The sequence below is a fragment of the Paenibacillus sp. E194 genome (assembly GCF_000935845.1).
Lineage (GTDB): Bacteria > Bacillota > Bacilli > Paenibacillales > Paenibacillaceae > Paenibacillus_B > Paenibacillus_B alvei_B.
The window spans coordinates 1-42,251 of record NZ_JMDX01000019.1 but is presented as its reverse complement, the minus strand read 5'-3'; the positions used below and the strand labels follow the sequence as shown (position 1 = coordinate 42,251).

The window sequence follows — 42,251 nt, the reverse complement described above, 5'->3', positions numbered from 1 at the left end:
GAGTACAAGCTGCCGTCCATCCAGATAAGCCAATATTAACCAATCATTCATTGCGCAACGAATCCATTGCGCAATGAAGGCGCATGCATATTCGAATTCAGACCGGTAAGAATCCTTCGTCGGAAGTCATTCTCATGTTCGAATGCCTTCAGGCAGGCCCCGGTTTAAACACGGATGTCGTAATCCTGTCAATTACTACAATCACTTACCTAAATATAATTTCCATATATTTATTTGTCAATGTTTCCCGGTCAGTTCACAAAGTGTTCAAATACTCCGAAAAACGGCTTTATATCAGTATTTGTAAACGGTTACAAAATACAAAATGAGACTGCTTGCCTTTGTCGAAACCACTCAATTTCTGGCAGTTTCCTGCCTGTTTTGATCACAAAAATCTATATTCCGCATACTCGCATGTTGATTTTTGAACACTAATGGAAGTAAATAAGGAGGTTGAATGGAGTTGTCAAATGATGTTCACAACAACGCAAATCATGTTCACTGGATTGTCACATTTATAATCGCCGCTGTCATGCTGGTCTCTTCCGGCTGTGCTGGGATGGAGGCTGAGAAGTCAAGGTCGCCGGGAGGCAACACGAAGGCGAACTATGCAGATCGGAAGGTCAAGGAGCAATCAGCACCTTCTGGAACCCCGTTGCCCCAAATGGGCACCGAAAGCAACTATCGTACGAAACAAAACACAAAGCAGTCCCATTCCACATCTCAGCCGCAGGCATTGTCTAATCCGCGTCCTCTGTTCATCAATCAATTTGTCAGCGATGCTGTCGGACATCTGGATGGAGTCAGTGTAGCCTATGTCTTGCAGCATAAGGATACCGCTTATGTCGCACTCACGCTTGATGGCACAGGCCTAGGTACAATCGGCAGCGGAGGCAAGCATGAGCAATCCCGAATCGGTGCCCCAAATACAGCTGGGCATATGGAACGTGAGGCGAATCGCTGGCCCCCGCGCTTCATTACTTCGGATAGTCCGGTACGTACAGTGAAGCAGAGCGACAAATTATCAGATGAGCTCCTTCATACCATCGACAAGACGGTTCGGAGTCAGACCTCTGGGGTGAAGCATGTTCGAATTAGCGCCAATATGGACTTATTCAACGGATTAACTCCTTATGTCATGCACGCTTATCCTGGAGACTCCCTGCAATTCGCAGAGGCGGATATTATGAAGCTTATACAACGCACTATGCACTAACAACTCATGAGACGTTGAACAGATCTAACTGACGATGAGAATGAGGGATGTTACTTGCACTTAGTTTTAGGGGGGGATGCAGCCGCATCACTCCCTCATATTTCTACCTATATAATTATGGTAAATAGTTGTTCAGCCTTATCCTAATTTCCCTGACGAATTATTCTTTCCCCTAGTGTAAATGGAAGACAAGTCAAAATACGCGGACCATCTGCAGTCACCGCCACGGTATGCTCGAAGTGCGCTCCCCAGGAACCGTCACATGTAGCAACAGTCCATCCATCTGCACCCAGAATCACACCACCATATGTACCTAGCGTAAATATCGGTTCAAGCGTTATGACCATCCCTTCCTCCAAATTTGGTCCGCATCCAGGCCACCCATCATTCGGAATATCAGGAGGTTCATGAATAGACTGCCCGATACCATGCCCCACAAGCGCGGTTACGACCCCATAGCCCGCATCACGCCCCATGCGTCCGATCGCAGCCGCTATATCTCCAACCGCCCTTCCAGGAGTCGCCAACTTCGCTGCATATCGCAATGCACGAAGTGTCTGTTGCATAAGACGCTTAGCCTCAGGTTGCACGTGGCCAATTCCATAGGTCCATGCCATATCTGCGAGCCATCCTTTGTAATTCACCACAAAATCTATCGTAACGAGGTCACCTGATTGAAGAGGTTTTGCAGACGGGTATCCATGACATACAACCTGATTCACTGAAGCACATGTTGCATACGGATATCCATAATACCCTTTCTGCTCAGCAGTTGCTCCCTGCTGCAATAACCAGCGCTCTACGAACTGATCAATCTCCACCGTCGTAACGCCAGGTGCAAGCCTTGACGCCACTTCACGATGGCAGCGGGCTGCCAAGTATCCTGCCTTTTGCATTAGCTCTAGCTGCGCAGCAGTCTTCGTATTTTCCATCGCTTACTCCCCCAGCTTTACATGTCCCATTCATAAGTATATGAACGGGATCATCTGTTATAGAAGCCCTATTGTAACCCTTTCATTTAAACCCATCCATACGCAAACAAGGCGCTCCGATTACCGGAGCGCCTACTCTGTACGTATTCTCAGTTATTCCTTACATTCGCAGGTTTGCACTTCAGTTCCTCGTAATGTCTGAACAGAGACGGTTACGACACACTGGTATCCATTTTGCACATTTCCAATTCTACAAGCTGAGTTAATTCATCTTCATAGCCGCCCATAATCCGATACTTCCGGATGTACTCCTTCACGAATTTCCGAGGATTCTTCGGACGGAAAATACGTGTCATCTCCAACAAGCTTTCTTTCACTTCGTTGTGACCTTTTGTTGCCATGAAAATTCCCTCCCAAAGCGTTGTAGATCATGCCCCGCAACGGAGAACCAATTGGACTATCGCTTCACTTACTGGAATTTGCAACCTTTTAGTCTTAGTATATCATATTCAGCCGAGCTGCAAAATCACACCAACATATCTTAATCATTTCTCCATTGGGTATGCTAGTAACAACATTAGAGTTAACATACAACGCGTAATCATGCTGTCGTAAGGCTGAAATTCCATTACTACTACAATAAACAGGAGCAATCTCAAATGAATCAGCATCCCTCGAGTCCGATTCAAGCTGACGCAGCGGAACAGGCTGGATTTGACCACGGTAAATTGCAGCAGGCATTGGATACGCTGCCTAAATTGTTCCCCCGTATGTATTACTTCGCGTGTGCGCGTCATGGACAAGTAATCGCAGAGGTGTATGCCGAAGGAGTAAGACCTGGGCAATTCTATGATCTGCGCTCCGCTACCAAAAGCTTCATTTCAACACTCGTGGGCATTGCCATTCATCGCGGGGACATGCCTTCGCTGCATGAACCAATCGCTGACTATTTGCCGCAAGACATCGTGAGCAAACACCAGAGAGATACTTGGTGGCACCGCATTACCTTCAAGCATTTGCTTACAATGACATCAGGTTTGCTGTGGGAGACAGGCAATCGACTCGGAGAGCGCTGGATACGCAGCTTCCATAACAGCAGCAGCTGGGTGAAGTATGCGCTGCGACTGCCCGTCCATCCCGAACGGTTCGGACAATTTCAATATCGGAGCATTGATTCCCATCTGTTATCGATCCTGCTCACCTCCTGCACCGGGATACGTGCAGATGAATATGCAAGAGCGCATCTCCTATCTCCAATAGGCATCGATCATTACCGCTGGGACTTATCCCCCGACGGGCATGCAGCAGGCCATGTTGGTCTCTGGCTGACTGGCCCAGATATGCTTCGATTCGGCCAGCTCATACTAGACGGCGGTTCCATCCAACCTGCTGGTAATGAAGGATCAGACGAGCGCATTAACGTCATACCCTCTATATGGATTACGGAATCGCATCGCCCCTATTCACCTGGCATTCCGGCTTTTGGCGCCTACGGCTACCAATGGTGGCTCCATCAACTAGGCAGCGAGGAGGCAGCTTGTGCAGTTGGTCATGGCGGACAAGTGATATATGTAGTGCCGTCACGCTCCCTTACTGCCGTGTTCGCTGGCAATCCACATGTATGCCGGTGGAGACATCCGAAGCGTTGGATGGAAGAGCAACTGCTGTCTGCTGCTACATATTCTTAATATTCAATCCGACTATCGCTGCTGGCGACGGCTAGTGCCGCACGATATAATGGTACAATCAGGAAAGGGGCGTTGCATGTGAAAGAAATTCGTGCATTAGGCATGGGGCGAGACATCGTGCTGCTAGCTGTCATCTTATTCTTCGTAGAATTCGTGCGTGGAGCAGCGCTCGTCTCATTCATCCCCATCTATGGCCAGAACATGCTGTATATTAGCCTTGCCATTATCGGGGCCGCGACTACCGCACATTACTTGACGGATACGCTGCTCAAAACAGCTATCGGATATTTGCTGGATCGTTTCTCCGCCAGATTGATTATTAATATTGGATTATTTATTTCACTGGCAGGGATCTCTCTGTTCCATTACGGGAATATTCCATGGGTGTTCATCTTCGCAGCAGCCTTATATGGTGTAGGAATATCTCCCGTATGGATTGTCTGCTTAACGAAGGTAAAGGAAGATCAACGCGCTGCCCAAATGGGCTTTCTCTATATGATATGGCTGGTTGGGATGGGCGCCGGCCCCGTCGTGTTGAATCTCATCCTAGACTATAAGCCTGCATTCTCGTATTGGCTGCTTGTTGCCTTGTCCATTGCCGCTTGGCTGCTTAGCTTTTTCGTCTCAGGCGGCAAGCAAGCGGAACGTGTCTCTGTTCCGCTTCGTGAGCAGTGGGAGGCGCTGCGCGAGAAGCTGAAGGCGATTAAGCCGCTGCTGCCCGGCATGATTCTGCAAACACTCGGAGCAAGTATGCTCGTGCCGATTCTGCCCACATTTGTTGCAGAATCTTTATCATTCACCGAGCATAGAGAATACTCACTTCTTCTGCTCCTCGGTGGCGGCTGTACAGTACTTGGGCTAGTCCCGATGGGCAAATGGTCAGATAAGAGCAGCCGCAAGCCGTTCCTTGTGATTGGATTCGGCATATTCGCCCTGACGCTTGCCTCATTGTCACTGCACCCGTCGAAGTTAATGGCTTACGGACTTGCCGTGGTTCTTGGCCTGTCATATTCCGCAGTGCTTCCTGCGTGGAATGCACTGCTCGCCCTCTATGTCCCGCCTAGTCAGAAAGGACTGGGATGGAGTCTGTTATCCACTGTGGAGGGCATTGGCGTCCTCATCGGCCCAGTTCTCGGGGGCTTCATTGCGAGCGCTACGTCTGCCAGCATGGTCGTATGGATTAGCGCGGCATTATTCGGTATCGTCTCCATCGTATATTTGCTGTTTCCAACCCGCTGGTTTGCCGAGCAATAGCTTCAACGAACCATTATGCAACGAGTTCCGGTGAGTTCCGGAAATTGTAATGAGGTTTCCGTTTTACCTCATTCATAAATCGCAGTAGATTCAAGACAATGAAACTATTAGAACGCTCATACGTTACATGTACTAATAACAGCGTAAGAAACTGTAGTTTCAACATCGGGGGGAACTTGTTTTGTGGGAGTGGATACATAACACAATCAGTTGGCTTAAACATTTAGATATGAATCAAGTCGAGCATTGGATGCAGCAATATTCGAACTTGGGGCCGTTACCTGGCATATTGCTCCCGCTCGTGGAAGCCATCCTGCCTTTCTTGCCGCTTATCGTATTTGTTATGGCAAATGCAGCAGCTTACGGCTTAGGGCTTGGCTTCCTCTATTCCTGGATTGGCGCAAGTCTCGGGGCTTGCCTAGTATTCTGGCTGGCTCGTAAGTTCGGCGGCCGGTTCAGCGCTTACCTGCAGAAGAACATGCCTTCATCGCAGCGATTCTTCTCGTGGCTGGAGACCAAAGGATTCACACCATTGTTCATCTTATATTGTTTCCCATTCACACCATCAGCGCTAATCAATATCGCCGCAGGAATTAGCACGATCCCGTTTCGTACATTCATGTGTGCCGTATTTGCCGGGAAGTCGGTTGTCATATTCATCATGGCCTTCATCGGCCATGACTGGCAGGGATTTATCCATCAGCCATGGCGCATTCTAGTCGCGGTTGCTGTTCTGTTCCTGCTCTGGCTCGGCGGGAAGAAGCTCGAAGCTCATTATCAACTGTAGAAGCTGTAGACATCATTTACTCGGAATCGAATTCATTCTTTGAAATAACTGATTCGTTTCCTTTGTATTCATCACAGGATATTTTCAAGTAGGCAGGGCACCTTAATAAGAGCATTCAATGAGGTGATGATCCATCACCTGAAGCTTGCTGCTTGCACGCAGCAAACGAAAGGAGCTCATGGCCTGCATGACTGAAAATGACCATAAGATGAATCCGATATCGAGGGAACATGTTGAAGTGGACGGCATCTATGCCAATGAATGGGGACGCGAAGAAGTATTGCACCGCGGTCAGACCTTCCCATCTGATCCTCAGCTTGGTGCTTCGGAGTGGGAGCTCCAACAATATTTGTTCGACAATCACCACACGGGTGAGACGGATCAGCGGCTTATTGCCAAATCAGATGAGACAAGGCAGAAGCAATCCAAGCAAACGAGTCCACGCAAGCATACCGACCGTGGCGACAAATAAGCCGCATATGTTCATGCTTCCTTAAAATGATAGGGAGAGATTCCAAGCTGCCTGCAGCCCCGAATCTCTCCCCTCGTTATGTATATCGGATTCAAATAGCCAATCGATGAAGCGAGAGGCAATCTTACCTTGCACATCTGGAACGATTACAAGTGCTGCCGGATCATTTCCGCTAGTTCACCCGCGAAGCCTTCGGCCCCCATGCTGCGCCATTCGAGGTTCGTAAGCGGAAAGCGAAGGAAATGATCAACTGTCGTGTCCGTATCCACAAGTATCCCCCGCACATTACGCGCACGTCCATTGAGATAGACAAGCAGCTCTGTCTGGTGTTCTGCCGCCAAAAAGATGAGCTCCATCTCTTCAACTTCTCCGCGAAAATAAGAGGTAGGAATGAATTCGAATTGCTGTACAAATGGGAATTTACCGCCGATTCGTGGGGCATGGATACAGTCCGCAGTTCGCAGTCGGAAGCCAAGTCGGTTCACACCGTCAATTACAATGCTCTGCTCAACCGTAGGGATAATTTCGATTCGATCGTGGTCATTTGGCTCGATGTCACTAGTACGGTCTACGCCTAGCTCTATCATTAGCCATACAGGGGTGTTATCAATCGTAAGTGGAACCCGATTCGGCAGCACAATGGAGAATGACTCATCCTTCGTCTCACTCGTACCTAGCGTGAAGGATTCACGGATTGTATAGCGCTCAAGCTCACAATAACTGCGCTCACTTCGACCATCCAATTGGCGCGCATACTCCGTCATTAATACAAGATCAAGGCGCTCGACATACTGTGGGATATGGCCTCCCCGCAGCTTCACAATTCCACGCAATTCCTCACTTGGTGCATATCTTCCACGCTCCAGAAGCGTATCGATCTGGGCCGTGCCAAGACCAATGCTCCCTAGGAAACGGTTGAACATGGACATTACCTTGTCCCTCCCCTGAACTATTCACATGAGCAAATATGGAAAATGTTTCTTAATATCCATTCGACAGCTTCCCCATTTTCCCTTTTCGACATAAGCAAGAAATACTCAATTTTGAACAATGTTCATGAATCTCTCTCACAAACATTTACATTTGATATAAACTTCCTGCCCGAAAATCACCCCAAACAGAGAACGTTCTGCTATTATGGAATAGCAGTAAACAGAATAATAGTCAGTTGCAATCTCAATATAGTGCCCGTATGAAACGTCTTGGATTCGGCAAACATGGGAGAGATGGAATCTTGATGCTCTTTGTAATCAATCAACATGCAGGAAATGGAAAAGGGCTGCGCACATGGCAATTGATAGAGTCGCGCATGCAGCAGCTAGAAATCGAATATTCCTCCTGCGTGACAGCAACACCCGAAGAAGCAGAGATGCACGTAAGTGCTCATCTTACGAAATACCCTCGTTCTACGATTGTGGTACTCGGCGGAGATGGAACGATTCATCGACTACTGCCTATTCTAGCAGGTACCCAAGCTGTATTAGGAGTTATTCCTGCTGGCTCAGGCAATGATACCGCTCGAGGATTTCATATACCTACTGAACCATTGCAAGCATTGCATACCATTCTTCACGGGCGGCGAAATGCTGTCGATTTGATCCAGATTAACGACAAGTGGACATTGACTGCTTTGGCGACAGGATTTGATGCGGAAGTAGCAGAAGCCGTCAACCAGAGCCGTTATAAGCGTTGGTGCAACCAACTCCGAATAGGCTCCGCTGCCTATTTGATCGGTGCGATCATCACGATGTTCACGTTTAAGCCCGCAAGAGCCGCCATTACAATCAACGGTACCATACATCATTATGACAACGTGTGGCTAACGGCTATCGCCAACTCCTCTTCCTACGGGGGAGGAATCCGCATCTGTCCACACGCTGACCCACATGACGGCGAGCTGGATATATGCATTGTGCACAGCTGCACCCGTTGGACCTTAATGAGGCTATTCCCGACCGTATTCTCTGGCAAGCATGTGAATCTGCCTTATGTCTCGATGCTGCATGGACACAATGTTCATATCACTTCATCGATCGATCGCGTTGCCTATGGAGATGGGGAACGGACAGGCACTACCCCGCTCCAAGCTGCAGTCGGTAGACATAAGCTGCTCATGCTTCAGCCTTCATCAAGTCATCATTACGAATCGAAGATTGTCTAACAAGCTGTTTCTGTATCACAATTAAGGGTAAGTATTACATGGTAATGCCTACATGAGAAAGGGGAACCAGTAGTGGGAGATTCAAAAGTCAAATCATTCTTCACAGAGTTCAAACAATTTGCAATGCGCGGCAACGTCATCGATCTGGCAGTCGGTGTTATTCTCGGTGCTGCCTTCAACAAGATCGTGACTTCGGTGGTCAACGACTTAGTTATGCCTCCACTCGGATTATTGATGGGCGGCGTCAACTTTAAGGATTTGTTCCTTAACTTGAGCGATCAAGACGTATCGTCATTGGCCCAAGCACAAGCGGCGGGAATTCCCGTTATCGCATACGGCCAATTTATTAGCATTATTATCGACTTCATCCTTGTTGCCTTCTCCGTATTCCTGCTCATTAAAGGAATCAATGCGCTTCATCGCAAGAAGCCGGAAGAAACAGCAGAAGAGACAACAAAGTCTTGCCCATACTGCCTGTCGAAAATTCCGAAGGAAGCTACTCGCTGCGGACACTGTACTTCAATCCTGAACGAGTCCGAAGCTAAAGCGTAACGAACAGGTCCGACAAGTTCTCAATTTTAAGATCATTTAATAAAAGGCCTTCTTGCTGCACCACACCATCCTTGTGATGATGTCTGCAGGAAGAAGGCCTTTTTGTCCATTCGGATATGGTGAGACTTACATGACTATATGGAACGGTTCGGCTTGCTCATAAGCTGCTCCGCAATTGCGCGAAGCTGCATATCTGGTGTATATACTTCCTCTCCCATATCCACTTTTTTTATCCGAATTTCTTCTACATCTGTACCCGCGTGATCTGGTTCGAAGCGAAGCGCTGCTTCATCCGTACAATGAACTTCATACCCCATCATGCTCAGCATTTCCTGCATATCATCCACAGTTGGCTTCTCTTTATCTGGTGTCATAACTAAGCCGCGAAGCTTCGCGATATCGTCAGTTCCGTGATGAACAACTTCAAAATGTACAATGCACTCCATACGATGCCCTCCTCTTGCTGTCTCTTAGCGAAGCTGTCCTTCCTCGTATCTTCTCCGAAAGAAGATCGGCACATACTTTACATGCATATGAAGTCTTTCAACATCCATTACATGTATCTATGTCAAACACCGATTTGGCTTGCTGGTATACTAGTCGTTCCGATATGTTACTATACGTAAAGATACTTTGACCGGTTTCGGATTTTGGTCACTTTTCACTTATCTGTCACGATTGATGTTAATCAAAATACGATGAGATGACCGCTTGAATCCGCTTGTTAAATGCCTCTGCATCTTCAGCTCCCATCTCGTTTTGCCATTCGTACAATACGAGATCCTGTACGAACTTCCCTAAGACAAGCCGTGTGATCGATGCATGCTCTGTAAGCAGCGCCTTCGTTGCCACACCTTCCCCCATAGACCCAACCAATGCTTCCTTACGATCAATAATAAATGCAAAAGGACGCGTGTGGCGCATGTCATCTGTAGCGAACAAGGAAGGCACCCGCATACTTGTATTGTCCTCTAAACCCGCGATGGACCACAGCACCTTCACCCCTCGGGCCTCCGCAAGTGCCAAGTGCTCCCGAATTAAGGCTGCATCCTCCGGCCACACATCTGCGATAATTTCCAGCTTCGCCTCCTGCAGTACGCGTTTCACGGTCTCGATAACCGCCCGCTCACCTTCGATACTATAGAACGAAGTCTCATCTGCTTCTGTCACGGGCATGTGCTCCCGAATATAGTGAAGCGATGAATCTAATCGAGAGGCTAATATGCGCGTCAATTCCTCCGGCTGCAATGCCGTATAGTGAGAGGGGTCTCCATCCCGATGCAGAATGACTCCATGATCAACGAGCCGCTGTAATGCTGCATATACATTGGAGCGCGACACACCTAGTTTCTTAGCAACCTCATACCCCGTCATCGCACCTTGTTCGGATAGGCTGACAATAATTTTAGCTTCCATCTCGGTAAATCCCAATGAACGTAAATGTGTAATTAGACCTTGACCTTCCATCGTACTCCTCCTGCTCTAGGTGTCTCCTTACTCGTATTGCTCGTACAATGAAAAAGAGGCCGCCGTATTCCATAGATGGCTGGCCCCTATTGTCATTCCATGCATATCCGCTGACTGATACACATTTCCCCATTCCCAGTTTGGACTTCTTGCAGCTGGGTTGTTGTCAGTCTGTACTGCCTCAACTTACGCGAAGTGAATGGTGCAACGGAACCAGATGCTTATACGAATGGCGTCCCGCACCGTTCACACCATTTGGCTTCCTCGTCTGCCGTGCTGTTGCAGTTCGAACAGCGTCGACCCGCTATTTCTTCTTCTTTCATAATGGTAATTCGGCGTCCGCCGACCGTTACGTTCAAGTCATCATGATCCCGATCGGCCGCTCCGCCTTGTTTAAGCTGGCCTTGATCGGAAGATGCACTGCTCTGGGAGTCTTCCGCATGCGACTCCAATACATGCTCATCTTCTTCCTCGTACGTATAGTCATGTTCCTTATAATCGGTATGTTCTGGATAGCGTACAGCCTCTTGAGCAGCAGCCGCCTCCTCTTGTTCTTCCCGCTTGGCCTTCAGGAAGGCCATGCCGAGCTCATCAATCTCTTCTTCCTCCACTTGTGGCGGCTCTGGCAGCTTGCGTCCGCATACCGAACAATAATTAGCCGCAAATGGGGCAATTTCGCCACATTCGCAGCGCTTCTGCTTACGCAGCTCGCTTACCTTCCAATCCAGAAGCTTGATCTCTTCTTCAACGAGCAGATTCAGCTTAGCAATTTCCTTCAAACCTACCTCCGCAAGTGTTAAGTCATTCTTTTTATAGGCATCATATACGAGTTCGCCAATTTCATAGACATTCTGCTTCCATTCTTTGCGCTTTTCTACAATTTGGGCTTGAACCCGGTTCATTTCCATCATGTTATGCGCTTTTTCCGATGCTTTTGAAGCACCATCTTTAATTACTTGTATAAAGCGGTTCATCCCAATATCTCCTTTCAACTGCCATTACGGCAGAATTCCTCTGTTAAACTAATAAACGCAGTATTAGCGATGTGAAACCTATCGCCAATAGCAATGCGCTATTCTCTACCTGAACTTGTCATTACAAGCCTTCAACAACAACGTATGCATGGCTCATGCAAAACATGTATCCCTGTCCGCTGCCTTGCTAGAACATGTATAATATCATGTAACGCTTATTTCTATCATAAAGGAGATACACCATCATGACCACTCCTTCTTCATCAGAAACGGTCAGGGCACAGTGGCGCTCTCTTCCATTTGGTATAAAGAGGGAACATCCTGTACCTACAGCGCAATCGGCAGACCCATACACAGCCTCGCGCCAAGATTGCGCTCAACCGAGCAATGACGGCAACGGTGCCCTTCCTGCATCTGCAGACTTCTTCGCTGCGTTAGAGCGACAAGGGATACGCCTGCATAACGCACAGCGGGATGCAGTGCGCCATATAAACGGGCCCTTGCTCTGCTTGGCAGGAGCCGGATCTGGCAAGACATCCGTGCTGACTGCACGAGCTGCCTATTTGATGACCGTCGGTGAAGTATCACCGGATTCGCTATGGCTGGTCACCTTCACAAATAAAGCTGCGCAGGAGATGCGAGTGCGCCTTGCCAAGCTGCCCGGCGTTACACGCGATATGGCTCGCAGGGTTCAGGCACGCACCTTTCATTCTTTCGCTCTCAAGCTGCTGCAGGCTTATGCGCCTCCCTTCCAACTGATGGCAGAGGAACGCAGACGGCACGGCTTGATGAAGCGCATACTACGAGAGCTTGGGCTGCATGATACCCTGCAAGCCGAGACGGCGCTCGCTGCGCTCTCCTCGCTCAAGTCGCGCCGCCTGATGCCTACTGATTGGAAAACAACAAATGCAAGTGAACTCGATATGCGGCGTGCGCTTATTCGCTTCGAAGAACAGAAAGCGCAGCAAGGGTGCAAAGACTTCGATGACCTGCTGATCGATCTTCTACGGCTGCTGGAGGAAGACGCTAACTTGCTTGAGCGTCTCCGCCGCCGTTTCCAATATGTGCTCGTAGATGAATTTCAAGATACGACGCCTGTGCAGTATGAACTACTTCAACGAATTACCGACGGGCACCAAAACTTAGCCGTGTTCGGTGACGATGATCAGACGATATTCACTTTTAATGGAGCAAGCCATCGTTATATCACGGAATTTAAAAATCAATACCCTGCAGCAAAGCAGGTTACGCTCGACTTTAACTTCCGATCTACACCAGCCATTGTTGGCCTAGGCAATGCGGTCATTGCCCATAATGAAGAGCGGCTGCCGAAGCAGATGAGAACTCCAACTAGCGTTCATGTCGTGACGGATAAGGAGCATGCACCAAGTGCGCCGCGCTATCTTCGCCCCCGCGATGCGGAGGAAGAGGCACAGATTATCGCCGATCATATTCAAGCGGCTGTTAGTGCCGGTACGCATACGTGGCAGGACTTCGCTATCCTGTACCGAACAGCGAACAGCAGCCGCGCACTCATTGAATGCTTGACGATACAGGGCATTCCATTTCGCCAGTTCGGAGCCGAGCCGTTTTTCTATGACCATAATCTTGTTCGCCCGCTTATCGACCATCTTCGGCTGTCGATTGCCCCGCGTGAGTTCAGAGCACTGGACAGCGCTGTTGCCGCACTATATGTCCCGCGGGAGACAGGCATGCAATATCTGATGGGAGCAGAGCGGAGCAAGGCCAAGAAATATCCTCTCATCCATCTGCAGAGTTGGGACAAGCTACCCTCCTTCCAGCGCGAGGCCGTCAAGCCACGCATTAAGCTTATTAAGAAGCTAGCTGCGATGAAGCCGTATATCGCGCTACGAGAGATGCGGCGCGAATTCTATGACAAGTTCACGGCTGCATCTTCTGGAGAACGATCAACCGCTCATCAAGAAGGGGCAGCGGATACGCTTGAGGAATTGGAGTCCTCAGCCAAGCGCTTCGATACTGTCGAGGCCTTCCTGAAGCATATTGACGAGTTGAAGGAGAAGTATGTTGCGATGAACCCCGAGTATGGAGCACAGCATCGAACAGGTAGCTCTCTGTCTTCTGGACGAGCACCAATGCAGGCAGGGACAAGAGCTCCTGCCGCGATGCAACGTGCAGAGGACGGGGATCTGGAGAATGCCGTCACCTGCATGACCATTCATCGCGCCAAGGGCCTGGAGTTCCCTGAAGTATTCCTAATCGGTGCAGCTGATGGAATTCTCCCTCACCGCACAGCGCTTCGCAAGGGGACCCCGCCAGACCGCTCGGCGGCACTGCGAACAGGAACACGAGCAGAACAGATGCAGGACACCTTCCGCCCTGAGGCGGAGAACGCAAGCACGAAGGATGCTCTCCTTGAAGAGGAACGCAGGCTTGCTTATGTGGCCGTAACGAGGGCACGCGAGCAGCTGTACATCAGTTCCCCAGCAATCGTGCATGGACAGAAGGCTGAAGTAAGCCAACTGCTCCTGGATGCTTGGAACATTGTCATATAGGGTTGCGCCCGAAAGTTGAGTTTTGAAATACACACCCTTTATCCAGTACAATAGGATCAGATGCTATGTTGTTATTTAGGAATAGAAGAAAAACGACGAATAACCGATTACTATACCGTGCTAAATTGAGGGGATATTTCATGTCCAAAACCGATATGATTATGAAGCAATACGAACAGGTAAAGCAGTTGCCTACCTTGTATCAGCTTGCATTGGAAGAACTGGAGACTAAGATCAAGGTCATTCAAGCGGAATGGAAAATACGCAATGGTTATCCGCCCATCGAACATATTAAGACGCGTCTGAAGGAGCCTAACAGCATTTTCAGCAAGCTGCAGCGCAAGGGCTTCCCATTGACGCTGGATTCCATCGTGGACAAAATATATGACGTAGCAGGCATGCGTATCGTCTGCGCCTTCGTTAAGGATATTTATCTCATACTCGAACATTTAAAGACTCGTGAAGATATTCGTATCGTGGAAATCAAGGATTATATTAAAAATCCGAAGAGCAATGGGTACCAGAGTCTCCATGTCATCGTTCAAGTACCGCTCGTATTATTCGAGGATACACGCTGGATTTATGTGGAAATTCAACTTCGTACGCTTGCCATGGACTTCTGGGCAAGTCTGGAGCACATTATATACTACAAGTTCGAACAGCAGGTTCCGGCTCATGTAACAGAAGAGTTAACCGAGGCCGCAAGAGCAGTCGATCAGTTGGATCGGAAGATGCTGGAGCTGCGCAAAGAAATATTATCATACAATCACGAGGATTGGGCGAACACGATTCAGAAGGGCTTGCCTTGGGAGAATGTTCAATAGTGCTAATGCTCCCCATAAGCAGTGATGATGTATTCATCTTTGGGATGAGAAATGGTTGGATAAAACACGCACCATTTGCACATCGTAACGATGACGCCGGAGGACTTGATCTGTCATGTTCACCGGCGTCAACCGATAACTGTCATCACGAAGGAGGACCACGAACATGGCCAAACCCGATGATCGCTCTAACAACGCAGCTCGTCTGCAGAATGCAATTGATAACACATCGAGCAAACTGCATGAAACTGAGCAGTATTTAACTGAGCATGCTGAAGAGATTAGCGCGACAGAGCGTCATAACTTGCAAGCCAAGAATGAGCGCCGCCGCCACAGCATCGAAGGGTTTGCGGCTGAGAAGCGTGACGAGCAATCGAACGCTTCCTCGTAGTGCACCCAATCGTTGACAGATGAATCGAATGAAGAGAGGCTGAGCTTGAAATCCAAGCTCAGCCTCTCGTATTAAGTAATATAATTTGTATTATTTCAGTAACTGTTCTAACGTCAATTTTCCGTCATAAGTTGCCTTGGCTGCTTCCTTGCCAACATAGCGGACATGCCATGGCTCGTACACATAACCGGTAATGCTCTCCCCGTCCTTCGGATAGCGAATAATGAATCCGAATTCGTGAGCGTGTTCAGCCACCCATTTCCCTTCATCCGAATCACCGAATACCTCTTCCAGTACATCGTCTACACTTGGACTCGATAAATCCATCGTGAGGCCCGTCTGATGCTCGCTCGTTCCAGGAACTGCGCTAACACGGGCCGCATATTCCTTCCCTTGCGTATTCACATAATGGCTGAATAGGGATTCCTGACGCTTGAAAGAACGGTAACCCGATACGGCATGCAGCGTCACGCCCTCTTCCTTCGCCTGCTTGAACATCTCCTCAAGCGCCTCTGCCGCTTCCTTGCGCATATGACGCTTCTCATGTGCCTCTTCGAAGGAGAACTTCACATTCGGCTCCACAAGATCCGGCGGCTCATAACCATCTGGCAAGTAACGCTCCTTATTGACCACAACGAGGATGGACTCTGGATTCGTAACAACCGTCTTATCGCCTTGCTGTTCAATCGTGGAGCTGAGTCCGTATTCCGATTTTAGCTTGGCTGTAACGGATGTTGTGTCATCGGTATTGGCTGAGCCATTCTCTCCTTGACCATCTCCGCTTCCTTCTCCCTGCTTATTATTATCCGGCGCTGGTGTCAATGCCGGGTCAACTTGTTCTTGTCCAGATGTTACTGCTGCCTTGTCCGTGCTTTGGCAGCCGCTGAGCAGAATTGCTGTTCCCAGAGCAAATACAAGACACTTCGCAGTCATACTATGCTGACTCATTAGTATTTCCCCTCTCCCAATCTATCAATTCCAGATTGAGAGTCTATTATATCGCAATAGAATAGGTATTGCGAATAGTACAGATGAGATACAGATGCTCTTTATAAAGTCATCTACGAGGGTTATAAAGCTTCTCCTTAGGGGTGACATACAGGTATAACTTAGGATCTAAGTGAATATCTGGTAGCACACCTGTGACAGGGGAGACATCATCCAGTACGCCAATTAGTGGGATGACTGGCGATGTGAAGGAACGACTGCGACCGACAGCAACCCAACCTTCCTAAGGCCCTCATTAAAAAAAGAGTGCCTTCTAGCTGCAGACTAGAAGACACTCCTCTTCCTCGATGCTATACGGTTACAGTGTTATGACTGTTCTTCGCTTCCCGTCCAACTTCAATATCATCATCCTCATCACGATTGAAGGCCTCACGATCGAACTCGCCTTCACTTTTGCCAACCAGCAAGGACGCAACCGTCGTACCTGTCGCATTAACTGCCGTACGCGCCATATCTACGATTGCATCTACACCGAGAACAAGTGCAAATCCTTCAATCGGCAGGCCTGCCTGAACGAGAACGACAGTCGTCGAGATGGACGCTGGACCGGGAACACCCGCTACACCAACAGACGCTAATGTTGCTGCACCAATGATGAGCAAGTAATCGGCAATATTCAAGTCAATACCGTATACGCGGGCAATGAACACAGCAACTATGGCCGGATAGATTCCACCGCACCCGTTCATATTAATCGTGGCGCCAAGCGGAGCCACAAAGCTGGCAATTCGATCCGACACCTTCATTCGCTTCGTAATCACTTCTAGATTCACAGGCAGTGTTGCGTAGCTGCTGCGGGTCGTAAAAGCAACTGCAATGGTCGGATACGCCTTCTTGAAGAAACGAATTGGATTTACACGCGCACCGAAGGTGACAAGCGACCCGAAAGTCACAATCATATGAATCAAGCACGCCACATAGACCGCTATAATAAACCATGCAAGCTCCTTCAAGGTCGATAATCCATACTTGGCGGCCATCGAGGTCATAAGCCCGAACACACCGTATGGAGTAAGCTTAATAACCAGTTTCGTCACACGGAACATAACATGGGAGAAAGATTGAAAGAAGGCGCGAATCGGCTGTACTCGTTCGGGATTGCGCAGCCCCTCTAGTGTAATCGCCACTGCAATGAAGGCCGCAAAAATGATAACCGGCACGACCTTACCCTGTGCCATCTCATTGATCGGGTTGGAAGGTACGAGATCAAGCAGCACTTGCTTGAAAGTTGGGATCTCACGTTGTTCGAACCCCTGCGCCGCTTCCGAGCTCTGAGCAATACCAGAACCAGGATCAATAACCAGAGCTGTTCCGAGACCGATAACAGCTGCGATAGCAGTCGTAATCAGGAACAACGCGATGGTCTTCGTTCCAAGCTTCTTCAATACGTTCGGATCCTTCACAGAGGTAATACTCGAAATAATCGCAGCAAATACGAGCGGCATGACAACCATCTTAATTAAGCTGACATAGATAGAGCCTAGAATACTAACATCTGTCGCAGACTTCCCGAATATGGCTCCAAGGGTCAAGCCAAGTCCCATGGCCAGCAGTACGCGAAGGCCGAACCCAACCTTCTTCTTGGCAAGCCACCACAGCAAGATGACGAGCAGCAGTGCAGCCCCCCAGCTCGCATAGACATTCCAGTCTTGCGGGGTGATCCAGTTCTGTTCCTTCATCGTTACAACCCCTTCGTCTATTTATTCTAATAATACCTAGTTGTTTAATTGGTATTATAGAAACAGGGACGGAACTCGTCAATACTTTTTTATATGAATGGATGTACTGAATATAAATGGATTTACCGGATAGCGATGAACCAACTTGCCTCCAATACTTCTCTGTACAACTAGACCAGACTACTTGCCACACTTACTAGTATTACCTGCTCTCCAGTCTCTTCAATGCCTCACGCCGGCTAAGCGGCATTAACGCATGCTGCTCCACATATTCCCTTACCCATTCTGGATTCTTCTTCGCATACTCACGCAACGCCCAGCCAATGGCCTTCTGCAAGAAAAATTCCGTCGATGCCATATGCGTATGGATCGCAAGATGCAGCAAGTCCGTATTCGTCTGAGCTTTGTATTTCAACTGGAACAGTATCCCTGTGCGGTTCAGCCACATCTGATCCGAATGAATCCAGCGATCGGCATATTCCGCCCAAGCCTCAGGGTATCGCTTCATCACCCCTCCCACTGTACAGGTTGCCAGTCCATCAACCGTATCCCACCAAGATCGGGTTACAATGAATTGCTCGATTCTATGTATATGTGCTAAATTGAAAAACTTCACTCCACCTTCTAATAGTCCCATTGCAACATAAGCAAATTCCCGCTCCTCCAGATTCCATAAATGCTGAGCTGCATGCAATATCTCTTCTGCAGACTGCGGCTTGCCGTACAACTGCGTATGCTCTTTAATCAACAGCTTGCGTACAGGCTGAGGGACGCCCAGAAACGGAAACTGATCCCGCATATAAGCGGACATTGCTGACGCTCTATCTGGATCGGCACTTGCGCGAAAGGAGTCAATAAGTGGTTCGATTGGATACACGCTCATGAGTAACTCTCCCTGCTATCGACAATTTGCAATCGTATGAAAGTCGGTGGCTGCCGCCCTAGTCTTATGCCAACCTTACTCCCAACGAATAAAAAGACACATAGATATTCTCCGCGCATCCCCCATCCACCTTCCAAGCTCGCCTATACCTATAGCACAGGAGCTGTAGCATGCGCATGGCAGTTGGCATACAACTTACGCAGGGCAGCAAGCATACTACTCCTGTGCTGAGTTTCTTCGTTTCTTCGTTACTTTGCTAATAGATTAATTATTGCGCCATGACAGCTGAACCTGCCTCGAAGACAACGCGCTGCTTCCCATCGAGAATAAGCGCCGACATCGCTTTCACTGTATCTGTCCCATAGGAAAAAATTCTTGCTGGAATAATTGACAACTACTCGCAAATCCCCCCCATACTGAGCCGACTGAACGAGGCGATCTGGAGACAGCACCTCGAATGCGGTCATCTCCCTCTGCACAGCCTTCGCATGGAAAGGTGACCATACCCTCAGATATGACGTGATCAGCCCCTTATGATTGTCCCATTCTTGCTTATCAAGATGATATAGCGGCGGCACATTGTACAGCAGCTCGTACAGCATACGTGCTGCCACCTCATCTTTTATTTTGAGACTTCCCCATTCCCAGTGATGGGTTGTAATGACCGAATCGTTGTATACCAGCTTGAATAAAGGCAGGGAGTACGCAGGATCAATATAAATGTGCTGGTACAGCTCCTTAAGCGGAACCTGCTTCGCATATTTGCCTGGGATACCGCCGTCCGGTGACCAATAGGCTCCTACATAGTAGGGGCTGTTCTTATCTTCGCGCATATCCTTATCGCTCCACTTGATGACCGGGGTTTCCAAGCCATGCGCATAGGCGATCACGCTGCTGGCAAAATCGTTTCCACCCTCGGAGCCAATGACCATATGCTTCTCCTTCGCAATATAATTCATGCGCTCAAGGCGTGCCCTCCGATCCTGCTCCTGCGTCGTGATATGCCCCAGTGTATAATCATCATAAATTTCCCCCGTTGCATCACAATCAATAAACCAGGTATTGTACAGAATGTGATCCTGCAAAATCTGCTCCACTCGCTGCTTCACACTAGGAAGCGATAAGGTCGGATTCAACTTGCGTCCGCGATTTAGGAATCCCCCTATCTTGACCCCCTTCTTATTCGTAATCGTAGCTTCTTCATACAGCGAGGCATCTGGGAAGTAAGCCGTATTCCAGTCCTTGTTCTCTTCCTTCTGGATCGAATGATACGAATCATAAGGCCCTATTAAGTATCCAAACTTCGAAGCATTCTCGACGAAGGTTGGATTCATTAATCCATCTGCCCAGTTCGGCATTCCAATCCACGCCTTAGCAATACCGGACTGCTTCATCTCAGAAATGAGTGCACTAGACTTATCCTGTCCCCATGCAGAAGGATCGTCCAGCGCTTCTCCGAATGCATGTTTCAATAAGCGCTTGTTCAGTTCATACAGCTTCTGCTCACTTAGTTTGCTCACACCAGTAGAGACAAGCTGCTGTGATTCGGCATCCAGCTTCGGGAATTGATCCGCTTGATACAACTGCTCAAGCTTCATCACCTGATTCAAGGCTCTGACCATTACCCGCTTCTGGTATGCATACACGTCATCCTTCCTGCCTTCTGCGAGTGCATTACGCAGCTCTTGACCGCCATCCTCCGTATATTGATCTGCTAGCTTCGCAATCCATGACCATATCGGAGCGTTTAGCTTCTTCTTCATGACAGGCCAATGGACATTCGTCTCAGCCAGCACATGGCTGTTCCACATATAAATATGCGGGGCGCCATATAACTTCTCAATGTCCGGATTGTCCTTCACCTTCTCCGCAAGTGTCTTGAAGCCTTGCTGCTCCTTCACATATTCCCGGTACAGCTTCGCTACTGCGACTGAATCATTGTCCGTTACATATAAGCGGAATCCATACTCTTTGTTTGGATTAATCGATGGGAACTCATGCGTAAACGACATATCAATGCTCGGTTCTGTACGGAACGAAACTTCATTGTTAAAGGGATTCTCGACCACATAGAGCAGGCCGAACTTGCTCTTATTGAGCGCCATGAAATTCATTGAGAAGGACTCGCCCCATGTCATCGTTTCTTCGTGGAGGAACTTCTTCCAATTCGGATCTTGGGCAGGGATGCGCTTGCCTTCCCATAGTGGCAGCATGTAGCTGTCTGCTTGTACCGTCGGCCATGTGAACTGTTCTGCTCCTATTGATTGAATGCGAATATCCAGGTACCCCTCCTTTTTCTGGATGGCTACCTTCACCTTGTCATCTGGATACGTCCATTCCATACGATCCGCTGTTTGCTTCACATCTCTCACATTCCGTGGCTTGATCGGAACAGAAGCATTCTCTTTTGCACCGCCGTGCTCGATCACGATATCAAATGTTGCTGGGTCAACCTGGTACGTGAATTCACGATAAGCAGCCTGTATGGCATGAACCGACTTGGATACCACTACTGCACCATCCTCCGCCTTGGCTACCTCTTGTTGGCTGCAGCCTGTGAACATACCTACAGCCATAGCTGCTGCAATCGTTGTTAGTAATACTCTTCTCATCTGTGTGCATGCCTCCTTCATCACCGCTTCTCCCCCGTACCATCAATAGAACATAGAAGTATGCCCTCGGGCACGAAGGTAGCGAATTGAATGCATGCCACATCATATCGTCCCTCTGTTACACCAGTGTGACAAAGTTGGATATGCCTTTTTTTCGATAACACGGACTCTAAACTTCATGACGTTAACATCTTCATTCCTTGCCTATCATCCTGAGCGATGGCAACAGCAAAGCGGCCTCTACATGGATAGAGGCCGCCGCATTTATTGTTACTTTTTCAGATTATCCCAAGCCTTCTGGAAGTCAGCGAACATTTTGTCCTTATCCGACTTTCCTGCGATATAGGCTTGAATTGCATTACCGAATTCTTGTGTTGCGCCATCCGGATACTTGAACCAGTTCCAGCTCAGCACTCTGTTGTCCTGGCTGTACTTCACCACTTCTGCGGCAATGTCGCCAAGGTCATCCGCTGTCGCCTGAATCGTCGACATCGCTGGAATGAACTTGAACTGTTTCGCAATGTATTCCTTGCCGATATCAGAAGATACCATCCAGCTCAAGAATGTCTTCGCCTCTTCTTTCACCTTCGAGTTCTTGTTCACTACCCAGTTGTTCGGTACGCCGACGAGGAGCTTATCGTTCTTCGCTGCATTATCATCGATTGGCATAGGGAGTACACCCAAGTTCAATTTTGGATCAATGCTGTCGATTTGCACTTGTGTCCAGTTACCTTGCTGCATCATCGCCGTCTCACCCTTAGCAAACAGCGTTACTTGTGTATTGTAGTCCGTAGTGAGCGGATTTTTATTTCCGTATTTCACCGTCAGATCGAGCAGCTTCACCCATTTCTCGAATTCTGGGTTGCCTTGGAATTTCGCACTGCCGTCACTAAGCGCCTTAATAAATGAATTTGGGTCTGCTTGTTGTGCAAACGGCACGTTCAAGTTGTGAATACCGAGAATCCACCATTCCTGATAACCATTCGAGAAAGGCGTAATGCCCGCTGCCTGAAGCTTCTTCGCTGCGTCTTCAAGCTGATTCAGCGTCTTCGGCATCTCTGTAATGCCTGCCTTCTGGAATAAATCCTTATTGAAGATCAAGCCGTATCCCTCTAAGTTCATCGGCATGCCGTACAGCTTGCTGTCCTTCGTCATAGGCTCCTTAGCAAGAGGAATGACATCCTTCACCCATGGCTCCGCAGACAAGTCTTCCAGATGATCTGCCCACGTAATCATCTCTTGATAGCCGCCATTGTTGAATATATCAGGAGCATCGTTGCTTGCGAACTTCGCCTTCAATGCTGCGCCGTAATCCGCACCGCCGCCCACTGTCTGAATATCGAGTTTAATATTCGGATGAGTCTTCTCGAACTCGCCCTTTAGGCGGTTGAGAGCCTCAGCAATCTCGACTTTGAATTGAAATATCTTAACCGTCTTTACTTCTTGATTTCCCTTCCCTTGATCGCCGCTAGAGCCCGTTGTTCCTCCATCGCTCTTCGATCCACATCCCGCCAGCATAACGGATACTGCCAACATCATTAACAAAGACCATTTCGCAACTCGCTTCATTGCAAGACCTCCCTTTGTCTTTTTCCCTTTTCATTCATTCGGTTTCTATACCAATTTCCTCACTGTACCATTTCCACATGTTCCACAACTCATTCGTTGGAACCATCAACAACCCAGCAGCATAATTGGCTAAGGTTAACTACCAGTGGTTCTTACCGCTTGCTGCATCTTGATTATAGCCCTTGTTTTGCAAGCGGTTACACAGAGAGAATTGACCGATTAGGTGGAATTCATTGATCGATTCATGTACTAATTACCCCTTGACCGAACCGGCAGTAATCCCTTCGATAATATACTTCTGCATCGCCAAGAAGAAGATCACGATCGGCGTTATGCCAAGCACGAGTGCTGGCAGTGCGAGATCCCACTGCTTCGTGAACTGTCCGAAGAATGCATATGTTGCGAGCGGAATCGTCCGCAGGCTGGCACTCTGCAGCATAAGCGATGGCAGCAAGTAGTCATTCCAGATCCATAAGCTATTTAGAATCGCAACCGTAACGAACATCGGCTTCAGCAGCGGAAATACAACCTTCCAGAACACGCCATAGGGTGAACAACCATCCACGACAGCAGCTTCTTCAATCTCAAGCGGAACGGATTTAATGAAGCCGTGGAACAAGAATACCGACAGCGGCGCTCCAAATCCTAGATAACACACAACCAGCCCTAGCATACTATCGGTTAGCTTCAACGTTCCCGTTACCTTCACAAGAGGAATCATGATCGATTGGAACGGGATGACCATTGCCGCAACGAACAGCATGAACAACGTTCGATTGAAGCGCGTATTGTGGCGAACCATCCGATATGCCGCCATAGCGCTTGTTAAGCCTACGAGCAGAACGCTTACTACCGTAATAAGCAATGAATTGGTGAATGCTTGCGGGAACTTCGTCATATCCCATGCCTTCTGATAGTTCGCCCATTCGAACGATTCCGGCCAGCTTGCCGCGTTGGACAGCAGATCCCCGAAGGACTTCACCGAATTGACGAGCAAGAAGTAGAACGGGACAAGGAAGACAAGCCCTACAATAACCATCAAGACTTCTAAAATAAAGGTTCGCATATTGTATGATTTAATGGCTTCCATTACATATCAACCTCCTTGCTCTTCGTGATGCGCACTTGGATGAGCGTAATGGCAGAGACAATCAAGAAGAATACGAGCGCCTTCGCTGTGCCGAGGCCGTATCGATTGTTCTGGAATGCTTCTAAGTAAATGTTAAGCGCAACCGATTCTGTTGATTTGAACGGGCCGCCCTTCGTCAGTGACAAGTTCAGATCGAACATCTTGAACGACCAAGAGATCGCTAAGAACAAGCATACCGTTACAGCCGGCATAATCAGCGGGATGATAATATTGCGCAGCACCTGTCCACGGGTTGCCCCGTCAATTTCTGCGGCTTCCAGCACGTCTTTGGGCACATTCATCATTGCTGCAATATAGATAACCATCAAGTATCCGGCAGTCTGCCAGACAAATACGATAATGATTCCCCAGAAGGCCGTTGTCTCGTCACCGAGCCACGGCAGGTTGAAAAACTCAATCCCAGTCATCTCTCCTACCGCTGCAAATCCCTTAATGAAAATGAACTGCCAGATGAAGCCGAGCAGCAAGCCCCCGATGACATTCGGCATAAAGAACACCGTCCGCAGCACGTTGCGCAGCTTCAGCTGTCTCGTCAAAATATAAGCCAGCGCGAAGCCGAATAAATTCGTTAGTATAATGCCGACGACCGTAAATCGTGTCGTAAACCAGAAGGCTGGGAAGAAATCCGAGTCCTTCGCAAATACTTGAATGAAATTATCGAGCCCTACCCACTTCACAGTACCCGCGACTCCATTCCAATCGGTGAAGGAATAGTACATGCCAAGCACAAAAGGAATTGCGACGATAAGGGTAAAAAAGAATGCCGCAGGTCCGATGAAAAAGACTTGCTGCAGGGCTTGAGATGATCGTTTACGCGACATCCGACTCTCTCCTTTTCAACAGAAATAATAGAGGTTATTCGTTCTTGTTGCTTTCAGTATGCACGCTAATGTAAACGGTTACCACAGATGGTCTTGAACGAAAAGGTGGAATATATTGACCCCCTCCTCATGTAAGCGTTACACTGTGGATCTGAGGGGGCGATTGCATGCGTTGGAACAGTATTCGAACCAAACTTATTTTATTTATGCTCATTGCGACCATCGTCCCGACTGTAGCAACGATGATCATTTCATACAGCTATACGACAGATTCACTGGAGAAGCGCGCCATTGAGCAGAACCATCAGCTTATGTTCCAAGGGAAGACGAACTTAGCGAATTTCGTGGACAATTTGAACCGCGCCTCCTTAACGATCTATACCGACTATGAATTTTATCGCCAGCTGGACAGAGGCTATGACGATTACACATTCGATTCCTACACCTATGTCACGCTGCAAAATATGGCATCATCCATGAACGGAATATGGCAGGTGTACTTCTATCGCACCGAAACGAAGCGCGCCTCGCTGGTCATTCAGAGCGTGCCTCGGCGCATCTATGATGCGAAGCTCTATGAGGATACAGCCCGCTATGCGGAGGACGGCATTCAGATGCAGCCTACGCATTTAAGCCATACGTACGGGTTCTCCTCGTCACCGTTCTTCTTCCCGAGTGTACAGGTATTCACCTTGCACCGGCCGATTTACCGCATCCCTGCTAACGATCGCATCGGGATGCTGTCAGTCGATGTGAAGCTTGATTCGCTCGCTCAAATTGTGGATCAACTGTACACACAGGAGCAGGAAAGCATCTATCTGCTAGATGACTCTGGACACGTATTCTACGCAGATGACAGACAAATCATTGGACAGCAGCTCGAAGCAAGCTGGTACAACCGCGAACAAATCAACAAGATGGAGAGCGGTCACTTCGAGCAGGATGGAGCCATCTTCATTCATGAGCGCGTCACGACGCCACTGGCGAATTGGACGCTCGTGAAGAAGATACCGAAATCGTACTTGCTCCAGGAAGCGAATCAGGCCGCAGTCATTAACATGCTGCTCATCGCCCTGTCGCTGATTGTCATCATTATTGCTACGATCGTCGTATCGTTCCGCATTACGAAGCCGATACGTCAGCTCGTCCGCTACATCAACCAAGTGCAGACAGGGAACTTGCGCGTAGATATCCAGCCTGTCAGCAACGATGAGATTGGCGTCGTGCTGAAACGATTCCGCAATATGATGGATATGATCAACAACCTTATTTTGCGGGAATATCAGCTTGAGCTTGCGAACAAATCAAATCAGCTCAAAGCGCTGCAGGCCCAGATTAACCCGCATTTCATGAACAATGCGCTGCAATCGATTGGAACACAGGCGCTGCAGCATAATGCGCCTCATATTTATAAGCTTGTCACCGCGCTGGGCAAGATGATGCGCTACAGCATGTACACGGACAAGAGCACGGCAACTGTGCAAGAAGAGCTTGAACACGTGAAGGCCTATTTGCAGCTGCAGTTGCAGCGATTCGAAGACACTTTCCAAGCCTTCTTCGACATCGACGAGCGAACGCTGGACAACCAAGTACCGAAGATGACGATGCAGCCTCTCGTCGAGAACTATTTCAAGCACGGAATAGACCGTTCCGTACCGAGTGGGCAGATTGCTATTCGCACTAGATATATCGAGCGGACAGAACAAGCACAAGGAATGGTTATAGTTGTCCCCTATCTGCAGCTGATCGTTGAAGATAACGGTCGAGGCATGACCTTGATGCGCCGGATCGAACTAAACGAGAGGCTGAAGGAGGTACATCCGGAGCAGTTGGGCACACGAACAAGCCATACTTTATCACGGGACGAATTCGTCTCGGATTCCTCATCTGGCTCGCCGTCCAGCATTGGGCTGGTCAATGTGCTCGCCCGGCTGCAGCTGTTCACCGACGGCAAATCTACGATGAGAGTCGAAGAGCAGGAGCCCCAAGGTACTCGTATTGTTATAGAGCTGGAATTGGAGCGTGAGAACTAACATGATGAAGGCATTAATCGTAGACGATGAGAAGCACGTACGGGAAGCAATCCGATTGCTTGTAGATTGGGACACACATGGGATTGATACGATTATGGAGGCTGCGGACGGCGAGCAGGCAGTCGAACTGATTCATCAGCACAAACCTCAACTGGTCATGACCGATATGATGATGCCGACCATGAGCGGAACAGCGCTTATGGAGTGGATGAGCCGCCATGCTCCTTCAAGCAAGATCATTGCCATCAGCGGGCATGATGATTTCACACTCGTTCGCCATGCTATGCAGCATGGTGGCATGGATTATATATTGAAACCAATCGACCCCGATGCAGTCAATAACGCCATCGGCAAAGCGGTCGCCGCATGGAAGCAAGAGGAGGACGTTCGCCAATCAAGCCAGCAGCAGCGCATGCAAGCCAACGAATTCAAGCCAATGCTGGCTGAGAAGCTGTGGTCTGGTTTATTGGATGATCCTTATGTCTATGAAGGAAATGTGCGCAGATTGCAGCGCGAGTTCCATCTCCCCGGAACCATCACGTGCGCTCGGCTTGCCGTAGCTCGAATTCACGCAGGGCACGTCAATTGGCGTGGGAGATTCGGCGATAATAGACAGCTGCTATTCTACTCGCTTGTCAATATTGCCGATGAGCTGCTGAACGGCAAGACTTACGCATCGAATGTGCGGCGTAATCACGCATCGACTTGCGGCACCGCTTTCCGCTATGGCGCCTCGGAAGGCGAGCTTATTATCGTCATGTGGGGCTCTCCCATAAGGCTAGAGGCTGTGCTGGAACAACTGAATGCCGGGCTTGAACAGACCTTCAAGCACCGACTGCACTTCGGTGTATCGAGTTCATTCTCCCTGCCCGCAGGAATCTCCGCCGGATATGCCGAAGCCAAACATGCGTTAATGCATCGCAATTTGCTCATGCACAGAACGCATATCCATAAGTCTAAGGTTACAACGGAATCATTAGCGGATGAGACCGCGCGAATCGCTTCTCCCCCTCTGCATGCGGGAGCCTCCAAGCAGCTCCGACTTGCCTCCTTCGAGGAGGAATGGAGACTCGCTCTGTTAAGCGGGCATGAAGAGCAGCTCCGCCAGACCGTGCACGCCTTCATCGAAGCACAGAAGCAGCTGCCGCAATTGACCCCGGATATGCTTATCGGCTGGATGAAAGAGTGGGAAGCCTTTCGTGTACGGATGGAGCAAGCCGCCGCTCCAGATGCCGCTTCAATTGAAGAGATGCACGCTGTTGCACCAGATCAGCTATCTATTCACTTCCATTGTCCCGAATGTATGGATGATTTCTCATGGAGCGACTGGGGGCTGGCATGGCTATCTTCCCTCACTCAGCTGTCCGGCCTGCTGATGCAGCAGAAGAAGGAAGAACAGCACATCATTTATGATATCGCCAAGTACGTGGAGCAGCACTATCATGAGGAGGTATCGCTGCAGGATATCGCGCAGCGCTTCTATGTAAGCCGTGAATACATCTCTCGCAAATTCAAGCAGCAGCTCGGCATTAACCTGTCGGACTATATTACGAATATTCGCATGGACAAGGCGCTGCGGCTGCTGCTCAACCCCCCATCTTCGCATCGCTCAGGTGGCTGAGATGATTGGGTATCAGGATGAGAAATACTTCAGTAAAGTGTTCAAGAAAACACAAGGTATATCACCGAACACGTATCGCAAGCAGCAAATGAATCCATAACCGTACTGTTATGCAAAACAGGGGCGTCCCCTGAGCAGTAACGAATGCTACCGTCAAATAACGCCCCTTCTCTTATTATAAGAACACAGCTATTACTAGGGGCATAGCTATGCTATGCATCTAATCAGCTATGTACACAACCTACATCCTGAGCAATTCAACCGCTAATTTGTTTCCCCGACTGGTGGTTCAAATGCCGTCCTTCCCGAAGCAGCACGTGCCTTCCAAGCGTTCCCGCAAGAAGCAGCATACATACGCCAAGAAGCATCGCAAGCCCCCACGTCTGGAACCACATCGGCAGCCCCTTAATCTCGTCAAACAGCAAGCCGCCAACTATCGGACCAACGAAAGCAGCCATACCGGTAATCGCTGAATACATGGCAATGAACATCGGCCGTTCGGTCTTTGGCGTATCGCCAATAATGAAGTTGAATGCCATTTGGTTGAAGCCGCCTACCCCAATCCCAACTAAGCTGTGTGCGATGAGCAGCGCCGTGAATGTCGGAATCCATGCCGTAAGCGACCAAGCCACACAAGACATAGCAATGATCGGCAGTGTACACAACAGCAAAAACTTATTGCTGTACTTTGCGTTCAAATTGCCCCATACATAGAGGCTGCACATGCCTACTACCGTCTGTACAACTGTTATGATCGACACTTGATCATAGCCAACCCCCAGCAACTCCAGCATCATATAGGAGAAGAAGGGCAATATCATATTTTGAAACAGCAGCCAAACTGACAAGAACAGCACTGGCATCATAAATGCACGATCACGTAGCGGCTTCTTCACCATCGACATCAGGTTCGTTTCTGTCGATCGCGTCATCGGCAAGTTCGGGTAGAAGAAGAACATGCCTATATTGCACAGCGCAAATACCAAGCTCATCATAAATATAATTTCGAAGCCTTTCCCTCCTGGATAGGCGCTCAAAATCTGCCCGCCAATAAACAGTGTTAAGCTCCCTACCGCGTTGACAATCGTATTGCGGATACCGAAGTATCTTCCTCGAACCGAAGCTGGAACCATATCCCCCATAAAGTTCGTCCATATGATACCCGCTCCCGCATTGGCAACGAACGCCACCGTATACATGATCATATACACCGTGATCCACAAGCTCTTGTCGAATAGAAAAGGAATCAATCCTGTTGCCGCCCACGTAAGTCGATGCACAGCAACTAACCCAATCAGCGTCCACTTCGGTGAATGTACCCGTTGCAGCATGTAAGCAATCGCAATCTGCAAGACATTCACAAATGTCGTGATGGACAGTATAAATCCGATCTGACTTGAGGATGCGCCTAAATACAATAAGTATCCGGTTAGGAACGGGCCGCCGAGCAAAGTAAGAGTAACGACCGCGTTAGCTCCCTCCAGTGTGCCTATCCACAAATACTTCCGACTGTCGGAAAATTTGCGCTTATGACGTGGCTTGGTAGTAAGAATGACCATGCACACTCCTTATACGTGTTAGGTACCGCCCGAAAGCGGTTACTTTGTGAAATCACCGTCATTCTACTCTGTGGCATCATCATCGTCAATCAAGACTGCTGCGTGGCAGCACCGAAATTTCAACATCGCAGCCACATGATCCTCCTCAAAGAGGAGCATTCGCTTATTAGGTAGAAATTACGGCGTTAATCTCGTGTTTCCTTATGTAAGGCCCGTCCCTTCTTCCACCACGCAATCATGAGCAACAGCAGCGGGTACACCAGCAGCACCGTTGCAGAGAACAGCGGCTCCGTTGTCATGAATAGATCCACCATGTCCTGCAAATTGTCAGATATCCAAAAGCTCATGGCGACGATCAGTACGCCAAGCGGAAAAATAATCGGCCGATAATCCTTCAACTTCAACCATTGAGCAGTTCCAAGTACAAGGGTGTAGTACCAAGCAGCAATTTGCACGAACCCACCCAGCACCCACAGCACAACCACGATTGCTTCTACATGCTCAAAAAAGTCGGCAAGGCTGATATAACGAGATGCCACAAATACCGGAAATGTAAACATCGACGTTAACGAACCGAATAAGAACAAGCATAATAAATTCGTAACGACCATCGTGATTAGCATAAATATTACAGGGGCTACACTCCATTTCCAACGGCTGCGCTTGCCTATCGCAAAGGGGAGGAAAAAGCCAACCAACACGAATTCCAAAAACCAGGTTGCCGGCGTTATCGACCCATGCAAAATTGGTTTCCACCCATTATTTAGTATGGGGAACATCTCCATACCGTTCAATACAGGAAGAAGGAACAACGGGATGCACAGCAGCAAGACCATGAACAAAGGTGCAATAATCAATGCGAATTTCCCTATAACTTCAATCCCTCCTCGAATCGCTACCGCGCATACGAAAATGAGCACCGTATTTATGAGCATCTCTGGTGTACGCAGCAGCAGCGAGCCCACGATGAACTCCCCATACTCCCGCAGTATGGTTCCTGCCCCATGCAGCAGATAGAACATCAGGATCCCATTTGCTATCGCCCCTGCCCAACGGCCAATGAGGGTCGGCCCATATTCCACCATCGTCTTGTCGGGAAAGTAGTGGTTTAGCCGCATTCCGACATAGAGCGAAATAAATCCCGCTAAAGAACTGATCATTGAAGTCAGCCATGCATCGCGTCCGGCTATCTGAGAGGCTACCGTCGGAATCACGAGCACTGCAGTAGCACATACCATTAAGTACATCAGCATACATAGCTGCGGCCATGTTATTTTCCCTTGTTCCATCCCCCTGCAACCTCCCTTTTCCTTAGGATCAAGACGGGTGTTTCAACCACAACAGCAGCGGCTTATAGATGAAATCTATCCATTGGCGCGGAGTTGTCCGTTGCGGGAATTCACTGACTAACAGCACGACAAGCCACGCCAGACTCCAAATAAAAACAAAAACTCGCTTTTCTCGAATAGACGTCCTGCTTCGAATTCTCCACTCAAATATAAAATTTGCGAGAAGCAGAAGCCCCATACCCGATAAAAAATAGACTCCCATTATTGAAACCCTGCTTTCTGCTCGATCGTACTTGTGATACTGCCCGGCCGTTCAATAACGGCATGTACGCGTACTTCTGTCCTCATATCGGCATAAATCTTTTCCCAATTGGATCGGATTTGATTCTTCCACTGAGCAGGATATTTTCGATGTACACGAGATGCGAATCCGAGCACATCCGTATTCAGTCTCTGCTGCGTCGTCTTGATGGATTGTTTGATGAGGTGTTCAATGTTCGCCTCCGTTTTTGATTCCACTTGTTTCGTCTGATCCGCATCCGATACGTCCAGCTTCGTGTTGTTCTGGATCATGTCCAAAAAGGCGACTAGCTTCACGCGCATCGTCAGTTGCTTGCCGTCCCAGTAGGGGTCAAATGTAATGGAATTACGATGAACGCGCAGGGACAAACAGTCCTTGCTATCTCCTTCTTTACAAAAAGAAACAGTTAACCGCTTCTTCTCGCCACGCAGCCACATCACGCCAATCATGTCTTGACCGCCAATCTCTCCAACATAGCGATCCTTCTTAAAAACGGCCAACTTTTCAATAGAAGGAGCCTGAACGCCAAGCTCGCTCTCCTTCCATTCAGCGTATGGCGCAAAAGCCATAGTCGAGTCTCCAGCCATCATTTTCATATAATCAAGCATCGTCACATTCCATATGGATCGCGATTTCCCCAAATCTTTGAATAATTCAGCGACATCGTGATGAAGCTGCGGCAATGACTTCAGGACTTCGCTTGCCTTGCTGTCCGCAATAAACAGCAGTGCATTCTCCCGTGGATTCTGATATCGAAGGAAAAAGTCGAAATGTTTAAGTAATCCCTCTTCAGCTAATTTTTTGCTGATGACATACACTTCGGTCTGACCCCAGAAAATATATCGCGGCATCTTATTTTGCAGCTTAAATACCGCCTCACCAAGTGTCTTTGCTTTAGCAGAGAATACAGTGGTCGCGCCTCCGCCGCCATTTTTTTTACTATCGCCAGGCGTCGCTCCACCACCTCCTCCTTCTTTTGGAATGTAAACCAGCAAGGTCATCTTTACATCGCCATCTCCGTCCTTGTCCAATCCAGCGGCAAGAATGATCGAAAGCTGCTCAATTTCCGTCCGATCCCAGCAACCGGCCAAGAGCAACCCTAACAAACACAGTACGACCAGTCTGACTATGTTCCGAGAGCTGTGCAAGCCCATACTTTCACCTCTTTTCTCCGTATTGCCGCTGTATAGCAAGGCTTTGTTTAATTTATTTTCATAGACCTCCCTTATGTCTTTGACCTATCTTCTCCCTCGTTTATCCCTGCCGACGCCATACGCTCGATCTGCGTATCCTCACTCCACACGGGAACGCGAAGCAGTATATCCTTCAGCTCATTTTTACGCATAGGAGCAATACCCGATAAATAGGGAACACCAAATGATTTGAGCTTCAATAGATGCGTCGCAAGCAAAATAACTGCCATTATCAGCCCAAACAAGCCGAGAAATCCCGAAAATAGCATAATCGGAAAACGCAACATCCGTACCGCTATGCCCATGTTGTAATGAGGCACAAGGAACGAGGATACGCCCGTAATGGATACGACCATTACCATCGGTGCAGATACAAGTCCAGCCGATATTGCCGCTTGACCGATAACGAGCGCACCCACGATGCTGACCGCAGAACCAACCTGCTGCGGCAGACGTGCGCCTGCTTCGCGAATTGCTTCGAACATGATTTCCATTAACAACGCCTCAACAAGTGCTGGAAATGGAATCTGGCTACGTGCCCTCGCCATCGTTAATATCAACTCGGTGGGTATCATCTCTTGGTGGTACGTAATAATAGCGACATAAAGGGATGGTCCGAGCAGTGAAATAATGAAACAAATATAGCGCAACCAACGGATGACAGTCCCGAAGTAATGGCGATGATAGTAGTCCTCCGGCGACTGCATGAACGATGCCCACAGTCCTGGAGCGATGAGAACGACAGGTGAACCATCCACAATGATAACAATCCGTCCCTCCAACAAGTGGGAGGCAGCTACATCCGGACGCTCGGTCGTTACGATTTGGGGAAATAGATAAGCAGGCTTATCCTCCAGACATGCTTCTACATACCCGCTGTCCAGAACGCTTTGCAAGGAGATTCGTTGCAAGCGCCTACGTACCTCTTCCACTAATTCGGGATCAGCAATCCCCTCAATGTAGGCATACCGGATTTCGGTGTGGGTCAACGCGCCGCGCTTTAATGACTCCATTTTTAATTGTGGTGTTCTGATACGGCGACGTAGCAAAGCAACATTTGTCTGCAATGTCTCTACGAACCCATCACGCGGGCCGCGAATGACGGATTCGGCAGTCGGTTCTGATACACCGCGCTTGTCAAACTTTATAGCATCTACGGTGAAGCCGGCTGCTGCCCGATGCGGAATGAGAATCGCCAAGCCTGATAGGATCGCTTCTACCGCAGTCTCCATAGAATAAATCGGCGTCACCTTCACAGCCGTGACGGTTCGCAGAATATCCTCTACCAGGACATTAGCGGAGTCTGTCTGGTCCGGATAACGCTGCTTCAACGGTTCAATAATATGTTCGTCCAGCATCGCCGTATCCGTTAGACCATCCAGATAGCATAAGGTAGCCTTCTTGCCTCCCTGCAATTCGAAGTTGTAAAAAATCATGTCTTCACACTGCTGAAAGCAATCTTTCAAGAAGGCAACATTGTGTTCTCCATAGGAGGACCATTCCACATTTTGCGGCATACCTGCTTGAGCAGTTCCGTTATGCTGCTCTTCTGTTGTAAGCATATATCCCCTCCTCCTTCGAAGTTCCCTGCACTGAATACCGACTCTGTACCGAGTCTCCATCTTCTCCAATATAGGTTTACATGTTCAACAGAAAATTATGAGTTGACAACGAGATTTGAGCATGATATATTTATCTCGAATTAAAGATATTACTTTTCAAGATATTGAAACTCCTTACCATAAAGGTGGTGAATGACAGATGACCAGACCTCGTACGGATGCATTTGATTCCGAGATTCAGCAATCACTGAAGCTGTTCGTTGTCCTATCCCGCGCATCTAGGGCACTGATGGATTACGCCCAGCAGGATATGAAGCATTATGAGCTCAACCCGTCCGAATTTGCGGTCATGGAATTGCTCTATCATAAGGGTTCAACCCCTATCCAGCAGATTGGCGGCAAGATTTTGCTAGCAAGCGGCACAATGACCTATGTGATCGATAAGCTCGTGAAGAAGGGGTTCCTGCAGCGAAGACCTTGCGAGAAAGATCGTCGCGTCATATACGCTGAACTGACACCTGAAGGAGAAGCCGTCATTGGCGACATATTCCCACGGCATGCGAAGGCCCTTCATGAGGCAGTGAATGGAATGTCTACGGAAGACAAGGATCAACTTATCAGCTTGCTAAAACAACTGGGACAGAGCGTCCCTTCACCGAAGTAGCCCTTTTCAACAGAGAAGGGTATTCCTTCGGACTAATATCTCGAATTCAAGATTCTTGGTACAAGTATTATATAATCAAATTGAACATTACTTTAGGAGGAATAAAAAATGTTGGCAGATTACGGTTTATTGATTATTCGTCTCGTTATTGGATTGACGATGATGGGACACGGAGCACAGAAGCTATTCGGATGGTTTGGCGGTTACGGAATTAAAGGTACAGGCGGCTGGTTCGAGTCTATCGGAATGCGTCCTGGTCCGCTTATGGCACTGATGGCTGGATTAACCGAGCTTGCTGGCGGCTTGCTGTTCGGACTCGGCTTCCTCACATGGCTTGGCGCAGCGTTTATTGTCGGTACAATGCTTGTTGCGATTGTGAAGGTCCATGGAGCGAACGGCTACTGGGTAACTTCGAACGGGATTGAATACAACGTGATACTGATCGCAGCTGCTATCGGTGTTGCACTGATTGGCGCAGGCTCTTTGTCTCTGGATGCATTGCTGTAACTTCAGCATTATCCAATCATTAATCTTTCACTAACACAATTATTCAATGACTCTGTTCATCAAGGCATACAACTACGGAACCTAATCATACAGAATATGAACCATAGTGGGAGGACTTTACAATGAACACAACAATGAAACGTTCCATCCAACGCGCTGGAGACCGCTATCATAACAACCATGGTTGGTTGAAGACATACTTCAGCTTCTCCTTCGCTGATTACTATGATCCAGAAAATATGCACTTCAGCGAACTGCGTGTACTAAATGATGACTATATTGCGCCGGGTACTGGTTTCGGTCTGCACCCGCATAAAAACATGGAAATCGTAACCGTCGTCTTGAAAGGTGAACTGGAGCATAAAGACAGCACAGGCAACCGCGAAATTATCGTGCCTGGTCAAATTCAACGCATGAGCGCCGGAACAGGGATCTACCATGGTGAAGCGAATGCATCCAGCTCTGAACCCCTTGAATTGCTGCAATTGTGGTTTATGCCGGAACGACTCGGGATCGACCCATCCTATGAGACGCATACGTACGGCCTGGAATCTATCCAGAACCGACTGCTTCCGGTCGTATCCAATCACGCCGAAGAGCTTGGAACTGCCCATATCCATCAAGATATGACGATGTATTTGGGCCAATTCCCAGTGGGAGAAGAAGTGACTATTGAGCAGCGACCGAACCGCTCCCTGTATGTATTCGTGATGGAAGGCGAAGTTGGCTTCGAAGACGGTGAAGTATTGCATCGTCGTGATGCAGCCCGAATCGAGAATGCCGGTTCGATGAAGCTCCACTTCAAACCGGGTACTCATGTGATGGTCATCGATTTGCCTTAATACATTCTCTCTCTCTTGCCCCCTTCCCTTAATAAACAAGAGATGCGCCAATGCGCATCTCTTGTTTCATTTATATCCACATCTGCAACTGAAGCTGCCTACACAACTGCATCAGTGTCCTACTCTCTTTTACTCTAACCTTGTGTTGTTATCGTAGCACGTCTACGATTCCATCAACAATTGTCTTAGCCGCTTGTTCTTGAAAAGTTTGCGACTTCATTCGCTTCTCATCATCACGATTGGAGATGTATCCAAGCTCAAGTAGAATCGACGGTCTTGAATTATCCCGCAGCACCATGTAATCTCCTACATGGACACCGCGATCTCGCATATTGAAGCTCTGCTTCAGATGCTCATGCATCGTGTTGGCAAGTTGCCAATGGTTATCGTCATAATAGTAGGTCGTCATTCCTTCTGCTTCTCCCGTGTCGAAAGCATCATAATGGACGCTCACATAGAGATCCGCTGACTTCTCTTCAGCGACGTCAATTCGCTGCTGCAAAGATACCGTCTCGTCCTGCTCTCGTGTGACCACGACCTGTGCGCCTGTCCGTCGCTGAAGCTCGCGCTTAATCGCCTGAACCGTCTGCAGCGTAACATCCTTCTCGAGGGTTCCTTGCTGGCCAACCGACCCTGAATCGTGTCCCCCATGGCCTGGGTCAAGAACAATCGTTTTTCCTACTAATTGCTGCCCTCCACCTTCTGGTGATCGTAGAAGGACATGCTCTTCTTGCGAACCGTGTACATCCTGCATATAAACATAAGTCGAGAGCCCCAAGAATAGGAGCGCCGATAAACATACCATGGTCAATCTTTTCATTCGTAGACTACCTCTTCCCTGCTCTATCGATCTCGTTGATGAAACTAGTTTACTAGCCTCATATCAAGATGAGATAAAGATCGGGTAAAGAAAAAAGCCACTTTCTTGGAGAAAGTGGCTACAGCAGCGCTTTCATTGTTATTGCTGCCTCTTATACTAGTAAAATTGACACAACAATTACCAAGAACTACAATTCAACCATAGTTATATTCTGTATACTAAGGAGAATATTATGACCTACACTGAATGGGACTTATCTGAATATGAGGATCCTGCATTATATGATATGGAAAATAAGGGCTGCCCGGAGTTATCCCTGCTCCTCTCGCAGATTCAGCAGCAAGCCGTGGGAACCGGCCCTATTGTTGATTTGGCTTGCGGCACAGGACGCTTAACCATACCGGTTGCCGAAGCAGGTTATGCCGTGATCGGTATTGATCTTCACGAAGGAATGCTGGAGCAAGCCCGTGCGAAGGCGTCACCACGTTCAGACATAAGCATCCAATGGATGCAGCAGGATCTAACGGCATTGAATCTGGTCACAGAAGCACCTTTTGCCTATATGGTGGGCAATTCATTTCAACATTTCCTAACCAATGAGCTGCAAAATCGACTCCTGCAGTCAGTCCGCAGCCTGCTTACAGATAACGGGATATTCGTCTTCGATACACGCTTTCCAACCTCGGACGAGCTGCTTCAACCGCAGGAGGAAGAATACTGGCGCTCCATACCTATTGGATCGCAGCAGCGATGCGATGTGTATACGCTAGCGGTATACGACCCTGTGACACAAATTCAGCATTATACGATAATCCGCCGCTTCCGTGAAGGAGAGAAGACAGTGATGGAACGTACATCGACCATTCATCTTCGATACACGTATCCACAAGAGCTGGCAAGACTTCTGGAATTGAACGGGTTTGAACTTCTTCATTTATATGGAAATTGGTCTGCCGAGCCGTTGCAAGCTTCATCATCAATGATCGTCATCTGCCGCAAGGTGTAGAAGCATGTACGAAAGCATCAATTCGCTTTGTGAATCATATATTTGTTTCATTGTTCAACAGACTACACACATTCAGGAATAAAAAGGAATCTATGATTTTTACACATGCAGGTAGCTTCATTATCCAGTACAATAGGATAAGTAACCGTTAGGTAAATGATTTTGTTGAAGGAGGATTTCACGAATGGACACTGCACTGCGTGCACAGCAGGCCTACGATGCGTGGTTGAACGATGCGCACATCGATGAGGCGACGAAGGCAGAATTGCAGCAGATTGCTGGCAACGAACGAGAAATTACAGACCGTTTCTATAAAGACTTGGAATTTGGTACAGGTGGCTTGCGCGGCGTGATTGGCGCGGGGAGCAACCGCATGAATGTATATACAGTAGGCAAAGCAACTCAAGGTCTTGCCCAATATTTGAAGGCAGAAGAAGCTGCTCCTTCCGTCGCGATCGCTTACGACTCTCGCCACTTCTCTCCAGAGTTCGCGCTTGAAGCGGCCTTGGTTCTAGCGGGCAATGGCGTAAAGGCATATGTGTTCGAAAGTCTGCGCCCTACTCCTGAGCTGTCCTTCTCTGTGCGGAACCTAAAGGCAAGCGCAGGCATCGTGGTAACGGCAAGCCACAACCCGCCAGAGTACAACGGGTACAAAGTATACGGCAACGATGGTGGACAAATCACGCCACATACAGCATCACGCGTCATTGCTGAAATTCGCGGCATCGAATCATTCGCGAGCATTCAGAAGCTTAGCCGCGAGGAAGCAGAAGCACAGGGACTCCTCGTGTGGCTTGGGCAAGAGATGGACGAAGCATATATAAATGCCGTGGCTTCTGTCAGCCAAAATGAAGATATCATTCGCTCATCTAGCGATTCGTTCCGTGTACTGTTTACGCCGCTTCATGGTACAGGCAATAAGCCCGTACGCGCCGTATTGGATCGCATCGGCTTCCAGCAGGTTCGAGTCGTGGCAGAGCAAGAGCTGCCAGACGGCAGCTTCCCTACCGTGAAGTCGCCAAACCCTGAAGAGCGCGAGGCATTCAGCATTGCAATCGAGCAGGCTAAATCTTGGGATGCGGACATTATCATGGGTACAGACCCGGATGCAGACCGCATGGGTGCTGTTGTGAAGAATGCGGACGGTGAATATGTCGTGCTGACCGGCAACCAGTCCGGAGCGATTATGGTGCATTATTTGCTGGACGCGATGAAGACCAAGGGGACATTGCCGGCGAACGGAGCTGTGATCAAAACGATCGTAACGAGTGAGCTCGGTGCAGCAATCGCTCAATCCTTCGGCATGACTGTATTTAACACGCTCACTGGCTTCAAATATATCGGCGAGAAAATGACAGAATTTGATCGCACAGGCGAGCATACCTTCATCTTCGGCTACGAAGAAAGCTATGGCTATTTGGCAGGCAACTATGCACGCGATAAGGATGCTGTTATCGCAGCTATGCTCATCAGTGAAGCTGGTGCTTATTACAAAGCACAGGGCAAGACACTGTACGAGATTCTACAAGATTTGTATGCGCAGCATGGTCATTATCTCGAAGGACTGCAAACACGTACGTTGAAAGGTGTAGAAGGTGTAGCGATCATTCAAGGCATTATGAATAATTGGCGTGAAGATGCTCCTTCCACAGCAGGCGGTGTGGCTATCACCTTAACGGAAGACTTCGCACAAGGTCTGTATGATCTGCCGAAGGAAAATGTACTGAAGTTCCACCTCGAGGATGGCAGCTGGTTCTGCCTCCGTCCATCCGGAACGGAACCGAAGATTAAGATGTACTTCGCCGTGAAGGGCTCGACTGGCGAAGATGCTGCGGCACGCTTGCAGCGCGTATCGGAAGACGTAATGTCGCGTATCGATGCATTTATTCAAGCGCAATCTTAATATCCATTATTGTGTTAATCAAATAGATATATTTTACGCCGTCCTGGCTTTCTCTACAGGACGGCGTTATCATGCTTGCATCCTGCATCAAATCGGTTCATACTAAAATGATGAACAGGCTTTAGTGATGAAAGGAGCAATCCCATGCAACAGGAAACGTTAGAATTATTCCGCACGCTGACGGAATTCCCTTCTGCTCCCGGCTTCGAACGGGAACTGCGTGCCTTGGTAAAAACCGAATTATCCAAATATACAGATGAATTCGTGCATGATGCACTCGGCAGTGTCTTCGGCGTTATGCGTGGCGACGAGCAAGGCCCTCGCGTTATGGTAGCCGGCCATCTAGATGAAGTTGGTTTCATGATCACGCAAATTACACCAAATGGGATGCTGAAGTTCCAACCGCTTGGCGGCTGGTGGGGACAAGTTGTACTTGCCCAGCAGGTCGAAGTTATTACGCCAAACGGCCCGCTTCCAGGTGTTGTAGGCTCCATTCCGAAGCATCTGCTTGACGAAGCTACAGCGAACAAGCCTGTAGACGTGAAGCATATGTACATCGACATTGGTGCGGACAGCCGTGAAGAAGCTGAACAGGCAGGCGTTCGCCCTGGACAACAAATCGTTCCAGTCTGCAAGTTCACTCCCTTGCTTAATCCGAAGAAAATTATGGCCAAAGCATGGGACAACCGTTATGGTGTTGGACTTGCCATTGAATTGATGAAGGAACTTCATCGTGAACAATTCAAGCTTCCAAACACACTGTTCTGCGGTGCAACTGTTCAAGAAGAGGTTGGTCTTAGAGGTGCCCGTACATCTGCCAACTTGATTCAGCCGGATATCTTCTATGCACTGGATTGCAGCGCAGCAAATGATATGACTGGTGATGTGAATTCCTTCGGTCATCTCGGCAAAGGTGCATTGCTTCGCATCCTCGACCCTACGATGATTACACATCGCGGTCTGGTGGAATTCATCCAAGATATTGCGGATACATATCGCATTCCGTATCAATATTTTGTATCTCCAGGCGGAACAGATGCTGGCCAAGTGCATTTGAGCAACAAGGGTGTTCCTTCGACGGTCATCGGCGTATGCGGACGATATATCCACACACCTGCTTCGATCGTTCATACAGATGATATCGACGCAGCGAAGGAACTTCTTGTTCAATTGGTGAAGCATACTGACCGCACAACGTACAACACGATCGTAGAGCGTTCGTAACGATATTTTTTAAACCAAATCGGCAACATGTAAACGAAATCGATTTAATATGAGCGCAGAACGTTGTATCTGAACAACGACTGCGCTCTTATTATGGTATCGGATTAAGGATTATTTGGAATAACGGAGCTCTACTAGACCAGTTGAATAGCTGTGCGTTCCAAGCAACTGGAACGTGCGCATCGTGTGATGCTGTCGTGCCATTTACGATCGTCGTCAATACATAAGCCTCTTTGTCCTCGTAGGGGTGTATGTACCGAACGTTAGCACTTAATCATAGGTGCGTCACCCCATAATGAGCGTATCTATCTTACAATAGGACATACCCGTAATCTTGACCCGTGGACAGCCAATCAACATCCCCGTTGTCACGTACCGCGTACCTGTCCAAGCTGATCGCAATGTGATAACGTAATGTATCTCAATCATTGAACAGCGTCCGAAGCATAGCATCCCGATCATTCATGAAGCTCTTGGTAATGATGTAATGATCCGTCTCTTCCAGCGCAACCTGACGAATGCCCTCCTCATCCAACTGCCATATATCCGCGTCAGGATAGGACATTAAAATGGGAGAATGGGTTGCAATAATGAATTGAGACTGCTTGCCAACCAGTTCATGCATCCGTGCAAGCAGCGTCATCTGCCGCAGCGGCGATAATGCGGCTTCGGGCTCATCCATCATGTACCATCCCCCGACCGCCAAAACGGTGCAGGAACGTATTCAGGAACGATTCTCCGTGAGACTGCTCA

Annotated in this window: 37 protein-coding genes and 2 pseudogenes; 19 read left to right on the top strand and 20 right to left on the bottom strand. The window is 48.6% G+C overall.

The window, feature by feature from the left end; translation table 11 throughout:
- Window positions 1-457 precede the first annotated feature (457 nt).
- Window positions 458-1,216, top strand: a complete 759-nt coding sequence (locus AZ66_RS04530; RefSeq protein WP_044353764.1) for a hypothetical protein — start codon at window positions 458-460, stop codon at window positions 1,214-1,216.
- Window positions 1,217-1,359: 143 nt separating this feature from the next.
- On the opposite strand, the gene map is transcribed toward AZ66_RS04530, so the two are convergent.
- Both map and AZ66_RS04520 read right to left on the bottom strand, forming a co-directional pair.
- Window positions 1,360-2,148 carry a type I methionyl aminopeptidase gene (gene map / locus AZ66_RS04525; RefSeq protein ID WP_044353763.1) on the bottom strand — a complete coding sequence of 263 codons (789 nt, stop codon included), beginning with the start codon at window positions 2,146-2,148 and terminating at the stop codon, window positions 1,360-1,362.
- A gap of 212 nt (window positions 2,149-2,360) precedes the next feature.
- Window positions 2,361-2,549 (bottom strand): hypothetical protein, encoded by a 189-nt coding sequence (locus tag AZ66_RS04520; protein ID WP_044353762.1) that lies wholly within the window; start codon window positions 2,547-2,549, stop codon window positions 2,361-2,363.
- 258 nt (window positions 2,550-2,807) lie between these two features.
- Between AZ66_RS04520 and AZ66_RS04515 the strand changes: the two genes are divergently transcribed.
- The 4 genes from AZ66_RS04515 to AZ66_RS04500 all read left to right on the top strand — a co-directional run bounded on the left by AZ66_RS04515 (window position 2,808) and on the right by AZ66_RS04500 (window position 6,349).
- Window positions 2,808-3,836 carry a serine hydrolase domain-containing protein gene (locus tag AZ66_RS04515; protein WP_044353761.1) on the top strand — a complete coding sequence of 343 codons (1,029 nt, stop codon included), beginning with the start codon at window positions 2,808-2,810 and terminating at the stop codon, window positions 3,834-3,836.
- Window positions 3,837-3,914: 78 nt separating this feature from the next.
- Window positions 3,915-5,090: an MFS transporter gene (locus AZ66_RS04510; RefSeq protein ID WP_082061452.1), complete on the top strand. Its 1,176-nt coding sequence runs from the start codon at window positions 3,915-3,917 to the stop codon at window positions 5,088-5,090.
- A gap of 181 nt (window positions 5,091-5,271) precedes the next feature.
- Complete coding sequence (locus AZ66_RS04505; RefSeq protein ID WP_021261270.1) at window positions 5,272-5,877, top strand: TVP38/TMEM64 family protein; 606 nt, start codon at window positions 5,272-5,274, stop codon at window positions 5,875-5,877.
- 187 nt (window positions 5,878-6,064) lie between these two features.
- A complete protein-coding gene (locus tag AZ66_RS04500; protein WP_021256227.1) occupies window positions 6,065-6,349 on the top strand; it encodes a hypothetical protein in 285 nt (94 codons plus the stop codon).
- A 146-nt stretch (window positions 6,350-6,495) separates the two neighbouring features.
- Here AZ66_RS04500 and AZ66_RS04495 read toward each other — a convergent pair whose 3' ends face one another.
- On the bottom strand, window positions 6,496-7,278 hold the full coding sequence (locus AZ66_RS04495; protein ID WP_044353760.1) for a sporulation protein: 783 nt from the start codon (window positions 7,276-7,278) through the stop codon (window positions 6,496-6,498).
- A 308-nt stretch (window positions 7,279-7,586) separates the two neighbouring features.
- On the opposite strand from AZ66_RS04495, the gene AZ66_RS04490 reads away from it, so the two are divergent.
- Entirely contained in the window at window positions 7,587-8,510 is a 924-nt protein-coding gene (locus tag AZ66_RS04490) for a diacylglycerol/lipid kinase family protein (RefSeq protein ID WP_044353770.1), read from the top strand.
- Between the two features lie 72 nt (window positions 8,511-8,582).
- Window positions 8,583-9,062, top strand: a complete 480-nt coding sequence (gene mscL, locus AZ66_RS04485; protein WP_021261273.1) for a large conductance mechanosensitive channel protein MscL — start codon at window positions 8,583-8,585, stop codon at window positions 9,060-9,062.
- A 134-nt stretch (window positions 9,063-9,196) separates the two neighbouring features.
- Here the strand turns inward: mscL and AZ66_RS04480 are convergent, their stop codons facing one another.
- The 3 genes from AZ66_RS04480 to AZ66_RS04470 form a co-directional block, all read right to left on the bottom strand.
- Window positions 9,197-9,508: a hypothetical protein gene (locus AZ66_RS04480; RefSeq protein ID WP_021261274.1), complete on the bottom strand. Its 312-nt coding sequence runs from the start codon at window positions 9,506-9,508 to the stop codon at window positions 9,197-9,199.
- 238 nt (window positions 9,509-9,746) lie between these two features.
- A complete protein-coding gene (locus tag AZ66_RS04475; RefSeq protein WP_044353759.1) occupies window positions 9,747-10,529 on the bottom strand; it encodes a TrmB family transcriptional regulator in 783 nt (260 codons plus the stop codon).
- Window positions 10,530-10,750: 221 nt separating this feature from the next.
- A complete protein-coding gene (locus AZ66_RS04470; RefSeq protein ID WP_044353758.1) occupies window positions 10,751-11,503 on the bottom strand; it encodes a hypothetical protein in 753 nt (250 codons plus the stop codon).
- Window positions 11,504-11,748: 245 nt separating this feature from the next.
- On the opposite strand from AZ66_RS04470, the gene AZ66_RS04465 reads away from it, so the two are divergent.
- From AZ66_RS04465 to tlp, 3 genes are all read left to right on the top strand, one after another.
- Window positions 11,749-14,037 (top strand): ATP-dependent helicase, encoded by a 2,289-nt coding sequence (locus tag AZ66_RS04465; RefSeq protein WP_044353757.1) that lies wholly within the window; start codon window positions 11,749-11,751, stop codon window positions 14,035-14,037.
- Window positions 14,038-14,177: 140 nt separating this feature from the next.
- Window positions 14,178-14,861: a GTP pyrophosphokinase gene (locus AZ66_RS04460; RefSeq protein ID WP_052648389.1), complete on the top strand. Its 684-nt coding sequence runs from the start codon at window positions 14,178-14,180 to the stop codon at window positions 14,859-14,861.
- Between the two features lie 166 nt (window positions 14,862-15,027).
- Window positions 15,028-15,252, top strand: coding sequence for a small acid-soluble spore protein Tlp (gene tlp, locus AZ66_RS04455; protein WP_021256236.1), 225 nt, complete (start codon window positions 15,028-15,030; stop codon window positions 15,250-15,252).
- A gap of 90 nt (window positions 15,253-15,342) precedes the next feature.
- On the opposite strand, the gene AZ66_RS04450 is transcribed toward tlp, so the two are convergent.
- The 7 genes and pseudogenes from AZ66_RS04450 to AZ66_RS04420 form a co-directional block, all read right to left on the bottom strand.
- Window positions 15,343-16,200, bottom strand: a complete 858-nt coding sequence (locus AZ66_RS04450) for a M15 family metallopeptidase (RefSeq protein WP_044353756.1) — start codon at window positions 16,198-16,200, stop codon at window positions 15,343-15,345.
- Between the two features lie 350 nt (window positions 16,201-16,550).
- Window positions 16,551-17,939 carry a dicarboxylate/amino acid:cation symporter gene (locus AZ66_RS04445; RefSeq protein WP_044353755.1) on the bottom strand — a complete coding sequence of 463 codons (1,389 nt, stop codon included), beginning with the start codon at window positions 17,937-17,939 and terminating at the stop codon, window positions 16,551-16,553.
- A gap of 202 nt (window positions 17,940-18,141) precedes the next feature.
- A complete protein-coding gene (locus AZ66_RS04440; RefSeq protein WP_052648388.1) occupies window positions 18,142-18,822 on the bottom strand; it encodes a DNA alkylation repair protein in 681 nt (226 codons plus the stop codon).
- A gap of 268 nt (window positions 18,823-19,090) precedes the next feature.
- Window positions 19,091-21,434, bottom strand: a pseudogene (locus AZ66_RS04435) (glycoside hydrolase).
- Between the two features lie 270 nt (window positions 21,435-21,704).
- Window positions 21,705-23,003 carry an ABC transporter substrate-binding protein gene (locus AZ66_RS04430; protein ID WP_044353754.1) on the bottom strand — a complete coding sequence of 433 codons (1,299 nt, stop codon included), beginning with the start codon at window positions 23,001-23,003 and terminating at the stop codon, window positions 21,705-21,707.
- A gap of 253 nt (window positions 23,004-23,256) precedes the next feature.
- Window positions 23,257-24,093 carry a carbohydrate ABC transporter permease gene (locus tag AZ66_RS04425; protein WP_044353753.1) on the bottom strand — a complete coding sequence of 279 codons (837 nt, stop codon included), beginning with the start codon at window positions 24,091-24,093 and terminating at the stop codon, window positions 23,257-23,259.
- A complete protein-coding gene (locus AZ66_RS04420) occupies window positions 24,093-24,974 on the bottom strand; it encodes a carbohydrate ABC transporter permease (RefSeq protein WP_044353752.1) in 882 nt (293 codons plus the stop codon). The genes AZ66_RS04425 and AZ66_RS04420 overlap by 1 nt, the downstream gene beginning before the upstream one ends.
- Window positions 24,975-25,141: 167 nt before the next feature.
- Here AZ66_RS04420 and AZ66_RS04415 point away from each other — a divergent pair, with 167 nt between their 5' ends.
- Genes AZ66_RS04415 through AZ66_RS32390 form a run of 3 tightly spaced genes read left to right on the top strand, consistent with a single transcriptional unit; the run spans window position 25,142 to window position 28,728 of the window.
- Complete coding sequence (locus AZ66_RS04415; protein ID WP_044353751.1) at window positions 25,142-27,007, top strand: cache domain-containing sensor histidine kinase; 1,866 nt, start codon at window positions 25,142-25,144, stop codon at window positions 27,005-27,007.
- Window position 27,008: 1 nt separating this feature from the next.
- A complete protein-coding gene (locus AZ66_RS04410) occupies window positions 27,009-28,628 on the top strand; it encodes a response regulator (protein ID WP_231586730.1) in 1,620 nt (539 codons plus the stop codon).
- Window position 28,629: 1 nt separating this feature from the next.
- Entirely contained in the window at window positions 28,630-28,728 is a 99-nt protein-coding gene (locus AZ66_RS32390) for an AraC family transcriptional regulator (RefSeq protein WP_231586729.1), read from the top strand.
- A 157-nt stretch (window positions 28,729-28,885) separates the two neighbouring features.
- Here AZ66_RS32390 and AZ66_RS04405 read toward each other — a convergent pair whose 3' ends face one another.
- From AZ66_RS04405 to AZ66_RS04385, 5 genes are all read right to left on the bottom strand, one after another.
- Window positions 28,886-30,187: an MFS transporter gene (locus tag AZ66_RS04405; RefSeq protein ID WP_044353750.1), complete on the bottom strand. Its 1,302-nt coding sequence runs from the start codon at window positions 30,185-30,187 to the stop codon at window positions 28,886-28,888.
- 185 nt (window positions 30,188-30,372) lie between these two features.
- The gene (locus AZ66_RS04400) at window positions 30,373-31,476 is read right to left on the bottom strand and encodes a GerAB/ArcD/ProY family transporter (protein WP_044353749.1); all 1,104 of its coding nucleotides are present in this window, start codon (window positions 31,474-31,476) and stop codon (window positions 30,373-30,375) included.
- Between the two features lie 28 nt (window positions 31,477-31,504).
- Entirely contained in the window at window positions 31,505-31,738 is a 234-nt protein-coding gene (locus AZ66_RS04395) for a hypothetical protein (RefSeq protein ID WP_044353748.1), read from the bottom strand.
- A complete protein-coding gene (locus AZ66_RS04390; protein ID WP_044353747.1) occupies window positions 31,738-32,931 on the bottom strand; it encodes a Ger(x)C family spore germination protein in 1,194 nt (397 codons plus the stop codon). Before AZ66_RS04390 ends, AZ66_RS04395 begins: the two co-directional genes overlap by 1 nt.
- 71 nt (window positions 32,932-33,002) lie before the next feature.
- Window positions 33,003-34,532, bottom strand: coding sequence for a spore germination protein (locus AZ66_RS04385; RefSeq protein WP_044353746.1), 1,530 nt, complete (start codon window positions 34,530-34,532; stop codon window positions 33,003-33,005).
- A gap of 199 nt (window positions 34,533-34,731) precedes the next feature.
- Here AZ66_RS04385 and AZ66_RS04380 point away from each other — a divergent pair, with 199 nt between their 5' ends.
- From AZ66_RS04380 to AZ66_RS04370, 3 genes are all read left to right on the top strand, one after another.
- Complete coding sequence (locus tag AZ66_RS04380) at window positions 34,732-35,196, top strand: MarR family winged helix-turn-helix transcriptional regulator (protein ID WP_044353745.1); 465 nt, start codon at window positions 34,732-34,734, stop codon at window positions 35,194-35,196.
- A 111-nt stretch (window positions 35,197-35,307) separates the two neighbouring features.
- Entirely contained in the window at window positions 35,308-35,703 is a 396-nt protein-coding gene (locus tag AZ66_RS04375; RefSeq protein WP_044353766.1) for a DoxX family protein, read from the top strand.
- 122 nt (window positions 35,704-35,825) lie between these two features.
- Entirely contained in the window at window positions 35,826-36,545 is a 720-nt protein-coding gene (locus AZ66_RS04370) for a pirin family protein (protein ID WP_231586728.1), read from the top strand.
- Between the two features lie 148 nt (window positions 36,546-36,693).
- Here AZ66_RS04370 and AZ66_RS04365 read toward each other — a convergent pair whose 3' ends face one another.
- Window positions 36,694-37,365, bottom strand: coding sequence for an N-acetylmuramoyl-L-alanine amidase family protein (locus tag AZ66_RS04365; RefSeq protein ID WP_044353744.1), 672 nt, complete (start codon window positions 37,363-37,365; stop codon window positions 36,694-36,696).
- Between the two features lie 232 nt (window positions 37,366-37,597).
- Here AZ66_RS04365 and AZ66_RS04360 point away from each other — a divergent pair, with 232 nt between their 5' ends.
- The 3 genes from AZ66_RS04360 to AZ66_RS04350 all read left to right on the top strand — a co-directional run bounded on the left by AZ66_RS04360 (window position 37,598) and on the right by AZ66_RS04350 (window position 41,498).
- Window positions 37,598-38,371 carry a class I SAM-dependent DNA methyltransferase gene (locus tag AZ66_RS04360; RefSeq protein ID WP_044353743.1) on the top strand — a complete coding sequence of 258 codons (774 nt, stop codon included), beginning with the start codon at window positions 37,598-37,600 and terminating at the stop codon, window positions 38,369-38,371.
- 184 nt (window positions 38,372-38,555) lie between these two features.
- On the top strand, window positions 38,556-40,274 hold the full coding sequence (locus tag AZ66_RS04355) for a phospho-sugar mutase (protein WP_044353742.1): 1,719 nt from the start codon (window positions 38,556-38,558) through the stop codon (window positions 40,272-40,274).
- A 144-nt stretch (window positions 40,275-40,418) separates the two neighbouring features.
- Window positions 40,419-41,498 carry a M42 family metallopeptidase gene (locus AZ66_RS04350; protein WP_021256256.1) on the top strand — a complete coding sequence of 360 codons (1,080 nt, stop codon included), beginning with the start codon at window positions 40,419-40,421 and terminating at the stop codon, window positions 41,496-41,498.
- 421 nt (window positions 41,499-41,919) lie between these two features.
- Here the strand turns inward: AZ66_RS04350 and AZ66_RS04345 are convergent.
- Window positions 41,920-42,251, bottom strand: a pseudogene (locus AZ66_RS04345) (AAA family ATPase); the annotation flags it as partial.

Excerpts from the sequence above, each read along its gene's own strand:
- AZ66_RS04445 (WP_044353755.1), bottom strand. The coding sequence starts at position 17,939 with ATGAAGGAACAGAACTGGATCACCCCGCAAGACTGGAATGTCTATGCG.
- AZ66_RS04355 (WP_044353742.1), top strand. The coding sequence starts at position 38,556 with ATGGACACTGCACTGCGTGCACAGCAGGCCTACGATGCGTGGTTGAAC.
- AZ66_RS04410 (WP_231586730.1), top strand. The coding sequence starts at position 27,009 with ATGATGAAGGCATTAATCGTAGACGATGAGAAGCACGTACGGGAAGCA.
- AZ66_RS04420 (WP_044353752.1), bottom strand. The coding sequence starts at position 24,974 with ATGTCGCGTAAACGATCATCTCAAGCCCTGCAGCAAGTCTTTTTCATC.
- AZ66_RS04440 (WP_052648388.1), bottom strand. The coding sequence starts at position 18,822 with ATGAGCGTGTATCCAATCGAACCACTTATTGACTCCTTTCGCGCAAGT.
- AZ66_RS04515 (WP_044353761.1), top strand. The coding sequence starts at position 2,808 with ATGAATCAGCATCCCTCGAGTCCGATTCAAGCTGACGCAGCGGAACAG.
- AZ66_RS04405 (WP_044353750.1), bottom strand. The coding sequence starts at position 30,187 with ATGGTCATTCTTACTACCAAGCCACGTCATAAGCGCAAATTTTCCGAC.
- AZ66_RS32390 (WP_231586729.1), top strand. The coding sequence starts at position 28,630 with ATGATTGGGTATCAGGATGAGAAATACTTCAGTAAAGTGTTCAAGAAA.
- AZ66_RS04480 (WP_021261274.1), bottom strand. The coding sequence starts at position 9,508 with ATGGAGTGCATTGTACATTTTGAAGTTGTTCATCACGGAACTGACGAT.
- AZ66_RS04350 (WP_021256256.1), top strand. The coding sequence starts at position 40,419 with ATGCAACAGGAAACGTTAGAATTATTCCGCACGCTGACGGAATTCCCT.
- tlp (WP_021256236.1), top strand. The coding sequence starts at position 15,028 with ATGGCCAAACCCGATGATCGCTCTAACAACGCAGCTCGTCTGCAGAAT.
- AZ66_RS04520 (WP_044353762.1), bottom strand. The coding sequence starts at position 2,549 with ATGGCAACAAAAGGTCACAACGAAGTGAAAGAAAGCTTGTTGGAGATG.
- AZ66_RS04365 (WP_044353744.1), bottom strand. The coding sequence starts at position 37,365 with ATGAAAAGATTGACCATGGTATGTTTATCGGCGCTCCTATTCTTGGGG.
- AZ66_RS04370 (WP_231586728.1), top strand. The coding sequence starts at position 35,826 with ATGAACACAACAATGAAACGTTCCATCCAACGCGCTGGAGACCGCTAT.
- AZ66_RS04465 (WP_044353757.1), top strand. The coding sequence starts at position 11,749 with ATGACCACTCCTTCTTCATCAGAAACGGTCAGGGCACAGTGGCGCTCT.
- AZ66_RS04530 (WP_044353764.1), top strand. The coding sequence starts at position 458 with ATGGAGTTGTCAAATGATGTTCACAACAACGCAAATCATGTTCACTGG.
- AZ66_RS04500 (WP_021256227.1), top strand. The coding sequence starts at position 6,065 with ATGACTGAAAATGACCATAAGATGAATCCGATATCGAGGGAACATGTT.
- AZ66_RS04360 (WP_044353743.1), top strand. The coding sequence starts at position 37,598 with ATGACCTACACTGAATGGGACTTATCTGAATATGAGGATCCTGCATTA.
- AZ66_RS04425 (WP_044353753.1), bottom strand. The coding sequence starts at position 24,093 with ATGGAAGCCATTAAATCATACAATATGCGAACCTTTATTTTAGAAGTC.
- map (WP_044353763.1), bottom strand. The coding sequence starts at position 2,148 with ATGGAAAATACGAAGACTGCTGCGCAGCTAGAGCTAATGCAAAAGGCA.
- AZ66_RS04395 (WP_044353748.1), bottom strand. The coding sequence starts at position 31,738 with ATGGGAGTCTATTTTTTATCGGGTATGGGGCTTCTGCTTCTCGCAAAT.
- AZ66_RS04390 (WP_044353747.1), bottom strand. The coding sequence starts at position 32,931 with ATGGGCTTGCACAGCTCTCGGAACATAGTCAGACTGGTCGTACTGTGT.
- AZ66_RS04450 (WP_044353756.1), bottom strand. The coding sequence starts at position 16,200 with ATGAGTCAGCATAGTATGACTGCGAAGTGTCTTGTATTTGCTCTGGGA.
- AZ66_RS04385 (WP_044353746.1), bottom strand. The coding sequence starts at position 34,532 with ATGCTTACAACAGAAGAGCAGCATAACGGAACTGCTCAAGCAGGTATG.
- AZ66_RS04430 (WP_044353754.1), bottom strand. The coding sequence starts at position 23,003 with ATGAAGCGAGTTGCGAAATGGTCTTTGTTAATGATGTTGGCAGTATCC.
- AZ66_RS04415 (WP_044353751.1), top strand. The coding sequence starts at position 25,142 with ATGCGTTGGAACAGTATTCGAACCAAACTTATTTTATTTATGCTCATT.
- AZ66_RS04490 (WP_044353770.1), top strand. The coding sequence starts at position 7,587 with ATGCTCTTTGTAATCAATCAACATGCAGGAAATGGAAAAGGGCTGCGC.
- AZ66_RS04400 (WP_044353749.1), bottom strand. The coding sequence starts at position 31,476 with ATGGAACAAGGGAAAATAACATGGCCGCAGCTATGTATGCTGATGTAC.
- AZ66_RS04475 (WP_044353759.1), bottom strand. The coding sequence starts at position 10,529 with ATGGAAGGTCAAGGTCTAATTACACATTTACGTTCATTGGGATTTACC.
- AZ66_RS04460 (WP_052648389.1), top strand. The coding sequence starts at position 14,178 with ATGTCCAAAACCGATATGATTATGAAGCAATACGAACAGGTAAAGCAG.
- AZ66_RS04470 (WP_044353758.1), bottom strand. The coding sequence starts at position 11,503 with ATGAACCGCTTTATACAAGTAATTAAAGATGGTGCTTCAAAAGCATCG.
- AZ66_RS04495 (WP_044353760.1), bottom strand. The coding sequence starts at position 7,278 with ATGTCCATGTTCAACCGTTTCCTAGGGAGCATTGGTCTTGGCACGGCC.
- AZ66_RS04380 (WP_044353745.1), top strand. The coding sequence starts at position 34,732 with ATGACCAGACCTCGTACGGATGCATTTGATTCCGAGATTCAGCAATCA.